The following is a 53453-nucleotide window of genomic DNA, read 5'->3' as shown; positions in this document are numbered from 1 at the left end:
TCGAACGCCGGCGGCGCCCAGCCGAGCGGCAAGTTCATCCGCCGCACCTCGGGCGCATCGGGCGCGAATATTCCGGGCAGGTAGGCGAGCACATGGCTGACCGCGCATCCGCTGGCTGCGACCAGCGCCGCAGTCGACGCCGCCAGAGATGCCCCCGCGGCATCGAGCATCGCCAGCTCGCCCGTGCTTAGGCTCGCGCGGACGCTGGGGATGGTGATCGGCGAGAACGCGTCCTCGGCGGCATCGTCGTAGAGATACGGCCGCCCATCATGATCGATCCACCACCAGGGTTCGCCGACCTGAAACCGCTTAACCAGTCCGGCCTCTCCGGCGATCGCGATGAAGGCCGCCGCCACCTGCTGCAGATACCCCATCGCACCCGAATGCGCGGGCGACAGCAAGGTCGAGGGCGGATCGTACCCGGTCTGCGCGGGCGATCCGTCGGCGGCACGCTGCTTCCAGTCGCCCCAGCAATGCTGGTCGAGCAATTCGTAGCTCAGCGACCAGATCAGTTCGTAGCCCAGCGCCTTCGCGCGCACCGCAAAGTCGCGGTGCCAGGCCGCCGCCGCGACGTTGATCGCGCCGCCGCTCAGGCTCGCATAATAGCCGCCGCTATTCGCCTCGAGCCGGAAATAATGGCTCATGCCCACGTAGTGATTGATCGCGCCGCGATAGCCGAGCTGGAGCGCGTTCCTCAACACCCGCGCCGGCGTCAGATTGTAGCAATCGTCGTAGCTCGTCGCGATGCCGAGCCCATGCTCGGGCACCACGACGTCGCCCACGCCCAGCACCGATCCCGGCCCGTCACAGGCCATGCCGGTCAGCTCGACCCAGGCTTCGATTGGCGCGGCGAGATCGCCCGGCGTGCCGGTGTATCCCGGCGCGGTCAGCGACACGAACATCCGCTCGATATCGCCCGCCCAAACCGGATCAGCCTCGTCGGGCAACACGAACCCGCCCGCCACCTCGGCAAAGTCGAGCGCGACCTGAGCGTCCTCGGGGTCTCCGGCCGCATAGTTCCACAGCCGCACATACCAGGTGCGCGCGGCGCCTCCCGCGTCGCGCCCCTCGATCGTCAGCGTCGGGCCGTTGACCGCATCGAGCGGCATCACGCCGGACGATCGCCAGCCAAACGACAGGCGGCACTGCCGGAAATCGCGGGCGGCATCGTATCGCAGCAGCGCGTGATCGATCGCGTCCTCGGCATGCCAGATCAGCCCGGCGAGATCGTCGGCGCGATAGAACACCGCATCGACGCGCAGCGCATCGGCCGCAGGCGTCGTCACCGCCGCCATCATCGGCCGCGGGAAATCCACGGTCCAACAGACCGGGTCGAAGCGCGAGATCACACTGTCGGCCTGGACGGTGCGCTCGGTGGCGAGCCAATAGGGCATTGTTTACAGGCTCCAGCGGGCTAAACCGGTGCGATGGACGACAGTCGCCTCGCATCGTTCGAAAGCGCAGACGGGCAACGGTCCGTGGAGTTCAACCGGGACGGCGCCGGCTTCGTCCGGTTTCAGGAGTTTGTTCGTCGCCATGACGACATTGCCAGTGCGTATTGGGGTTTCGGCCAATATTCGGGCCTGTACGCCTCGCTCGAAGAAGCCATCATAGGGGCATCGAGCGACCTTCCTTGGTTCGATCGCCCGGGTGGCCACAGCTAAGCCCCCTCCAACGCCGCCCGCACCGCGCGCGCGACTTGGCGGCTCGATTGTGCGAGCGCTTGCGGCGCGGTTCCCGCCGCGGCGTTGACGGTGATCGCGACGCGGACCTCGCGCGCGCCACTACCCGCCGTCTCGACCCGCCCGCTCGACGTCGGCACGAACCATTCCGGCCCGCGCTCGCCAACCATATAGGCTCGCCCCGGCGATACCGGCCCGCCGGTCGCGCGGCCCGGCGCGCCGAACAGCGATGTGATCGCCGCGAGCAATCCGCTCCCGCCGCCCCCGCCACTACCGCCACCGCCGCCGCTGCTCAGGATCGCATCGATCCCGCTCTTGACCGCCGCCGCAGCGATCTCCGCCATCACCGACAGCGCCACGCGCTTGAGGTCCTCGAACCCCAGCTTGCCGGTCCGCACCGCGCGCAGCAGCGCGCTCTCGATCGCGCGTCCGGCCTTGTCCGCGCCTGCCGCGAGCGGCCCGTCGAGCTCGCCCCGCATCGCCGCGACGTCGCGCGCGAACCCGGCCGTGTCGGCGCGCACGCCGATCACTAGCCGCTCGATTTCCTCATCCATCGGGAAACATCTCCATCAGGCGTGTGACCAGCAGCGGGTCGGGCGGGTCGGCGGTGTCGCCACCCGCGGCGGTGACCAGCGCTGCGAGCTCGGCGGGCGTGGCGGCCCAGAACGTGTCGGGGGGCCAGCCGAACGTGAGCCCGGCGAGGCCTGCGAGGCGGGTGGCGCTGCGGCCGAATTCCTCCCCGTTCAGGCGGAGGTGGCAGCCGAAGGCTGACGGAGGGGGCGGGCCACACGCGGTGCGCTCGCGGCCTACCCCCTCCACCACGCCGCTTAGCGTCGAGCTTCGGGTCGGATCGTCCCCCGGACGATCCTCGACGATGCGGGGCATCGTCGCCCCGAAACTCCCCCTCCCCGTCCCGGGGAGGAATTGTTCGTTACCGCCCACCCAATATCTGCCCGAGCAACACCCGCAACGCCGGCGTCGCGTTCGCCAGGCCGCCCGCGGCCACCCCCTCGCCGAACACCCCCCGAGTCAACCCCTCCGGCCGCTCGTGCAGGCAATGCCAGAACAGCGTCACCATCTCGCCAAGGGCGAGCCCGCCGCTCGCTGCGCGCTCGACCAGCGCGAACAGCGGCCCCAATTCCTGCTCCGCCGCGACCAAAGCCGCGAAGCTCGGCCGCAGCACCAGCTGGGCCCCGCCCACGCGCACGCTCGCCTCGCCCCGCGCGGGATTTGCCGACTTCGTCGCCCCGGCGAAGGCCGGCGCGCTCACGCCGACACCACTTCGCCCGAGCTCTCGAGCGCCAGCGTGTACGATCGCTCGCCGTTGAAATCGCCGGCATAATCGAGCCGCGTGACCAGGAACCGCCCGGTCATCGTCTCGCCGCTTTCGAAGCTCAGCCGGTAATCGTCGATCAGCCCCGCCAGCGCATTCCCCTTGATCCGAGTCTCCGCCGCGGAGCCGGTGAACACCCCCGCCCCCGACACGCTGACCGACCGCACCCCGGCGCCCGACAGCAGATCGCGCCACCCGCCCGAATCCTTCGACGTGATCGTCACCGGCTCGCCGTTGATGCTGAGCTGCGTCGTGCGCAGTCCCGCGACCGTCGCATACACGACCGGCTCCGCGCCGTTCCCGACCTTGAGCAGGAACGCGCTGCCTTTTTCTGCAGGCATAATTTTTCTCCAATTGGCCGCGGGCGGCCTTCGCTGCCGTCCGCAGCGTCTGTGTGGACACGCAGGCCCGACGAGCCTGTCATCTGCTGGGCAAAGGTCCTGGCTCAGCGTTGCGGCTGGCCATTGGTCACAAAAAAAGCCCGCCGGTTAGGGCGGGCTTCTTTTTGACCGGAAAGAGCAGCTATACGCCGGAACCGCCGTCACCGCTGAGGGTCGGCCGGATGATAAGGCGATGTGACTGCAGCATTAGAAACCTCCCTTTCGAATATAACAGAGATAGATGGGAATCGGTGAACGAACGATTAGCGGGCATGGCAGTTCCTAGTCAATTGACGCCTGCGTCAGGGGTTTGAGGCACGGTCTTTCTTTCGGCTTTCGCGGCAGACGGCAGACGCTCTTTCCACCAAATTAGAACACCTTGTTGGGGGAGGACGATTTCACGCAGTTCCCAGTGCGAGTAAAATTGGGCGCTCGGCATTGGGTTCAAAGAACCCGCATGGACTGCCTTGGCACGGACCACGAGGTCGCGATCGGTGTTGTCAATGACCGTCAGATCGAGCGACTGAGTAGTGTGAAAGCTGCGAAGCAGCTCGCTGTCTTCGGCCTCTTTCATCATAGTATATTCGATTTCGAAACCGCCCTGCTCATTCGGCTGTAGGAGCAATTCGCCAAACGACACGGCTCCTTCCAACGCTTTGTCGTCCTTGAGCGCAGCCTGCAACTGTAGATTCTTTGCGACAAGTTCCGGTGCAGTATACATCTGGTCCTTCTGGTTTTGCCGCTTGATGACCACCCGATCCAGCGTCGTGAGCTTCTTCAACTCGTTGAGTAGAGGATTGGGAAGGCTCAGTTCCAACGGCAGATGCGCCACGCTCCCTGCCGTGGTTGCGATATTCCGAAAGGTCGAGGACACAGTAGCCTTCACTGCCGTGAATTTCTGTCCGGAAAGGCGCCTTTTTCCCGTGTAGGTCCGAAGCACGTAGACCATCGTCAGCGATTCGCGGATAATGGGCTTGTAGAGGATGTCCCGCTTGAGCTTCTCGAGCAAATCCGGCGAATGGTTGTTGCTAAATAGTCCATCGAAGACGTTGATCGCGATTTGCTGGGCTTTGCCAGCGAGCGCAGCGTTCAATTTCTTGCGATTGCGGGCATCCAGAATGCTGGCAACGCCGACGGTGACTGTTATCGCGACGGACAGCGCCTTCAAGCCTTCCGCGAGCGCCTCCAAGATGTTGTAATGAAGAAAGGTATGCATGTGTTCATGAACGTCGTTTATCGCAACTGCACATATTTTCGGATCCTTGGAATCGAGAACGCACGCAGACATGAGCGTTGGGTAGCGATCCGGATCCTTGCCAGCTTGTGAAACGAAAACGCCGAGGACGAACAGGATGAAAGCTGCGCCTAATATCAAGAGTTCTTCCAGACCGACATTGGTCCCCCTGATAGTCCAACGGGGGGCTTCCAGAGATTCGGTAGATTGTACCGATGAATGACTTGGAGCGGATGCGATGCCAGTCGGCATCCAAGCATCATTGCCCGCAGACTGGCTCTCTTCATTCAGCATTACTGCCCCCCACCGATTGGAAGTAATAGCAATTGCTCGTTCCCACAACGCGTTTTCGTACCGTTTGGAGCGATCGTCTGAGAACAGGGCTCCATTGCCAGTACCGGCAACGTCTGACGCGCCCATCACGCCGCCAACAACCTGACCTGATACTCGACGCTCGCCGACCATTCGCCAGGCCGGTCACCGAACACCCGCGCGCGCACGAATACGCAGCTCGCGATCCGCCAGCCGTCGAGGTCGCGCGCGATGTTCTCGATCGCGCCGCCCGCCGCCGCCGCCAGCGCGTGCGTCCGCGCCGGCCGTTCCGCGCGGTCGCGGACGGCCAGCACCAGCCGCACCTCGCGCCCGGCATTGTCCTTGGTGCCCCAGTCGGCGGCCACCAAAGCCCCGAGCTCGATCCACGGCGCGGTCGCCTTGACCTCGGGGCCGTCGAACACGCCGTTGACCTGGTCGCCCAGCGCATCGCGCACCCCGGCCAGCACCGCGTCGGCCAGCACGCTTTCCGCGCTCATTTGAGCAGACTCCCGATCCACACCAATCGCGGATCGCGCAGGATGCCGCGCCCGCTCACCGTCACGCCCTGATCGTCTGAGACAACCGCCGCGTGCGGCACCTCTTCGCTCAACCGCGCGGCGAGCCGAGCCACCGTGCGCTCGCGCGCCGCCTCGCCGATCGCGGCGCCGCGGTCCTCGAGCGCGCTCATGCCCTGACCGCCCGCGCCAGCGCGACGCTGCGGAACGGCCGCCACAGCGCCGTCACTGCGGCCGGCGGCGGCACGCTCGAATCGCGCTCGTCGTACAGATGCGCGGCGAGCAGCACCGCGCCCTGCCGCACCGGCGCCGGGATGCCGCTCCACGTAGCCACCCAGCCGGCATGGTACGCCACCTCGATCACCCCGCTCGCGCCCAGCGTGCGCACCCAGCCCGCGGCGTCGGCATCGATGTCGATCGCATAGGCCTCGACCGGGAGCGGCGTCACCACCTCTCCCGCGACCGCGGACAGCCCGGAGATCGACAGCACCGGCAGCGCGCCGAGCATCTGCCACGCGCTCGACGCCGCGATCCGCTCGGTCATGTCGCGTGCGATCAGCGCGCGGCCGAGGAAGCGCTCGGCGAGCCCCAAAGCGGTCTCGGCGAACCCCGCGATCAGATCGTCGTCGTCGGCCAGCGCGACCCGCAAGCTGCGCTTGACCTCCGCCACCGCCGCCGCGCGATCGTCCGTCCCGAGCGACACCTCGCCCGGGCCGTTTGCGGTGAATGTCATGTAAAATTCCTTCAATTCCTCCCGGTTCACGGGGAGGGGGGTTCATGCGCAGCATGGTGGAGGGGGCGGGCAACGAGCGCTTGGTCCGCGGCCCGCCCCCTCCACCGGCTTCGCCGGTCCCTCCCCATTTCATGAGGAGGATTTTCTAGAGCAGCGCCACCCGCATGATCCGCGCGCGGTTGAGACCGGTCGGCACACTCACCACGCCGCCGCTCGCGACCAACGCGGCGTCCTGCACGGACCCATCGTCGAACCCGAAGCGCCACGTCCCCGACGCCCCCGCCAGCGTCACCACGTCGGCCGAGCGCGTCCCGGCGCTCGCCCCGCTGCGCACGCGCGAGCTCGGCACGGTGCCGGTCTCGAACTGCGCTTCGCTGACATTCACCGCGCTCGCGCCATCGCCGGCATAGCTGGCATTAGCGGTCGTCGGGACGTTCGACAGACAATAGAATTCGCGTCCGTTGGCGACCGACGCGGTCGGCGTGCCCGATACCCAGCACAGCCACCCGCCCGGTGCCGCCTCGATCCCAGCGGTTCCGTTCGAGACCGCCGCGACCGCACCGGCCGCGAGATCGAACACCGCGAACACCGGCGAGCCGAAGCCGACCGCGACTAGGTTGAGCCCGAGATAGCGTTTGGCGGAGCCCGCGACGTCGGACGCAATGCAGCTCACCACCACGGGCGCACCGATCGTCATCACGCGATCCGCCGTCGCTTCCTGCGTGCGGTGGAACGTGCCCCCGCTCGTTTCGGTCAGCCGCGTCGCGGTCGCCGTGACGCCTGTCCTCGTCCAGTTCGCGGTGGTCCAGTCCTGGCTGTCGATCACGACGTTGGTCGCCGCCGCTTCGACCAGCAGCCCGCGCGGCGCATGGCTGGCGGGATCGTAATCGAACCGCGCGACGTTCGCGGCGGCGCTGACGATCGCCCCGCCGACGTCACAGCGCGTGCCGGCCGAGCCGCGCGCGAGGCTCGCCCCGGCCGGCAGCACGCCGCCGCCAAAGTCGAACCCCGCCGCGCCGCGCCGGTTGAGCCGGAACCCGGTCCCGAACCCCAGCGCGGTCATCAATACAGCGCCAGCAGATCGGCCGCGGTCGTGCCGGTGGCGCGGACGTATTGCGCGCGGAACGGCAGGATCGCGCCGGCGGGGACGTTCTTCCACAACTGGTCGGCCGCGGCGTCGACGCCGCGCATCGTGATGCTGCCGCCGGTTCCGACATAGAGCGCCTTGGGAATATCGCTCAGCGCATTGCTGTCGTGCGGTGTCACCGCGAGCGCGCGTCGCGCGGGCGCGGACACCGCATCGGCGGCGGAGGAGAATTGGTCTGGCATGGCTCTTCCTTTTCCTCTCCCCTTGCGGGAGAGGGTTGCGCAGACTAGGGCCGCGCTTCTTCAGCGCGGCCCTAGTCGGAGCTGGGTGAGGGGAGTGACAGGTCGATCATGCCCCAGGCATGATCTGAAAGCCGCGGGGCGGCTTTCACCTGTCGCTCGCTCGCGCTTGCGAGCGCCGGCGGCAAAGCCGTCCGACGGGACTGCTACGCAGCCCCGCGGCCCGGCCTTGCCGAGTCCTGATTTTGCTTGCGCAAAATCAGGCTCAGCTAGCGGCGAACTTCAGCAGCTTGATCGCCTCCGAATTCGACACGCACCCCCCGACGCGCTTGACCGCGTAGAAATTGACGAACGGCTTGTTCGAATACGGATCGCGCAGGATCGCGGTCTCGCTGCGTTCGGCGATCAGATACCCCGCCTTGAAATTGCCGAACGCGAGGCTCAGCGAATTGATGGCGATGTCGGGCATGTCCTCGCTCTCGATCACCGGATAGCCCAACAGGGTGGCAGCCTGCCCCGCGACCATCCCCGGCGTCCACAGGAACGCGCCGTCCGAGGTCTTGAACTTGCGGATCCGTGCGAGCGTTGCGGCGTTCATCACCCACGCCGCGCCCTGACGGTACGGCGCGCGCAGCGTCTGGACGAGGTCGATCAACTTGTCCTGCGGGTTGGCGGCGAAGTCGCCCGCCGCGCCCGACGGCACGTATTGCAGCGACCCGAACGCCCGGCTCGCATCGCCCGCCGCCGAGACCGTGGCCTGGAGGAACCCTTTGGGCCGGTTGGTGCCGTTGCCGCCGACGAACGCCGATCCTTCGGCCTTGGCGAACTCGGTCGCGATTTCCTCGGCGAGCCACGCCTCGACGTCGAACTGCGCATCGTCGAGCATTGCCTGCGACGCGCTGGGGTTGGCGTAGAGCTCGCCCATCGGCGGCGCGATCTCGTTGAATACCGGCGTTGCGGTGCCGGTCCGCGCGTCGGTCTCCGCCGCCCAGCCCGACGGCGTGCCGCCGGTCGTGACGAGCTTGCGATACCCGGCCGAGCCGACCTTGACGACGTTGGCGATGCCGCGGATCGGACTGATCGCCGCCAGCGTGCGGTCGATCACCGCGTCGATCTCGGTCGGCAGCGCATAGCCGCCGGCGTCGCTGGCGGTCGCGTTGAACGACTTCATCTCGACGGTCGAGCCCGAGCGCAGATACCCCCCGAACCCGCCGCTCCCGCGCGCCTCGCCCCCGGCGAGCACCGGCCGCGTCACGACGGGCGGCATCTCGACGCCGTCAAAGCTCTCCTCGAGCGCATCCGCCTTCACTTCGATCATTCGTCTTCTCCTTGAGGTAAAGAAAGGGCGCGAACCGAGATGGTTCGCGCCCGAATCCCTCTCCCCTTGTGGGAGAGGGAGGGAGCCGCCGAAGGCGGCGGAAGGGTGAGGGGAATCTCGGTCATGCCCACTCCCCCTCATCCTTCCCAAGCTTTCATCCCGGGCCCCTTCCTTCTCCCACGGGGGAAGAAGGAGACACCGCATGCACCCGCGCCAGCGGCTGCATCGGGCGTGCCACCAGGCTGATCTCGACCAGGTCTAGGTCGGTCAGTTCGCGCACCCGTCCACTGGTCGCGGCGCGGACTCGGTAGCCGAACGACAGGCCGTCGACCGCTTTCGCCTCGACCAAGGCGGCGAGCTTCGGGTCGTCGATCGCGCCCACCACGCGCAGGCCCTTGGCATCCGCCGCGACGCTCTCGATCCGTCCGACCGGGCTCCCGCGATGTTGCCAAAGCAACGGCACCGCGCCCGGCACGCGAATCGCGCCGGCGCGCACCACGTCGCCGCCGCGATCGACTCGGTCGAAAACGGCCGCGTAGCCGGCGAAGCGGATCATTTCACATACCCCGCAAACCCCAGCCGCACCGCGAGCCCGACCAGCACCAGCGCCAGCGCCATCCGCGCGACCCAGCCGATCAGCGCCTTCCACACCGACCGTTTGGCATCGCGCCACGCGCCGAGCAGTTCGCGCAGTTCGGCCATGTCCTTTTCCGCCGCCGCATCGCTCAAGCCCAGCCGCGCCAGCGCCCGGCTCGCGCCAAGCTCGCCCGCTTCCTCGGCGATCGCGCGCAGCGTCGCGAGGTCGGCGCCTTCGCCGCGGCCTTGCGCGAACAGCTGCGCGAGAAGGTCGCTCATAGGCCCACCATCGCCCGCTTCTCCTCGGGCGTCAGGAAGTCCGCCGCGGTGACGCTCGCCCACAACGCAGCACGGTCGTCGGCCAGCGCCGGCACCTGGTTGCGGTCGACCGCGAGCGCCGCGCCCGGAAACCACCCGCTCAACCCCTGCGCGAACCCGCTCAAAATCGTCCCCGCGAGCGGCAGGATCGTGAGCCGCCACAACGCGCGATTGGCCTCGCGGTAATTGGCATAGGTCGAATCGCCCGGCAGCCCGAGCAGCATCGGCGGCACCCCGAACGCCAGCGCGATTTCGCGAGAAGCCGCCGCCTTCAATCCGGCGAAGTCCATCTCGGCCGGGGTCAGGCTCAGCGGCTGCCACTTCAACCCGCCTTCGAGCAGCATCGGCCGCCCGGCGTTGCGCTCGCCCGAAAAGCTCGCCTCCAATTCGCGCTTCAACCGCTCGAATTGCGCGGGCGCCAGCGCCGATCCGTCGCCGGGATCGTAGACCAACGCCCCCGAGGGCCGCGCGGCATTGTCGAGCAGCGCCTTGTTCCACACCGCGGCGGCATTGTGCACCGCGATCGCCCCGGCCGCCGCGCCCAGGCAGCCGAGCCCGAGATGGTCGTCGACCGGGTTGAAAGTCTTGAGGTGGATCACCTCGGGCCGCGGCCCGTCGGGCGACAGCCGCGTGACTCGGTCGGCCACCTTGTAGCGATACGCCGCCGGCCAGCCATTGGCGTCGGGCTCGACGCTGACGCGCTCGGGGCGAAGCGCGAACAGTTCGCCCACCCCGCCGCGGCCGTCGTCGAGCACCTGGATGAACGCGTTGCCGTGGAGCATCAGCTGCGCCGCCACGGTGTCGAGCAACGCCTGGCCGCTCGACCGCGCCTCGATCAGCGCCACCAGCTCGGGCGACGACCCGCCGATCGGCGCATCGGCCACCCCTTCCGCGACCAGCCGCACGCTCCGCTGCGCAATCGCGTTCTCGACATAGCCGCTCCGCACCTGCGCCTCGTAACTGCGCGGCCAGTCGCCGAGCGCCGCCCCGCCGCCGCCATAGCGCGACAAAGGGGGCCGCGCCTCGCCGGCGGCGGCGGATTTTCTGCCGAAGAATTTCATGGCTTTCCTCTCTAATTCCTCCCCGTTCACGGGGAGGGGGACCACGCGAAGCGTGGTGGAGGGGGCTCGCCGCGAGCGATCCGCCCGCTGCCCGCCCCCTCCGTCACGCTATGCGCGCCACCTCGCCGTGCCGGGGAGGATTTGCTTGCCCCGCCCCGCGATCCGTCGCACATCTCGCCGCATGGCGGTCGCGTCCGATCCCTACATTGTGCTGGGCATCGCGCCCGATGTCGACGACGCGGCGGTGCGTGCCGCGCGGCGCGCGCTGCTTCGCCGCTACCATCCCGATACCGCGGGCGATTTGCCCGACGCCGCCGAGCGCACGCACGCGATCAACGCTGCCTATGCCGAAATCATCGCCGAGCGCCGCGCCGAGCAGACTCGCTTCCTGACCGAGGACATTCCCCCGGTCGACATCGCCCCCGCGCATGCCTGGGTCGAATCGCCCTACCCGATGCCGCCGCGGCGAAGCGCCGCGCCGACGCTGGCGATGATCCTCGTCTTCGTCGGGCTGCCCGCGATGGCGATGACGCTGCCCGGCGTCCCCGGCCACGTCGCCGAAGCCTTCCCGGCAGAGGGCGCCAAGGCCACCGCCTTCGCGCGCTCGCGCCTCGCCCAGGTCCGCCGCTTGCTCACTCCCGCCGGGTTCGGCGCGCCCGCGCCCGTGCTAGCCGCCAGGCGCGCCGCACCCCCGCCGGTCTCCTATCCCGCCGTCGTCGCCGCCACCGTGGCGCGCGCGGTCGGCCAGTATCGCCGAGTGGCCGCGCGCGGCGGCGAGGACGTCGCCGCTTATGCCCGCGACTGCGCCGACCGCGCCCGGCGTTACCCCGGCTGGGCGGCGCAGGACTTCTGCGTCGCGTTCGACCTTGCCGCCGACCGGCTCGACGAGGCGGCAACGCGCGAAGCCTATGCCCGCCTCGGCGCACCCCCCGCCGCCGCGATGGCCCGCGTCGAGCAGGTCAAGGCGCTGATCGAATAAGTCCTCCCCGGCCCGGGGAGGATTAGAGCCTCCGCACCCGCGCCTTCCCCCTCGGCTGCAACAATTCCGTCAGCGCCCATACCAGGGCATCCGCGCGATCCGGCGATCGTCCCGGCCCGGCATAGCCGCCCGCCACCAGCATGCCGCACAATTGATCCTCGAGCGCGGGGAACGCGCCGACATGCCGCACCCGCCCGCTTTCATATTGCAGCGACACCGGCTCCGCGCGCGCCACCTTGCCGAGCGAGGCATGCACCAACGTCAGCGGCAGCGACACGTCGGCCCCGGTCAGCACCGCGCGCACCATCGCCCCACCCTGGTTCTTTTCCGCGACCACCCGGTCGGCGCCGTGGCGCGCGGCGCAATCCGCCACCGCCGCCGCCCATCGCGCGGGCGAGGCGCCCGCGATGCTGGCGTCGTCGATCACGTAGAACAGCCCGTCCTCGCCGAGTCCCGCCGCGACGATCCCGCAGGCATCGCCGGTGCCGTTGCCCTCATCGGCGCCTTCGCCCCCCGCCGGCGGATCGACCGCGACCACGACGCGAAGCAGCGCAGGCGCTTCCGCCACCCGGCACGCCTCGATCCTGTCGCGCGACCACAATCCGCCGTCGCGATCCTCGATCAGCTCGCCCTCGAGCTCCTGCCGCCCGAGCCGCGTGCCGCCATAATCGCCGTGCATCGCCGCTGCGAAGCTTTCCGCGAGGTACGGGTTGTCGCGGGTGCTCCCGCAAGTCTCGGTGAACCCCGCCATCGCCATCACCCGGTACATCAGTTCGGTCGGGCGCGGCGTCGTCGTCACCAGCACGCGCGGATTGTCGCCAAGCCGCAAGCCCAGCATCAGATTGTCCCAGGCGCGCGTCCCCCCGCGCCACTTGCCGAGTTCATCGCACCACGCCGCATGATGCTGGGCGCCGCGCAATTTCTCTCCCGCCGCGGCCGAAAAGACTTGCGCGACCGCGCCCGATGCGAACGCCACTTCGCCCATTCGCGCGCGCCACACTGGCCGCTCGTCATCCGGCGCCACGCTGAGCAAACCACTCTCCCCCTCGATCATCACCCGCCGCGCCTCGTCGACCGTCGCCGCGACCAAGGCGATCCGCGCGCCGGGGTTGTCGCGCGCGAAGGCGCTCACCCATTCCGCGCCGGCGCGCGTCTTGCCGAAGCCACGCCCGGCGCGGATCAGCCATACGCGCCAATCGCGTTCGGGCGCGGTCTGGCCATCCATCGCCCAGCCGCGCCATTCGCGATCGACCCGCTTGAGTTCCTCCGCGCCCATCGCGCGCAGGACTTGCAGGCGATAGACCGGCGGCAGTGCGGCCAGCCGGACGACGACTTCGCGCGGGTCGACGCCGCGCCGCCTAGATTTTGCCATCGCGCTTCAATCGTTTCTCGACCCGGTCGAGCTTGGTCGCGAGCGAGGCGAACACCTCATCGGACGATCGAGTGATCGCGCGCGGCTTGCGCCAGCCGGCCGATCCGTGCCGCCCGTCCGCGATCGCGCGGCATATCTGCAAAGTGCGCAAGCGCATATCGTCGCTGATCGGTGCGGGTTCTACCGCGTGGCGATCCTCTTCGCCGGGGTTGGCAGCGATCAGTTCGGCGTCCGCGGTGCCCATCGCGCGGGCGAGCAGCAGCGCACGCAGCGTCTCGATCCCCTGTTCGATCGCCTCCGCCCACGCCGCTGCGAACACGGGATCTCTCCGCCGCAAGGAGTAAGCGGCGGTCGAGCTCATTTTCGCCGCCGCGACCGCGCGCGTGACGTTGCAGCTCGACGCGAGTTCATCGAGGAACGCCGCGCGGTTGGCCTTGGTCCAACTCCCCTGTCGCGATGCGCGCTTCTGCAACGCGACACGCGCATTGCCGGCGATCGTCGTTGGCACATCGTTGGCATCGGCTCCCATCGCTCCCCTCCTTTTCGGGCAACAAAAAGGGCCGAAGCGTCACCGCCCGGCCCTTGGTCGAATTGCTTGCATGCGCGCCGCGGCGAAGCCGCGTCGTCGGCCGGCCCGACGGGCCGCCGCCCGGCACTCGCCGGCTCGGAATTAGCGGGGCTAATTCCGGCGGCTCGTGGCCGAATCACAATTCTTCAACGTTCCTTATATGTACCTAAAGAGCGTTACGATGTCAAGTACTATTTTCCTATTTGGTTCGCTGTGCGGCTTTTTATGCCTCGTCTGTGCTCCTGCGAAGGCAGGAGCGTTGGCCGATAACGTACCGATTGCCGCCAGCGCTCCTGCCTGCGCAGGAGCACGACCTCTATCTATCTCGGCCCCACCCGTCACTGATCGAAGTCGCTGCGCCCCGCCTCCGTCCCGTGGAGCCTCGTCCACAGCCCCTGCGTCCCGGCTTCCTGCGCGCGATTGACGAACTGCGACGCGACCAGCCAGCCCTTGATCGGGCGCAGCGGCAGCAAGGTGCCGATCGCCATCAACGGCACCGAGGTGACGAGGTGGACCCAGAACGGCGGTTCGAACGCGACCTGGATCCACACCACGATCGCGGTCAGCGGCAGCGCGATGATGCACAACGAGAAGAAGGCCGGCCCGTCATCGGGCGCGGCAAAGCGGTAATCGAGCCCGCAATGCCCGCATTTGTCGACGATCTTGAGCCACGACTTGAACATCCGCCCGACGCCGCACCGCGGACACAGCCCGCGCCAGCCGCAATGCATGATCCACCGGAATTTCTCCTGCCCCGTGATCGGGGCGGGCGGGGGCGCAGGATCGGGTTCCATGGCGGCGGATATAGGGAGAAGCGGCGCGAAGCCCAATGCATTCGGGTGATCCGCGTTGGAGTCTAGGCAATTGCATTCGGACAGTTCATGCACAGCTTCGCAAGGAACCGCCATGCCACCCGCCGAAGAACCATCCCTGCGCGATCAACTCGTCGAAGCCCGTACCAGGATCATCGCGCAGCTCGACGAACTCAACTATCGCGTAACGGCACCGTTTGCGCGCCGAGGCGGCCGGGTAGACTATCGCAATTTGGTCGCCGAGCTCGAAGGCGAACTGCGCGAGATCGACGCGCTGTTGGGCGGCCTCGAGGATGCCGGGACTTAGCGAGGCGCGAAGGTACCCCGAATGGGCAGAAGCCCGCCGATGCACGCGATATCCGCCCGCGCGGCCTAGCCGCGCGCGATCGGCGTCGCGATGATCATAGGGGGATCGTCCTGGATGCCCTGCGCCGCACCGTCGCCGGCGGGGGCGTGTTCGGCCGCGAGGCGGGCAAGGTCGGCTTCGCCTTCGTCGGCGATTTGCATCAGCACCTCGGCGGCTTGGCGGTCGGTCGTCGCCGCGGCAAGCCGGCGGCAACGCTCGATCCGCGACCGGATGTGAGCGACAAGTTCTTCGTCCATTCGCTTGGGAGCCCAACTCGAGTCGTTTTCTGCCTGACAGGGGGTAGGAGCGGGTAACGCCACAAACAAGGGCCGGGGGTGTATCGATCGGCGTTCCTGGCGGCAGCCCCCGCTGGACTCGCGCCTGGACGCGGCGCAAGCTCTGCGGGTTGGATATCGGGGGGACGGCATGAACCCAATGCTGTTCGGCTTGCTCGCCGGCCTGGTCTTCGGCGTCGCGGACGTCGCGCTGATGCTGCCGATGACCTTCCCGGACAAGAAGACCGCATTGCTCGGCGCGTTCCTCAGCCGGTTCGCGATCGGCTTCCTGATCCCGCTCGTCAAAATGCCGATCCCCGGCTGGGCGGTGGGCGGACTGGTCGGGCTGCTCGTCAGCCTGCCCGATGCGGTCATCACCAGGGCCTATGCGCCGATCCTGGGCACGGGCTTGATCGGCGGGCTGATCATCGGGTTGGAGGCGAGCCGCTGGGCGGTCTGAGCCGCGTCGCCGCTTACAAGCCGCCCTGCGCGCGCCCACGGAACACGCCTCCGCCCTCACGCGTTCCCGCGCGAACCAACAGGAGGATGTCCGATCATGAAGCTCACCTATCTCGCCGCCGCGTCGGCGCTCGCGCTCAGCCTCGCCGCGTGCGGGTCCAGGACCGACAACATGACGAGCACCGACACCAGCAACACCATGACGACGACCGCCGACGACAACATGACGAGCGCGGGCGGCGACACCAATGCGATGGACGCCGCGGTCAACCCGGCGATGACCGCGCAGCAATTCGTCGACACCGCGGCGAAGAGCGACGCGTTCGAGATCGCCACCGCCAAGCTCGCCGAGAGCAACGCCGCGTCGGCCGACGTCAAGGCATTCGCCAGGAAGATGATCACCGATCACACCAACTCGACCGCCAAGATCAAGGCCGCCGCCGCCAAGTCCACGCCCCCGGTCACCCCCGATCCGACGATGACAGACGCGCAAAAGAGCATGCTCGCCGACCTCGGCAAGCTCAAGGGCGCCGATTTCGACAAGCAGTACGTTTCGGGCCAGATCGACGCGCACGAACAGGCGCTGACGCTGATGAAGAACTATGCCGACGCCGGCGACTCCGCGCCGCTCAAGGCCGCCGCGGGCGAAATCGCGCCGGTGGTGCAGGGGCACCTGGATATGGTGAAGGGCATGGAAGGCAAATAACCTCCGGTATTTGCCGGTGCGCTCGCCAAGGCGAGCGCATCCATGCCCCCGGCCGGCGGGCCGGCCAGCCCGTCCGACGACGCGGGATTCACTCCCGCGTCGGGCCCGCGTTTCGCATTGCCGCGCCCCGCACGTCGTGGCCACACCCCGGCCCACCCCGCCCGCAAAATGAACCTTTTGCCCAGCTCTCGGGTTGGTCCCGCGCTCGTGCAGGCGCGATCGGTCGCGATCGATCAACCGCGCCCGCCAAACCGAACCAACCCAACCACAAGGATCCGCGATGAAAACCATAGCTCTCACCGGTGCCGCGGCGTTGGCCGTTCTGCTCGCCGGCTGCAACCAGACCGGGACCGCGGGCAGCGAAGTCGCGAACGCGAGCTACGGCGACAATGCGGCGAGCACCGCCAACATGACCGACGGCAATGAAGCCGCCGCAACCGAAGCCGTCGATGTCGCCGACGTGCCCGCGCCGGTCGCCGGAACGCCCCGGGCCGCTGCCGCCCCGCTCGTCGAAGCCGCGAGCGTCGCGCGACGGATCACCGAAGGCAACGACATCGAACGCGTGCCGTATGACGGCGGATGGGCGTGGCGAGAGAACGGGAAGACGATCCGCACCAGCTCGAGCGACGGCCGCCGCGTCTCCTACTTCCACCCCGGCGATACCCAGCCCTATCTCGTCCAGGACCAGAACCGCGCCTTCGCCTATTCGGGCGGACGCGTGCAACGCGGCTATACCAACGGCCGCGACGTCCAGGTCGACAAGGCGACCCGCGACGAGGCCGACCGCCTCGCCCGGCGCTCCGAGCAGGAACGCACGCAGGCGGAGCGAGTCGTCGCCACCCAGCCCGACCGAGTCCAGCGCGTGCGGCCCTCCGGCGGCCGTGACGCGCGGGGATCGCAGCCCCGCGCAAATGACGGAAACAACCCCAACCGGGGCCCGCAGGACTCGCCGCGCGACAACGGAAGAGGGCCGACTACCCAGCCTTCGCCCACGCCCACGCCGACCACCACCCCCACGCCGAGCCGCGATCGCTGGGGCAACCGGAACCCCAGAGCGACCCCGACCCCGCAACCCACGCGCGACCAGCGCGGGGGCCGAGATCGCGGCGATACGGCGAACGACCGGACGAGGTAGAAGCGGCCGATCGTCGACTGGCTGGCCTGCCGACAGTGGTGCGCCCGCTCCGTCGCTGATGGGTAATTCGCAGTTTGAAATCTAGCCGATCGGCTGTCGCATTGCCGGCCCGCCTCCTACATGCTTAGCGCAAAGCATGGAGGCGACGTGAAGAACACAGACCCCGGTCAATTGATCCTGCCCGCCGCCGCGATGGTGGCGGTGGGCTTCATCGCGCATGGCGTCGTGCGTTGGCTAGCTTTCGCAGTCGCCGTCGCCTTAGTGGTAAAATACACGATGCTGATCCGAGAGAAGCCCGATGCCTAAGGGTCCACGCGGCTCTTGAGAGATACCTGAGACACTAGCGGTCATCGACGAACCAATGACGCGGCGCGCGCGCGGAGGAAACGGCCGCACTCGGGGATATCGTGAATAAGAGTCGTATCGCCCTTAACGTGCGGTAGGCGGCTGTGGCTTCCGCCGCCCGCTTCCTATATGCTTAGCGCAAAGCATGGAGATGGCATGGCGGATGTTAGCAAAGAAACGAGCGAGATCGAAAGGGTTCGGGCGGAAATGCACGGCGCTAGCAGCCTAACCCATGAATTAATGTTCGCGTTCGATGGCATGAGCGGCCTCTTGCTCGCGGTGCTCAGCGAACTCCGCGAGATCAAGGCGAAGCTGCCCGATGCCTAAGGGTCCACGCGGCGAAAAGCGCCCCGCCGACGCAATCGGTTTGGCGGTGATGATCGGTAAGATCGCTACTGGCGAGATCGAGGACGAGCGCGAGGCCGCGTCCAGCGCCGCTGCGCAGCTTGGTGCGCTGGGCGGGAAGAAGCGGGCAGCGAATATGACCGCTGAACGCCGCATTGAAATTGCAAAAAAAGCCGCCGCAGCACGATGGAAGGCTTGACGGCGTCGATTTCCTGGCCCAAGTCCTTGGTCGCAAAAATCGACGCGAGGGTGCCATGCAGTTCGTAGAGACTATCATACGTCGCGACCCGTGGGAAGTTGAGCCGCGCCTTCTCGAATTAAACCTGACATCAGCCGGGCTGCGGCGAATTCGCAACGTCGCTTTAGCCGCGCGGAACAATGTCACTGACTTCCATGCTGCGAACGCACCCGGCACATTCGCATATCAAGATGGCGTGTGGTGCCTCCGAGACGAATTTGTCGGCGATATCTGGAAAAGAGAGCGTCCTGGTGGCGTCGAGGCGATCGTTAGCCATCAAAATGAAATTCGGGTCGCGTTTGCGAATGTGGATCGGTGTTGCGACATCAACCACGATCCAGCCCCAATTTCAGAAAAAGGTGCCGGCGCAGAAAGGCTTTGCGAGACTAACCTTTTTGAACGGTTGCCGACGTTCACTAAGCAGCAGAGCTCGCTCGGAATCCCGCTTTTTTACTGCATGGTCGATCCGGAAGGTCGCGTTGAGCTTTCGAGGCCGACCATAGAAGGCAAATCGTTTGGTCCCTGCGTCGAACGTAATTTTATCTCTAATGGTGGCGACGACGATGACGGCGGCAAGCTGTCCATCAACCCGCGTGATGACGGCGCGGTCGAAATTACGCCGACGATAACTCGCAGAGCAGCCTAAGCCATGTTCAATCCTAAACGGCTGGCGCTGGCGCGCATGCGACGCCGCATGACCGGCAAAGCCTTGGCGGACGCGGCGAAGATTACTCCCGATACCCTTTCGCGGGTGGAAAAGGGCCGTAGACCGCCCGATGACGGTACGGTCGATAAGTTGGCGAATGCCCTTCGGTACCCCGCCGAATTCTTTTTCGGCGAGGATCCTGCGGACATTGACGCCGATGGAGTAAGCTTTCGAAGTTTTTCCAAAATGAGCGCACAAGAGAAATACGCGGCGCAGTCTGCCGGTCAGCTCGGCGTCCAGCTCGCTGCGTGGGCCGAACATAGGTTCAATATTCCCGATCCCGATTTGCCCGATCTGAGCTACCAAAATGACCCCGAGAAGGCAGCCGTAGAGGCGCGCCAGTATTGGGGCATTGGCGAGCGCCCGATAGGAAACATGATCGGTTTCTTGGAAAGTAAGGGCGTTCGCATTCTCTCTCTGAGCGAAGACACGGCCAACGTGAATGCATTTTCATTTTGGCGCGACGGAAAGCCTTACATATTCCTGAATAACTTCAAGTCCGCGGAAAGCAGTATTTTCGATTCAGCTCATGAACTTGGACATCTGCTTATCCACTGCAAGGGCGATCTTCGCGGTGATCGGCTACTCGAAAGAGAGGCCGACGGTTTTGCTGGCGCTTTTCTCATGCCCGCAAACGATGTCCGGGCAAGCGTCGATCGACCAGTCACCAGCGAGATAGTTATTAGAGCGAAGGCGAAGTGGCGAGTCTCTGCCTTCGCACTCCTTCATCGGCTGTGGCGCATGAAGATAATCGCCACCGAGCATCAGTATCGCTCACTTTGTATCGATCTAAGCCGGAGGGGATATCGCTCGGCTGAGCCGAACGGCGTTGAGCGCGAAATTTCAACGGTTTGGAAGCAAGTGTTCTCAGCACTTTGGAGCGAAAAAGTTACGAAGGACGACGTTGCGCGCGAGCTGAACATACCGATCGACGAGTTGGAAGGCTTGGTTGCGAACATGACTTCGACCGGAGAAAGACCGCTGAAGCGAACGCTTTCGGCTGTCTGATTATGCTTGACGCTAAGCATAAAGTTCATATGCAATGCGTATGAACAAGCCTCCTCTCGCCAAGCGCACTCAAATCCTCGCCATGCTGTGCGGGGGATCGTCCATGCGGTCGATCAGCCGCATCACCGATGTGTCGATCAACACGGTGTCGAAGCTGCTGGTGCAAGCTGGCGAAGCTTGCCTCGCGATCCACGACGAGACGGTGCGCAACGTGAAGGCGAGCCGCGTTCAGTGCGATGAGATTTGGTCGTTCTGCTACGCCAAAGAGAAGCAAGCGAAGCTGCTCAAGGCTAGATTTCAAACTGCGACACTACCCGCTGATGCGATGGCTTGCACGGTCGCCTCCCTAGCGCTAGTTGCCACGCCCATGCTTTCCGCATCGACCTGTCGCCGCTGACCGTTTTGCCCGCTTTCGGCGGGTTCAGCGCGCCGTGGCGGAAAGGCTACGCACCGGATTGCAACCCCGGAACATGCAGGTTCGAGTCCTGTCGGCGCGTCCACCCCATGGAACCCTTGCGCCTGCCCTACACCTGCCCGCTACCGCCCTCGGCATCGGGCTTCGGATCGCCCGCTTTCGCCGGCGTGCAAAGCCCCGACCGGTTGAGCAGATCGGCGAGCTCGCGAACCGCGTTGGTCAGCGCCAGCACTTCGGTCTGGCGAAGCTCGTCGAGCTTTTGGTGCAGCGTCTCGATCTCGAGCTCGGCCTTGATGTTGATCTGATAGTCGGATTCGGCCGCCAGCCGGTCGATGTCCTGCTGCCGGTTCTGGCTCATCATGATGAACGGCGCCGCATACGCCGCCTGGAACGACAGCGCGAGGTTGAGCAGGATGAACGGATAGTGATCCCAGCCGCGAACGAAGCCGGTGACGTTGAGCACGATCCAGAAGAACAGGATCGTCGACTGGATGATGATGAACCGCCACGACCCCATCGTCGAAGCGACCGCATCGGCAATTCGCTGCCCCGTCGTCAGCGCGGGCGCGGCGGGCGCCGGCTCCGCGGTGTGGCGTTCGCGCGCCGCGCGGCGGACGGCACGAAGCTTTTCGAGCAACGCGGCCTCTACCGCGCGAACCTCCGGCACGATGGTGTCGGCCATGGCATTTTCTCCCCCCGGGTCAAACCTCGAACGAGACGTCCGCCAGCCGCCCGGTCGTGTCAACACGGCCGCGTCGTTCGGGGAACCGCGCCGGGGCCAGGGCGTTCAGAACATAGCACGAACAGCCTTATGGACTTCGCCGATGACCGACCTCCCCAACCCCAAGCTCGACGACCATCCGCCGACCAACACCGAAAAGGATCCCGACAATTGGGTGTCGGGCGACGATCCGATGACCGGGGCGCAGGCCTCGTACCTGACGACGCTCGCCGAGGAAGCCGGCGAGGCGCCGCCGCCCGCCGAGCTGAGCAAGGCCGAGGCGTCGAAGCGGATCGATGCGTTGAAGGCGAAGCTCGCGCTCGATTGAGCGAGTCCCGCGCGATTGATGCTTAACGCTGCGGGGCGCGTGCAACTTCCCGGGACGATGGCGTTTGAGTTCGCGCTTGCCGTGCCCGCGCCATTTCCGGCATAGGGCGACTCGCGGCGGGCGATTCGACTCCGCCCGAGTCCAAGAGGGGATTTGCTCTGATGAAGAAACTTCTGATCGTTGCCGCGGCCACCGGGCTGCTCTCGCTCGCCGCTTGCAACAAGTCGCCGGCCGCCGACAATGCCGAATCGACCGCCGACAATTCGGCCGCGATGATCGACAACCAGGCCGACATGGTCCGCGACAACGCCTCGAACGCCGCCGACGCTGTCACTGCCGCCGGTGACAACAAGGCCGATGCGCTCGAGAACAAGGCCGACGCCGTCCGCGCCGCCGGCGACAACAAGGCCGACGCGATCGACGCGAAGAAGTAGGCGAGCTGACGGCGCGGCTACGCCCGCGCCGATGCGCAAGCACCAGACCAACCGGCGGACGAGCGCAGCTCGATCCGGCTGACGGCTTTGCCGGCGGGAACATCCGGAGAAACGAAGCGGCGGGGGGCAACCTCCGCCGTTTTCTATTCATCAGCATCAGCGGTGGCGGCCCCCGGCGCGCCGCGTCGCTATTTCGCTTCCACCGCCGCCGCCCATGCTGCGATCTCGTCGTTGAAATGCCGGTCCACGACCACTTCGCCCGCCAGCGCGCGACCGACATCGACTTCGGCCGAGCCGCGCCATTCGAACGTCGCGTTGCCCGACACCCGCACCATGCCGTCGGCCTGCGCGAATCCACGCACCAACCCGCCGCGATTGAACACCGTCACCGGCGCGTCGAACGCCAGCCGCTCGGTCAGGCACGCCGCGAACAGCGACGCCGCCATCGCGCTGCCGCAGCTGTCGGTCAGCCCCACGCCGCGCTCGAAGGTGCGCACGTACAAGGCGTCGTTCCCGCGCAACTCGGCGAACGACACGTTGGCGCGGCTGGGCAGCCAATCGGGCGCCGTCTCGCAGACGCTGCCGACCCCGACCAGTTCGGCTTCGTCGATCGCATCGACGAACGCGATCAAATGCGGGTTGGGGATCGCCACCGCGGTGAAGCGGCGTTCGCTCGGCAATTGCTCGATCGCCACCTCGACATTGTGGTGGCGCCCGATCGCCATCGGCCATTGGTCGACATCGAGCGTTGCCGGACCCGCCACCTCGCCGATCGTCACCACCCCTGGCGCCAGATCGGGGTCGCGGCGCACGTCGGCGCACGACGTCTTGAGCCGCACTTGCGCCTGGTCGATTCCCAGTGCCTCGAACCCCGCGCGCGCGACGCAGCGCAGGCCGTTGAGGCAAGTCTCCGCCTCACTGCCGTCGCTGTTCCACATCCGCATCCCGAATGCGTGAGCCGCATCGCCGTCGACCAAGGCCAGCAGCCCGTCGCTACCCACCGGCCCGCGCCGATCCGCCAGTGCGCGCGCAATTCCTTCCCAATCGCCGTCGCCCCACTCGACCCCGCGCGCATCGACCAGCGCGAAATCGTTGCCCGATCCGTGGCATTTGGTGAAGTCGATCCGCATCGTACGCTTGTATCCCGCGATCGCCGCCGCGTCAGCCCGTCATGGCAAACGGTAGTGATCGGCGAGCCGGTCCAGCGCGATGCCGAGCACCAGCCGCCCCGCGCGGCCCGGCCAGCCGAGCGCGCGTTCTGCCACCGTGATCGCCTCACCCGCGCAGACCACGCGCCACAGCACATCGTTGAGCCCGCGCCCGACCGCGTTGACCGCGGCATCAAACCGGCGCTTGGCGGCGATCTGTGCGAGGCCTAGCTCGAGCGCGCCGCCACCGCCGCCATCGACTCGCACCGAGTCCCACTGCATCGTCACGCGCGCGCCGAGCTGGGCGGTTTCGTAGTCGCACCGCAACCGCCCGCCCGCCTCGACCTGCCGGGCGTCGACCAGCCCGCGCGCGGCGAGCCAGCCGAGCGGCGATTCGGCGCGGTTGACCGTCACCCTGCGGCGCGCGCGGCGCGCTTGCCCCCGCGCGACCGGCGCGGCCGATGCGCTGACCGCGACCCCCGCCGCGTCGATTTCGATTTCCACCATGTCGCGCATCGTTCCTCCGTCGTCCGAGTCGATGCCCTCTTGCCATATCGCATATTGTGTAGGAAAGTGGCGAACCGATTTGGCTAACAGGGGCTGCCCATGATCACCGCCATCCGCGAAGTGCGCCGCGCCAGGGGCATGACGCTCGACGATGTCGCGAAGGCTTGCGCGCCGCCGACCACCGCGCAGACGATCGGCCGGCTCGAAACGGGCACGCGCACGGTGTCGGTCGGCTGGCTCAACCGAATCGCCGCAGCCCTCGGGGTCGAGGCGGCCGACCTGGTCAAGCTGCCCGATCATCCCGAACTGCCGGTTGCCGCGATCCTCGAGGCCGATGGCGCGCACGCGCCGACGCGTACGATCGTGGTGCCGCCGCCGCGCGCCGCCGCGGGCATGGTCGGCATCTCGGTCGCGGCGGGGATCGGCGATTACCGGAGCGGCGACACGATCTGGTGCGAGCCGCTGGCGCCCGAACAATTCGGCGGCGCCCTCAACCGCGACGTGCTGGTGCCGCGTCCCGGCGGCCGCTTCCTGTTCGGTCGCCTGATCGGACGCGAGGGCGACCGGCTGCAATTGCTCCCGCTCGGCGCCGGTCAGCGCCAGCAAGTCGTCAGCGATCCCCCCTGGCTCGCGCGAGCGGCGACCTTGATCCGGGGGTTGTAACAGGCGACTGCGCGAGGCGGTCCCCCGCCCTTCCTACCCCGCCGCGATCGCCGCGGCGATTTCAGCGCTCTTGGCCTGCTTGAGCGCGCTGCAATGGCGGATGCTTTCCAGCGTCCGTTCGTAGTTGAGCACGCCCATCCCCGAGCCGCGAACCGCGGCGCCGACCTTGGCGTCGATCCGCGCCGCCTGGTCGGCGCTGCACGCGCCGCCGAACGCCTGCGGCAAGCGGCTGGTGATGAAGATGCCGTTGCCGTCGGCGGCCAGCTTTGCGTAATTGGCAAAGATCCACTCGGTGCCGAGGTCGCGCGTGTCGGGGTTGCCGACCACGCCGAAGATCAGTCCAATGCGATCGAAGCTGCGCATGCGTTTGTCGTTGAGGGACAGGAGATAGTCGGCAGCATCGGCATGACCGCTATAGGCGGCGGCGCCGAGCGCGCTCTGGCGGAACGTGGGGTCTTCGCTCGACAACGCCTTGTCCACCAGCATCTTGACCGCGGGCAGCCCGCCATCCTCCGCCACCACGCCGAGCGCGATACCAACGAAACCGGGATCGAGCGCGGCTTCGTCGCCAGCCAGATATTTGTCGCCGGCGGCCTTTAGCTTTGCGCGCACCACGGAATCGCGTGCGTCCGCCGCGACGAGACCGACGAGCTGCTGGCGCAGCTTCTGCCGACCCGGATCTTCCTTGGCATAGACCCCCGCCGCAGGATCGAAGCCTAGCGACGCAAGGCGCGGGGTGTAGATCGACGCCATCAGCGCGCGATAGGCCGGGAGCGACTCCGGCCCGATCAATCCGCGGCCGCGCAGGCCCGCGATGCGTTCGCCGCCGTCGACGCTGGCGGTGGCGTCGGGATTCTGCGCCATCGCGCGCGCTTCCGCGATCAGCCACGATGCCGGCGCCTTGCCGGCGCGAAATGCCGCCCACAGGCTGTCGGTGGTCGCGATCGCCTCGCCCGGCGACAGCGTCGCCGACGACGCGATCAGCGCCTGCCAATCGGCGGGCGCGAGGTTGAATCGATAATAACCGGTGCCGCCGACATTGGGCATGATGACGCCGTTGGCCGGCGCATCGAGCGTCGTCGTCTGCTGGTCGAGCAGGGTGCATTGCTTGGCCGCACCGACGCGCACGCAGAACGGGATCGTCCAGCTGAGCGGCGCCGGGTTCGACCCCAGAAAGGCGTAACGCGATTGAGTCGCGACGAGCTTGCGGCCGCGGCGTTCGACATCGACCAGCGGCACGCCCTGCTGGTCGACGAACGACTTGAACGCGGCAAGAACGCGCGGATCCTTCGCCGCGTCAGCGATCGACTGAAAGAACTGCTCCGACGTGGCATTACCGTAAGCGTGGCGCTGGAGGTGAAGCCGCACGCCGGCCTTGAACTTGTCGTCGCCCAGATAGGCGGCGATCATCGCCACCACCTGACCACCCTTGCCATAGGTGATGCCGTCGAATGCGGAGTCGATCTGGCTGTTGTCGGTGATCGGCTGGTGGATCGGACGGCCGACCTCGAGCGCGTCGGTGTTCATCGCGCTGAAGCCTTCGTCGAGCGCGCCGACGCTGATGTTCAATTCGGGCCGCCACTCATTGCCGATGCGATAGCCCATCCAGTTGGCGAAGCTCTCGTTGAGCCAGATGTCGTCCCACCATGCCGGCGTGACGAGGTCGCCGAACCATTGGTGCGACAGCTCGTGGCTGACGACCATGCCGAAGGCTTGCTTGTCGCCGGTGGTCGCGCCGGGCGGGAGGAAGATGATCCCGTCGCCATAGGTGTCGGCGCCGGCATTCTCCATCGCCCCGGGCATGATCGGAGTGCCGATCTGGTCGAGCTTGGGGAACGGGAACGGCTGGCCGAAATATTTCTCCAGTAAGCTGACGATGCGCGGCGTTTCCGCCATGACGTACGCCATCTTATCCTTTTGCGCCTGGGTGGCGACAGCGCCGTACGGCATCGGCTGGCTACGCTCGGCGTCGGGCGGGATCATCCCGGTCTCGCGGACGAACGGCCCGGTATCGATCGCGACGAGGTAGGTCGGGAGCGGGCGAGTCGGCGCGAGTTGATGCTTCTCCATGCCGCCCGCGACCTTGGTCAGGGACGCTTGTGGCGCATTCCCGACGACCACCAGCCCGGGATGCGTCGTCACCGATACGGTGAACGGCGTTTTGAAACCGGGCTCGTCGAAGCCCGGATAGGCGGCGCGCGCGTCGATGCTCTCGAACTGAGTCCAGCTATACCATTGATCGCCGACCTTGACGTGAAACAGCCCCGACGCGCTGTCGGCAAAATCGCCCGAATAATCGAACACCAGCGTCGCGGCGCCCGCCGGCAGCGGCGTGGCGAAGTCGAGCCGCGCGGTGCCGGTCTGGTCGACCTGAGTCCACTTCGCGGTGATCGTCTTGCCGCCGGCCATCGCGACGACTCTCGACACGCGCAGATCGCGGCCATGCAGATAGAGCGACGAGGTCGCCGCTTTGACCGCGATGTCGATCTCGTCATGCCCCGAAAAGGTCGTCGCCTCGGGCAGGATGGTGAAATCCAGCCGATAATCCTTGGGAACCGCGGCATCGGGGAGCTTGCCTTTGGGCGCCGCCGAGTCGGGCACCACCTTCGGACCTGCATCGGGCGTCGTTTGCGGCTGCGGCGACGCGATCGCCGCTGAGGACAGCAGCAAGGTGGCGATAGCGGAGACGAAGGAAGCGCGCATCGAATTCCCCTGGATGATGGTGTGCTAGCAGAGTAATACGCTTCTTGCGACGAAACAAGAGGCGATCAGACAGCGGCGTTGTCGCGCCCGTCTAGCCGCAAATCGCCTCGAACCCCGCTGTCATGAACCTCGCCATGCGCTCCTTCACCGCGACGAAATCGTCCGAGCGAGCTAGGCCGCCAGACAGCTTGTCGATGCGGCCGGTCCGCGCGAGCGTCAGCATCAGCGCGCCGGTGACGAAGTGATAGCCCCAGAAGATGTCGGCCTCGTCGCAATCCGGCATCGCTTTCTTGAGCAGCCCGATCAGCCGCAGCACGACCGGGTCGAAATGCTCGTCCATCAGCGCGGCGCCCCATGCCGGGGTGTTGGCGACTTGCGCGCCGAACCTGGCGTAGTTCTTCCAGCCTTCGCCGCCGTTGATGTAGAGGTCGAGGTCGGTGTCGAGGAATACGTGTAGCGCGCCCTCGATCGTCGGCTTCCCGCCGCACGCATGCTCGTAATCGTCGAGTGCCTTCATGCGGAGCTCGCTCGTCACCACCGCACGCCGCGCGAAGACGGCGTCGAACAACGCCTTCTTGTCGGCGAAATAGTAATTGAGCAGCGTGTGATGCACGCCGACGCGCTTGGCGACGTCCTTCAAAGTGACGCCGTACAGGCCGTGCTTCGAAAACAGCTCCTCGGCGACGTCCAGGATCTGCTCCATCGTCGCGGCGCGCTGTTCGGCCTTGCGCGATTGACGCTTGGGTGCGGCTTTCTCGGTCACAACCATCGTCCTTCTAGGCTCCGCCGCCGAGCGTCAACCCGTCCAGCAATATTCACCCGCGCGATAGTGTATGTTGACACGCTCCGTGACTTGGCAGCATGATGCGCAAAACAAAAGCCGGGAGAGGATTGTGGATTTTCTGACGGCGATCCGTCGAGTCGAGTTGGGCAACGACTTGGTCCTGGGACGTTGCCGCTAATGGCCGGCACCGTTGCTACGGCAACCCGGCACCCGCTGGCGGCCTCGCCCCGCGCCTGGGCGATGCTGATCGCGCTGACCTTCGTCTATGTGATCAATTTTCTCGATCGCCAGTTGCTGGGCATCCTCGCCAAGCCGATCCAGGACAGCCTGCACATCACCGATGGCCAGCTTGGACGGCTGAGCGGGCTCTATTTCGCGCTGTTCTACTGCTTCATCGCGATTCCGATCGGGTTGCTCGCCGACCGCACCAATCGGATTACGATCGTCTCGCTGGCATGCACGATCTGGAGTGCAGCGACGACATGCTGCGGGCTCGCCGCGACCTATCCGCAACTCGTCGTCGCGCGCATGGCCGTCGGGTTCGGCGAAGCGGGCGGTGTGCCACCATCCTACGCGTTGGTCACCGACAGCTTTCCGCCGGGGCGCCGCGGGATCTCGTTCGGCATCTATAATTGCGGGCCGCCGATCGGCGCCGCGCTGGGCATCGCGTTCGGCGCGACGATCGCGGCCAAGTTCGATTGGCGCGACGCCTTTATCGCGATCGGCGCGATCGGCGTGGTGACGGCAATCCTGGTGCGGGTATTCCTTCGCGACCCGCCGCGTGGCGCGACCGACCCGGTCGGAGCGGCGCCGACGGACAAAGCCGGTTTCTGGTCGACCGTCGGGATGTTCGTAACCAATCCGACGCTGATGCTCACCGCGCTCGGCAGCGGCGCGACTCAGTTCGTGACCTATGGCCTCGGCAATTTCGCGGTGCTGTTCCTGATGCGCGAAAAGGGCATGACGCTGTCGCAGGTCGCGGTTTGGTACGCGCTCGTGGTACTGATCGGGATGGGCGGCGGGATGCTGGTGTCGGGCCGAGTGATCGACCGTTTCACCCGCCGCACGCGCACCGCGTACGCCGCGGTGCCGGCCGTGTCGCTCATCGTGGCGTTGCCGTTCTACGTCGCGTTCGTATGGACGCCCGACTGGCGGCTCGCGCTGGTTTTGCTGACGATCGTCAATGCCTTCAACTATTTTTACCTGAGCTCGTCGGTGGCGTTGGTGCAGGAGGAAGTGCGGCCCGACCAGCGCGTGCTGTCGGGCGCGTTGCTGCTGCTGATCATGAACTTCATCGGGCTGGGGCTCGGGCCGACCTGGGTGGGAGCGGCGAGCGACTGGTTCAAGGCGAACGGCTCGGCGCATTCGCTGCAAGTCGCGCTCTACACCCTGACCCCCGCCTATCTCATCGCGATCGCGCTGTTCGCGTGGCTAGCCCGCCGGCTGCGCGCCGAAGAAAGGAAAATCGCATGATCCCGTTCCATCGCTTGCTCGCCCTCGGCGGCTTGATGTTAGCCGCGCCGGCGATGGCGCAGACCGGACCGGTGGTCAACGCGCCGTCGGGCGCCGTGCGTGGCGCCAGCGACCGCGGGACCGTCGTGTTCAAGGGCATCCCTTATGCCAGGCCGCCGATCGGCGCGCTGCGCTGGCGGCCGCCGGTCGCGATGCCGCGCTGGTCCCGCGTGCGCGACGCCAGCGCATTCGGCCCGGCTTGCGTTCAGCCGCAGAGCAAGACACCGACCTCGGTCTATTCGCCCGCGCAGCCGCTGCCGGTCAGCGAGGATTGCCTCACGCTCAACATCTGGACACCGAAGAACGCGAAGAACGCGCCGGTCTTCTTCTGGATTCACGGCGGCGCGCTGGTGACGGGATCGAGCCGCGAGCCGATGTACGACGGCAAGCGGCTCGCCGAGCGCGGCGTGATCGTCGTGTCAATCAATTATCGGCTCGGCGTGCTCGGCTGGCTCGCCCATCCGCAGCTCAGCGCCGAATCGCCACAGCATGTGTCGGGCAATTACGGGCTGCTCGATCAGATCGCGGCGCTGCAATGGGTCCGCTACAATATCGCGGCGTTCGGCGGCGACGCCAGGAACGTGACTATCGCGGGCGAATCCGCCGGCGGGCTGAGCGTGATGTACCTGATGGATTCGCCGCTCGCGCGCGGGCTGTTCCAGAAGGCGATCGCCGAGAGCGCGTACATGATCTCGATGCCGGACCTCAAGAAGAGCGTCTACGGAGCGCCCTCGGGCGAAGCGATGGGGCAGCTGCTCGGCGGTGGCCTGCAGGCGCCCGATATCGCCACGCTGCGCGGGATGGACGCCCAGACGATCACCGACAGCGCCGCCAAGATGGGGTTCGGCCCGTGGGGAACGGTCGACGGCCTCGTGCTTCCGATGCAGATGGTCGATGCGTTCGATCAGAAGAAGCAGGCGCCGGTGCCGCTGCTTGCCGGCTTCAACCAAGGCGAGATCCGGTCGCTGATGATGCTCGCGCCCAAGCCGCCGGCGACCGCGGAAGCTTATGAGACGGCGATCCGCGACCGCTACGGCGACCTCGCCGATGCCTTCCTGCGGCTCTATCCCGCTGCCGATTACAAGGAGAGCATCATCGCGACGACGCGCGACGGGCTCTACGGCTGGACCGCCGAGCGGCTCGCGCGCAAGCAGACGGCGATCGGACAGCCGGCCTATCTCTACCTGTTCGATCACGGTTATCCGGCGATGGACACGGCGGGCTTGCACGCTTTCCATGCCAGCGAATTGCCGTTCGTGTTCGGCACGATCGACGTCCTGCCGCCGCGCTGGCCCACGATTCCGGCGACCGCCGACGAGCGAGCTATCTCCGACGCGATAGCCGATTACTGGGCGAGCTTCGCGCGCACCGGCAAGCCCGTGGCGGCCAACGCGCCGGCGTGGCCAGCCTATGGTAATGCCGCCAACTACATGCATTTCGCCGCGACACCGCAGCCCGAAACGAAGCTGATGCCGGGTATGTATGCGCTCAACGAAACGGTGATGTGCCGGAAAAAAGCGACCGGAGTCGGGTGGAACTGGAACGTCGGGCTCGCCGCGCCGAAGCTGCCGGACAAGACGGCGGGGTGCGACTGATCGGCTAGGCCGCGGCGAGCGCGCCGGCCGCGAAATCGGCGCGCAGCCGCGCCTTGTCGATCTTGCCCGAGGCGGCGAGCGGCATCGCATCGATCTCGACCACTTGGTCGGGGATCCACCAGTCGGCGACCTTGCCGCGGAGCAGTTCGAGCAGCGCTTGCGAATCACCGTCCTCGGTCTCGACGATCAGCACCGGGCGCTCGCCCCATTTGGCGTCGGCTCGGGCGATTACCGCGACGTGGCGCACCGCCGGGTGCGTGCCGATGATCGCTTCGATCTCGGTCGGGTTGATCCACTCGCCGCCCGACTTGATCAAATCCTTGGCGCGCCCGCCGATCGTGAGATTGCCCGCTTCGTCGATCGTCGCGAGGTCGCCGGTATCGAAATAGCCTTCCGCATCGAGAGCATCGCTGTCGGCGCGGAAATAGGCGTCGAGCACGCTATGGCCCTTGACCTTGAGATGGCCGAGCACCCCGCATTGCGACGCGAGTGTGTTGCCGTCGGCATCGGTCAGCTTGAGGTCGAGCCCCATCGGCGGACGCCCTGCCCCGCGCCCCTCACCCACGGAGCCCGGCGGCGCGATCGTGCCAATCGGCGATAGCTCGGTCATCCCCCAGCTGGTCTGCACCTCGGCGCCAAGCCCCTGTTCGAGGCGACGGAGCAGCGCGTCCGGACAACTTGACCCGCCGATCAGCACGCGTTGGAGATCGGGCAGGTCGGTGCCCGTCGCGCCGAGATGATCGACCAGCCCGAGCCACACCGCCTGCACTCCGACCGCGATCGTGACTCGCTCGTCGCACATCAGCCGCGCCAGGCTCGCGCCATCGACCGCGCGACCTGGAAGCACCAGCTTGGCCCCCGCCGCCGGTGCCGCGAACGGCAGGCCCCAGCCATTGGCGTGGAACATCGGCACCGCGAGCAGCAACACGTCGCGCTCGGTCAGCGCGACGGCGTCGGCCTGAAGCGCACGGAGCGTATGGAGATAGTTCGAACGGTGGGTGTAGACGACTCCCTTGGGGCTGCCGGTGGTGCCCGACGTGTAGCAGAGGCCCGCAGGGGCGTTCTCGTCGAATTCGCCCCAAACGCGGGCCTCGCCACGCGTTTCGAGTAGGGCTTCGTAGTCCCAGACCTGCGCCTGGCCGAAAGCGGCATCGTCGGCCGCCGCACCGAGCACGACGACATGCTCGATCGTCGGGCAAAGCCGCGCGAGTTCACGCGCAAACGGCATCAAATTAGCGGCGATCGCGAGCACGCGATCCTCGGCCTCGTTGATCATTGCCCCGAGGTGCGCGACCGTCAGCCGCGGATTGAGCGTGTGACAAACCAGCCCGACGCCCATCGCTGCATAATAAAGTTCGAGGTGGTGCTGCGTGTTCCAGGCAAGCGTGGCGACCCGATCGCCCTTCGCCAAGCCCAGCGCGACCAGCGCCCCGGACATGCGATTGCTGCGGTCGCGCAACGCCGCATAGTCGATCCGCGTCGCCACCTTCCCGGCTTCCGCGCCGACGATCTGCCGGTCGTGGAACCACTTGGCGGCATGGTCGAGGAATTTGTCTACCGTCAGGCCGTAGGGCTGCATGACACCGTGGGAGCACGAGAAAGAAACAGCCGCCGAGCGCACGCCCGGCGGCCGGTCGTGGAGAGATCAGAAGGTCTTGAGCACCTTGATGCCGTACTGGCGCGGTGCCCCCGCGAAGTAGAGCCCACTATTGAGCGCGGCGACATAGTGCTGGTCGGTCAAATTGGTGCCGTAGGCGGTAACCGTCAGCGTGCCGTGCGTATAGGCGATCTGCGCGTTGAGGATCTTGCGCGCATCGAGCCGGTCGCCGAGGGCCGGATTCTCGAACAGCGTCGCCCCCTGGCTGCCGACATAGCCGAAATTGGCGCGCGGCGTGATCGAGTCGCCGCCCGGCAGCGTGAAGGTATATTCGCCGCTGACGTTGAACGTGACGTTCGGCGCGTAGGTCTGGCGACGGCCGTTGAGGTTGATGCAGTTGGTCGCGGCCGCCGCACCGCCGGTCAGCGGATCGCACGCGCCGGTGGCTGCGACGCGCGGATCGCTGGCGAAGAACTTGCCCAGCTCGCTGTGCAGCACGTTGACGCCGGCCCCGAACTTGAACCCGCCGAAGCTGAAATCGGCCTCACCCTCGAACCCGTAGATCTTGGTCGAGTTCGGCACGTTGAGCTCGATCCCGAAGGTCGGGAAGGTCGGGTAGCCGATGACGACCTGGAAGTCCTTATAGTCGTTGTAGAAGCCGGTGAGGGTCGTGCGGATGTGTCCGCCCGCCCAATTGCTCTTCAAGCCGGCCTCGTACGAGGTAATCCTCTCGGGCTTGAACGGCGCCGGGTCGCCCAGGCCGACCGGGACGTTGAGGCCGCCCGGACGGAAGCCGGTGGCGACGAAGCCGTAGAGGAACTGGTCGGGGCTCACCTTCCAGCCGAGTGACGCCTTGTACGAGAAGTTGTCCGACGACACGGTCTGCGTCTGATTGATCAACGCGCCGTATTGCTGAACGCTGACATAATTGGTCGACCGGCTGGAAGTGTAGCGGCCGCCAAGCTCGAGCTTCAGGCTCGGGGTGATCTGGAACCCGACCTGCCCGAAGCCGGCAAGGTTACGCTCTGGGTTGCGGCCATAGAGCTGGTACAGGCACGCGTTAACGGTGGTGACCGGATAGCACAGGTTGATCGTGAAATTGCTGAACGGTTTGGGGAACACATAGGTGTTCCACATTCCGAACCCGCCGATCAGCCAGGTGAAACGCTGGTTGTCAGGCGAGATGATGTTAAATTCCTGGCTGAACTGCCGCTCGTTGACCTTATCGTAGAATGACTGGTTCGTCGTCGTCGACGCGGTGCCATCCAAATCGGCGCGATACATCGTAGTGCCGGTCTGGTATCCGGTGACCGAGCGGAATTTCACGCCCCCGGCGGTGTCATATTCGAGCTTCAGGACCGACCGGATGAACTTGTCGCGCGCATCCTGCGGCGCGTTCAGCTCGATATCGTACAGGTCGCGCTTGAGCGTCGGGAAAAGATCGCTGTGCTGGTAATATGGCGAGGCGGGATAGGCGCCCGAATCGAGATAATCGAGATCGGTCTTCCACAGCGCAGAGAAATGCTCGCTCGGCTTCCACAGCACGCTCACCCGGCCGGCGAGATAGCCCATCTTGCCTTGATCATAGGGATAGGCGGTGCCGCCGGGGCCCTTGATATGGAAGAAGCTGTCGCGGCGATCGGCGTACATCGCGAGACGTACCGCCAGCGTGTCGCTGACCGGAATGTTGATCGCACCCTGGAACCCGAAATCGTTGTAATTGCCGTAATTGGCGTTGATGTAGCCCCGGACGCCGCCGTTGATGACGGGATCGTTGGTGTTGACGAACACCGCGCCGCCGGTCGCGTTCTGGCCGACGATCGTGCCCTGCGGCCCGCGCAGCACCTGAATGTTTGCGACGTCGTAATAGGGCTCCATCTGGAAATAGCCCGGGAAGGTCGGCACGCCGTCGCGATAGGTGATGACGCCGGTCGTCGTCTGGGTGTTGTGCTCCGCCTTGCCGATGCCGCGCACGTTGAAGTCGTTGCCCTGGCCGAAATTGTTGACCACCACAGACGGCATCGCGAACTGCAGCGCATCGACATTGGCGACGCCCTTGTTGGACAAATCGGTGCCGCTCAGCACCGACGCCGACACTGCGGTCGTCATCAGACTTTCCGAGCGCCGCTGCGCGGTGATGACGATGTCGCCGTCGGTGTTGTCGGTCGTCGTCTGATCGTTCGTCTGATCGTTCGTCTGCGATGACGATTGCGGTGCGGCGGCAGGCGGCGTCGCGGTCTGCGCCGCGGCCGGCATGCTGAATGCGAGCGCCACAAATGATGCGCCCAACCAAGCGGAAGCCTTCATGAACCCCTCTCCAACTTCGTGTCATGCAGCGCTCTGTGGCGCCCATGTCGCAAATCTGCCTCAAAACCTCGGCGGGAGCAACACTAATTCTCTTCCGAGTGAATGTTCCTGTTTCCGACGTATCCGGGCGTCGGATTCGGCCGATGCGCGCCCGTACCGGCGGCGCCTCTCGAAGCGCTTCGCCGCACCGCAAACTTGGTTGGCGTCGATCGGCGCGATTGCGGTTTTGATGGGCGGGAGGCGCGCTTGGCGCTTGGTGGGCGGTGACGGTCTCGAACCGCCGACCCTCTCGGTGTAAACGAGATGCTCTACCAACTGAGCTAACCGCCCGACGATTTTCCTGTGGCGCGTGGGGACCGCCAGCGCAAGACGGTTCAGATCACACCGAGCCCGCTCTGACGCAACGCGGCAAAGTAGCGCTCCAGCTTGGCGCGCATTCCGTCGCTGAGCGCAAGGAAGGCGCGGCGGCGGTCGAACGGGTCGGGATGACGCTCGAACAAGCCAGCCTCGGTCATGCGCGCAATCCAGCGCAACGCAGTCGTCGGCGCCACCGCGGCAGCGATGCACAGGCTTGAAACCGAGACTTGCGCACTCTCCAGGTCGGCCGCGTAGAGGTCGAGCAGCATGTCCCACGCGGGATCCTCGAACAGATCCTCGGCGAGGTACTGGTTGCGCATCCGACGCGCGCGAATGAGCTTGCGCACCTCGGCAGCGGTAATGGTCGATGCAGCCGGGGCTGTCGCGGGCGGTGCGCCATATCCCAGCGGGCGATCGGCCACGCCGCTGGTGCGCTTCTCTTCGCTGGTAAGTCGAGCCAGCACACGCGAGATCCTGGCGACCTCTTCATTGAGCTGGCGGAGCTGCGCGGACTCGCTGTCCTGGGCGGGGTCGTGAACGCGGCTCGACGCGAACGGTGCGAGCGCCACCGCGAAGGCGGCGGTGCGATCGGCGATCGTCGGCGCGCACAATAACTCGACGCGCGGCCCGAGCATCGCTGCCGCTACGATATCGATCTGTTCCGGCTGCAGCGCGACCACCGCGCGCGCGGACGTTCGCTCGATCGCGCCGGATATGCGCGGCAGCGCGTCGGCCAGCATACCGTCCGAAACGTGCTGGGCTTCCACCGCGATCAGCTCGATGGCGCCGGGATGATCGAAGCGGCCCGCGCACGCGGCGCGCCAATCGGCCTCGCCGCGAAACGTCCCGCCTGCGAGAATGATCGCTTCGGCAGCGTCAGCGGCACCCGAACCCGGATCGGCGACGATCAAAGCCAATGGCGCAACACCCCTGTCATACTCGGTTGCGCGCAGCATCGCCGTACCTTGCCAGATCGCCCAGCCCCCTTGGACATCCGCAAACTACGTATTTCGCGAGCGGCGCTCACCACGGTCGCTCCGAAACGGAGCGGCTAAATTGATCCATTTCGGCGCGAGTCGGGTCCGAACTCAACCCAATGCCTTCACGATCTCCTCGACCATCTTCTTGGCGTCGGACAACAGCATCATCGTGTTGTCCTGGTAGAAGACGTCGTTGTCGACGCCGGCATAGCCGACACCGCCCATGCTGCGCTTGATGAACAACACGGTCTTGGCCTTGTTCACGTCGAACACCGGCATGCCGTAGATCGGCGAGGATTTGTCAGTCTTGGCCGCCGGATTGACGACGTCGTTGGCGCCGATGACGAACGCGACGTCGGTCTGCGCGAATTCGGAATTGATGTCCTCGAGCTCGAACACTTCGTCATACGGGACGTTGGCCTCGGCGAGCAGCACGTTCATGTGCCCCGGCATGCGGCCCGCGACCGGATGGATCGCGTATTTGACGCGCACCCCCTCTTCCTTGAGCTTGTCGGCCATTTCGCGAAGCACGTGCTGCGCTTGCGCGACCGCCATGCCGTAGCCGGGAATGATGATGACTTGCTCGGCCTGGCTCATCAGGAAGGCGGCGTCCTCGGCCGATCCGCGCTTCCACGGACGCTGCTCCTTCGCCTCGCCGGCCGCGCCACCGCTGTCGCCGCCGAACCCGCCCGCGATGACGCTGATGAAGCTACGGTTCATCGCGCGGCACATGATGTAGCTGAGGATCGCGCCCGACGATCCAACCAGCGCGCCCGTAATGATCATCGCGGTGTTGTGCAGCGTGAACCCCATCGCCGCCGCCGCCCAGCCCGAATAGGAGTTCAGCATCGACACCACGACCGGCATGTCCGCCCCGCCGATCGGGATGATCAGCAGGAAACCGATCGCGAAGCTCAAGCCCGTGATCGTCCAGAATACCCAGGGAGTCTGGTCCTGCGTAAAATAGGCAATCAGTCCGAGGATGCCGGCGAGCACCGCGAGGTTGATGACATGGCGCGCCGGCAGCAGGATCGGCTTGCCACCCATATTGCCGTTGAGCTTGAGGAACGCGATTACCGAGCCCGAGAAGGTGATCGCGCCGATCGCGACGCCGAGGCCCATTTCGATTCGGCTTTGGGTGAAGATACGGCCCGCTTCGGCGATACCGAACGCCTCCGGATTGAGGAATGCAGCACCTGCGACCAGCACCGCGGCCATACCGACAAGCGAGTGGAAGGCCGCGACGAGTTGCGGCATCGCCGTCATCGCGATCCGGCGGGCAGTAACGATGCCGATGACCGCGCCAATTACGATCGCGATCAGAATTGGCACTGCGACGCCGGGATCCGGGAAACCAAAACTTAATGTCTGGCCGGCCGGGCAGTTCGTGGCTGTTAAACAGTCGGGCGTGATGAACGACGGCAGATGCGTGATCAACGTCGTCACCACCGCGATCGTCATGCCGATCATGCCGAAGCGGTTGCCGCGCTGGCTCGAGGTCGGGCTCGACAGGCCGCGCAGCGCAAGGATGAAGCACACGCCCGCGACCAGATAGGCTAACGCCGCCCACGGATTCTGGGCCAACCCCTCCATGTCAGCGCACCTTCTTTTTATACATCGCCAGCATCCGCGCCGTCACCGCGAACCCGCCGAAAATGTTGACGCTGGCCAGCACCACCGCGAGCAGCCCGAGCCATTTCGACGTGGCGCCGGTCCCGCCGATCCCGATCGCCGCCGCCGCGATCAGCGCGCCGACGATGATGACGGACGAAATCGCGTTGGTCACCGCCATCAGCGGCGTGTGCAATGCGGGGGTCACCGACCACACGACGTAATAGCCGACGAAACAGGCCATTACGAAGATCGATAGGATGCCGATAAAGTCCATTCGCGCCCCTCGTTTTCGTCCCGCGAAATTTCTCGAATCTCGCGCTTATGCAGCATCATTGAAAGGAAGTTTGGCTCTTTCCCGCCGCGATCCGATCATACCGATTTGTACGCGTGTAGGACAGCGCGATCATGCGCCGAGCAACCGAGCGTTGACGACCTGCCCGCCCTTGGTCAGCCGCACGGCATCGCCGATCTCTTCGTCGAGCACCGGGCGGCCGGCGTCCTTGTCCCAGAAGGTCGAGAGGAAGTTGTAGAGGTTGCGCGCGAACAGCGCCGAGGCGTCGGCGGGGAGGCGGCTGGCGACGTTGCGGTGGCCGACGATTTTCACGCCGTGGCGTTCGACGACCTCGCCCGCGACCGCGCCCTCGACATTGCCGCCCGCCTCTACCGCGAGATCGACGATCACGCTCCCCGGCTTCATGCTCGCGATCTGCGCGTCGGATATCAGCCGCGGCGCCGGACGGCCGGGGATCAACGCGGTGGTGATGACGATATCCTGCTTGGCGATATGCGACGACACCAGTTCGGCCTGCGCCTTCTGATACTCCTCGCTCATCTCGGTGGCGTAGCCGCCCGATCCTTCGCCTTCGATCCCGGCGACGTTCTCGACGAAGATCGGTTTGGCGCCGAGGCTGAGAATTTGCTCGCGAGTCGCGCTGCGCACGTCGGTCGCCGATACTTGCGCGCCCAAGCGCCGCGCGGTGGCGATCGCCTGCAGCCCGGCGACGCCGACCCCCATCACGAACGCCTTGGCCGCCGAGATCGTCCCCGCCGCGGTCATCATCATCGGGAAAGCGCGGCCATATTCGGCCGCTGCGTCGAGCACCGCCTTGTAGCCCGCGAGATTGGCCTGGCTCGACAATATGTCCATCGACTGCGCGCGCGTGATGCGCGGCATGAACTCCATCGCCAGCGCCTCGAACCCGGCGGCCGCATAGGCATCGACGCGGTCGCGCGCGCCGAACGGGTTGAGCCCGGCGACGATCCACGCGCCCGCATTGGTGCCGGCGAGGCCCGCCGGATCGGGGCCCTGAACGCCAAGCACGATATCCGCGCCCTTCAGCGCGTCCGCGCGTGCGCCCACCTTCGCGCCTGCCGCTCCGTAATCCGCATCGGCGATGCTGGCGGTCTCGCCCGCGCCCGCCTCGACCGCGACCTCGGCGCCGAGCGCGACGAACTTCTTGACGGTTTCCGGCGTCGCCGCGACGCGGCGCTCGCCCTCGGCGGTTTCCTTGAGGGCGGCGATCTTCACGCGGAGCGGCTTATTTGCCGCCGCTCGAGATCAGCCAGATCACGATCGCGGCGACCACCAGGCAACTGACCGCGCCATATTTGAGCAGCCCAAGCACCGAATGATAGGTCTGCTGGTGCGGTTTCAGGTCGGTATCGCTAGCCATCGCAAACTCTCTTTCGCCACTGTTGCGGGCGAGTCTTAACCACCGCCGCCGCTCGCCTCAACCCCCCGCGTCGGCGACTTAAGGGCGCCTTTACCCGCCGCCGCTATGGTCGCTTGCTTATGGGGACAGGCAAGAGGACGGGATGACGCGCAACGGACAGCGCCTCCTGATGTTGATCGACGACGAACCCGCGCAGCGCCGCCTGGTTTCGGCGATCGCCGCGCGGCGCGATTGGCGTTCGGTGTTCGCCGCCGACGCCGAGACCGCGATCGCGATGCTCGGCACGCAGGACGGGATGCAGCTCGATGCGATCCTGCTCGACAGTTTTGGCCCCGAGGCCGACACCGACCGCCTGATCGTCGAGCTGCGCTTGCGCCGGCCGCAGCTGCCGATCCTGGTCCTCACCGCGAACGGATCGGTCGCCGACGCGGTGTCGGCGATGCGCGCGGGGGCCACCGATTTCCTGGTCAAGCCATTCGCGCCGGACCGGCTGCTCGCCGCGCTCGATTCGGTCGCGGCCGGGACCGATGCCGGCGAATTGCGCCCGCTGACCGAGAAAATTCCGGCGTTGCTCGGTTTCGACGAGATCGTCGGCGCCTCGCCCGATTTCCGCGCCGCGCTCGCCATCGCCGCTAAGGCCGCGCGCGCGCGCGTCCCCGTGCTGATCGAGGGCGAGAGCGGGGTCGGCAAGGAAGTCGTCGCCGAGGCGATTCACGCCGCCTCGCCGCGCGGCAAGAAGCCGATGATCGCGATCAATTGCGGCGCGATCCCCGCCAATCTGGTCGAAAGCGAGCTGTTCGGGCACGAGAAAGGCGCGTTCACCGGCGCGTTCGAGCGCAAGATCGGGCGTTTCCAGGATGCCGACGGCGGCACCATCTTCCTCGACGAGATCGGTGAGATGCCGCTCGACGCGCAGGTCAAATTGCTCCGCGTGCTGCAGTCGGGTGAGATCCAGCCGATCGGCGCGCGGCACACGCGCGAAGTCGATGTCCGCGTGATCGCGGCGACCAACAAGCGCCTGATCGAGGAGGTCGAGGCGGGGCGGTTCCGCGAGGACCTCTATTATCGCCTCAACGTCGTCCAGGTGACGATCCCGCCGTTGCGCGAACGCACCGGCGACATTCCGGCGCTCGCTCGCCACTTGCTCGCGCGGATCGCCGACCAGCCGGGGTTGCGCCCGCTCGGGATCACCGACGATGCGCTGGCGTTGCTCGGTCGCTACGACTGGCCGGGCAACGTCCGCCAGCTCCAGAACGCTTTGTTCCGCGCCGCGGTGCTGTGCGACGGCGACGCGCTGACGCTCGGCGACTTTCCGCAGATCGCCGCGCTCGGCTCGGCGCGCGTCGCCAGCCCGGTCGGCCAGATGGCGACCAGCGGCGGCGTCACTTTGTTCAAGCCCGACGGCAACATGCGTGCGCTCGAGGATATCGAAGCCGACGTCATCCGCCTCGCGATCGGACATTATCGCGGTCGCATGACCGAAGTCGCGAGGCGGCTCGGCATCGGCCGCTCGACGCTGTACCGCAAGCTCGGCGAGCTCGGGATCGACAGCGCCGCTTGATTTGACAATGCAGGACACCGCGAAGATCGTCTTCCCACGACGGGAGGTGGATCGAGGATGGACCCCCAAAGCGTTATCGAGGCGGGACGTGCGGCGATGCTCGCCGCCGGCGTGTCGCTGACGCCCGACTTCGTTTCACCGCAAGAGCAGGCCGAGTTGATCGCCTGGGCCGAGGCGATGGAGCCGCACCTCAAACCCAATCGGATGTATCGCGCGTATCGCGACGTGCGCACGCTACCGGACATTCCGCCGATCTGGACGGCCGTCCGGCAGCGGGTCGAAACGCTGATGGCGTTGGGCGACGATCCGGCGGTCGAGCCCATATTCGGGCTGTTCCTGAGCATCATCCGCAGCGGCGGCCGCGTGCACAATCATCACGATTCATCGCCGCCCGGGACGCGCCATCTGCGCTGCAACCTGTTTGTCGACGTGCCCCGTGAGGGCGGGCGCCCGATCATCCTGAGGAAGGCGATCGACGTCGCGCCGCGCACGCTGCTCGCCTTCTACGCCAACGAAATGCGTCACGCGTCGGAAGTGTTCGATCGCGACCGCCGTATCGTGCTGTCGTTCGGCTACACCGTTCCAGCAGCGCATCGCCTGCCGAACGCGATCGGCGCCTAACCCCCGACCAGCGCCTGGTCGCGCAGGCCGCGCCAGACCTTCAGCGCCTGCACCGTTTCCGGCACGTCGTGGACACGGAGCAACTGCACCCCCGCCTCGGCGCCCTTCAGCGCCAGCGCCAGCGAACCGCCGAGGCGCCGATCGGCCGGCGCCTCGTTCGACAGCGCGCCGATCATTCGCTTGCGGCTGGCGCCGAGCAACACCGGGCAGCCGAGCCCGTGGAACATCGCGAGGCCATTGAGCAGCGCGAGGTTGTCCTGGAGCGATTTGCCGAAGCCGATTCCCGGATCGACGATGATGTTCGCGCGATCGACGCCGCCGGCGACGACCGCCGCGACGCGCGTTTCGAGCCAATCGAACACGTCGGTCAGCACGTTGCCGTACTTGCCGTCGCCATGCGGGCCCTTGGCCGGGTCGGGCGAATGCATCAGCACCACCGGGCAGCCGGCTTTGGCCACCACCTCCAGCGCGCGGTCGTCCCACAGCAAAGCCGCGACGTCGTTGACGAGCCCCGCGCCGGCGCCGAGCGCCGCCTCCATCACCGCCGCCTTGCGCGTGTCGATCGAGACGAGCGTCCCGGCCTTGGCGAGCCCGCGCACCACCGGCTCGACTCGCGTGACCTCGTCGCCTTCCCACACCAAAGCCGCGCCGGGCCGAGTCGATTCGCCGCCGACATCGATCAACGCCGCCCCGGCCGCCGCCATCGCGACTCCGGCCGAAACCGGATCGTCGGGCGAGCCGTCGCCCGAAAAGCTGTCGGGGGTGACGTTGAGGATGCCCGCAACCAGCGGCTGGTCGAAGCGCAGCGTTCGCTCGCCGAGCACCAGCGGCGGGCGGGCCGCGGTGATCGCGGCGTGGAGCTTGGCGGCGCGTTCGTCGCTGGCGCCGAGCGTCCTGTCGAACGCGGCGATCGGCACGACGCGTTTCGCGCCGCCGTCGATCACCTCGTAGCCGGCGAACCATTGCATCCCGCCCGCCAGCCGCGCGACCTCGCCGTCGCGGCCGATCGGGGTGTCGACGAATTGGACGGGGCGGATGTGCATGTGACGATTCCCGTCGCTCCGGCGGAGGCCGGGGCCGCTGCTTCGCTCTGGCGGCAACGCGTTACCGTTGCAACCCGGCGGCCTCGGCCTTCGCCGGTGCGATGTTCAGGGCTGCGTCGCCAGCAGATAATTCTGCCGCAGCGCATCGATCGGCTTGAGCCCGTCCGCCGCTTCGTAATGCCAGAAAGTCCAGCCGTTGCACGCCGGCGCCTTCTGCAACGTCGCGCCGAGCTTGTGGATCGACCCGGCATTGCCGCACGCCGACTTGAGCGAGCCGTCCGCGCCGACCGTCGCCGACCAGCGCCGCTTGGCATCGGTCAGCACGCTGCCCGGCACCAGCATGCCGTTCTCGACCAGCGATCCGAACGCCACGCGCGGCGCGGCCTTGGGGCTTTGCATCGTCGTCAGCGCCGACTCGTCGAGCGGTAGCGCGGCGGCGATCCGTTCCTCGGCCGCTTCGATATAGAGCGGCTCGCGCTCGATCCCGATCCAGCGCCGCCCCAGCCGCTTCGCGACCGCGCCGGTGGTGCCGGTGCCGAAAAACGGGTCGAGCACGACATCGCCTGGTTCGGTGCAGGCGAGCAGGATGCGATAGATCAGCGCCTCCGGCTTCTGCGTCGGGTGGACCTTGACGCCGTTGCGCTTGAGCCGCTCCGGCCCGCCGCAGATCGGGAATTCCCAATCGCTGCGCATCTGGAGCTCGTCGTTCAAGGTCTTCATGCTGCGATAGTTGAAGGTGTAGCGCGCCTTCTCGCCGGTCGACGCCCAGATCAATGTCTCGTGGGCGTTGGTAAAGCGCGTGCCCTTGAAATTGGGCATCGGGTTGGCTTTCCGCCAGACGATGTCGTTGAGGATCCAATACCCCAGGTCCTGGATCGCGGCGCCGACCTTGAAGATGTTGTGATAGCTGCCGATCACCCAGATCGCGCCATTGTCCTTGAGGATTCGCTTAGCCTCGTTCAGCCACAGCCGCGTGAAGCGGTCATAGGCGGCGAGGCTGTCGAACTTGTCCCAATCGTCGGTCACCGCGTCGACATGGCTGCCGTCGGGGCGCGACAGGTCGCCGCCAAGCTGGAGGTTGTAGGGCGGATCGGCAAAGATCAGGTCGACCGACTTGGCCGGGAGCGCGCGCATCGCCTCTATGCAATCGCCCATCACGATCTGGTCGATCGGCAATGTGCCGTCGACGATCGCCGGCATCGGCGCGCACTTTACCTTCTCGATGACCCCCATCGATTCCCCCGCTTCCCCGTTTCGACGCGCCCATGAAGCCGGGCGACACGGACTCCGGTCAAGGAAAACTTAGTTAACGAATTGGCTTACCAAATCGTTAACAATGCGGAACATTTCGCGACGCTTACCCGATGTTGAGTCCGCGTTTGGGTTCAGCCCCAACTAATGGGGTGTGGCCGAAAAGACTCTCACTGCGCCAGAACCGAAAATTCGAGCGGGCGTTGCGCGGCTTGCGCGACCGGGGCGAAGCTCTTGCGGTGGAGCGGGCACGGGCCGTGGTCGCGCAAGCCCTGCAGATGCTCGGGCGCGCCATAGCCCTTGTTGCGCTGCCAGCCGTAATGCGGCCAGGTCTCGGCGTGCGCGATCATGATCTGGTCGCGGGTGTGCTTGGCGACGATCGACGCAGCGGCGATCGACAGCGACTTGCCGTCGCCGCCGACGATCGCGGTCGCGGCATAGCTCCAGCGCGGCAGCCGGTTGCCGTCGACCAGCACGTGCGCCGGGACCAACCCCGCGGCTTCGGCCAGCGCATCGACCGCCAGCGTCATCGCCTTCATCCGCGCCCAATAGATGTTGAGCGTGTCGATCTCGTCATTCTCGACGATCCCGACCCCGACCAGCGCGCACTTGCGCAAACGGTCGTGGAGGCGGTGGCGCTCGGCGGCGGTGAGCTTCTTCGAATCGTCGATCCCGCGCGGAATGCCCTTGCCCGGCAGGATCACCGCGGCCGCGACCACCGGCCCGGCAAGCGGGGCGCAGCCGGCTTCGTCGACGCCGGCGACCGGCGCGAGGCAAAGCTTTTCGTGCTTGAGGCTAGGCATCGGAGTCTTTTGTGGTCGCATTTTCGGACGAAAAACCGGTTCCCACTTTTTCTGAAAATGCTCCGAGCCGCCACGGCGGATACCGCCGGTTCTCGTCGGCCTGGTACAGGCACACGGCGTTCCCCGAAGGATCGGTCAGCCGCGCCTCGCGCCACAGCCAGGATTGTTCGGTCGGAAGCTGGTCGAAGGTCACGCCCGCCCTTTGCAGCCGATCGACTGCTGCGTCGAGATCCTCGCACTCGAAGAACACGGTCGGCCGTGCGCCCTTTTCGACCGACAGCGTCGCGCCGCCCGGCGATTCGAAGCGGGCGTAGTGCGCATCTTCGGTGGCGACGATCTGGTTTAGCCCAAGCGCGGTGTAGAATGCGCAAGACGCGGTATAATCTTCGGTGGGGATCGTCACCTGATTGAGCCGCGGATCGGGCCCGAGATCGAGCCGAACCTTGTGATGCCCCATCGGCCCATGCCCGCCGCCAAACCCGGGCGCGTCGTGGAGAGCGAGTCGCACGAACTGGCGGGCTCGGGCCACGGCAGCCTTGAGCGGCAATCCGCGCGCCAGGTTGGTCGCGATCGCCGAGGCGAGCGTGCAGCCGGTGCCGTGCGTGCTGCTGGTATCGATTCGATCGGCGCCCCAGCATGCCTCGGCGCCGTCGGGCTGGATCAGGCGATCGACGATCTTGCCGCCGTCGCCATGTCCGCCCTTCACCAACAAAGCGCAGCCGTGCGCCAGTACCGCCGCCCCGCCTCCCAGTGCCACCAGTTCGGGCAAGTTCGGCGTCGCCACCGTCGCCAGCCGCATCAGCCGCCCGAACGCCGCGATCGTGGCAGCGTCGGCCAGCGCGTCGCCGCTGGTCGCGAGCATCACGGGATCGAACACGATCGGCACCTTCATTCCGGCCAGCACGTCGGCCACCGCATTGGCGGTCTCGCCCGATCCGATCATCCCGATCTTGATCGCGTCGATGCCGATGTCGGTGACCACCGAATTGATCTGCGCGACCACCATGCCAGCCGGCACCGGCAGCACCGCCTGCACGCCCAGCGTGTTCTGCGCGGTGATCGCGGTGATTGCGGTCATGGCGTGGCCGCCGAGCATCGTCACCGTCTTGGTGTCGGCCTGGATACCCGCCCCGCCGCCCGAATCGGATCCGGCGATGATGAGAATGCGCGGGGTCATGTCAGTCGCGAATGTTCACCAATGTTCGCAGTGACAAGGGGACGTTTGAGGGTTCAAGATTTACGGCCTCACGAAGTTGCGCCGTTGGCGCAGAACTGGAAATAAACGCGGGCGGCGATCGGCGTGCGTCATGACGCATCATGCCACGCCGCGTTGCCTGTAGGAAAGTATTATCCCCGCCGCCGCGCCTGCGGGTAGCTGCCGAGTACGCGCAACCACTTGGAATGAAAGCCCAATTCCTCCAGCGCGCGATCGAGATTTTCGTCGCCCGGCCGGCCTTCGACATCGGCGTAGAAATCGGTCGCTGCGAAGCTGCCGCCCTTTTGATAGCTTTCGAGCTTGGTCATGTTGACGCCTTCTGTCGCGAACCCGCCCATCGCCTTGTACAAAGCGGCGGGGACGTTCTTCACCTCGAAGATGATCGTCGTCATGAACGGGCCCGCATCGGTTTTGGCGCCAGTCAGCGGCCGACCGCCCCTCGCCAACGTCACGAACCGCGTGGTGTTGTGCTCGGCATCGGCGATGTCGCTCGCCAGCGTATCGAGGCCGTAAATCTCCGCAGCGGCCGGCGGCGCGAGCGCGGCGACCTTGGTATCGTTCAGTTCGGCAACCAACGCGGCGGCGCCGGCGGTGTCGGGATAGCTGGTCGGGATGATGCCGCGCGCCTTGAGCCAATGGCGGCACTGGCCGAGCGCCTGCGGATGGCTCATCGCCTCCTTCACGCCCTCGATCGGCCCCGATCCCATCAGCGCATATCGGATCGGCAGGAAATGCTCGCCGGTGATCACCAGCCCCGATTCGGGGAGCAGGAAATGCATGTCGGCGACTCGGCCGTGGAGCGAGTTCTCGATCGGGATCACGGCGCAATCGGCGCGCCCTTCCTTGACCGCGTCGATCGCGTCTTCGAACGAAAAGCACGGCAGCGGCAGCCCGTCGGGGAATACCTCGAGCACGGCGACATGGCTGTTCGCGCCCGGCGCGCCCTGAAACGCCACCGCGCGCTCGGGGGCAGCAGCGGCGGCTTCGGCCATCGCAGCGACGATCGGACGGGCGGGGGCGGCGAAATTCTCCATGGAGAAGGCCGCTTAGTGGTGCGTTATATGTCGGGCAAGCTGACGCTTGCGCGGTACCGGCCCGCTCCCCCACCCGACCGCCCAATCAGGATATTCTATGGGCGGTCGGGTGGGGGAGCGGGCCGGCACCGCAGGTCAGCCAATAGGCTGACAAAGAGCCTTCAAGCCGCGCTTGCCCGAGCGCAAACCGCTTACTAAAGGGTCAGCACTTCATCAGGGGCGCAACGCAGAACCATGGACGACAACAAAAACACGATCGCGGGCTGGGTGCTGGCAGGATGCTTCGCCGCGCTGGGGCTGACGATCGTGGGCGGAATGATCTTCGAAAGCGGCGAGCCCAAGAAGGAAGGCTATCCGGTCGAAGCGGTCGCCGAGGGCGGCGACGCCAGCGCCACGCCCGACGTGCCGATCGCCACCTTGCTGCAGACCGCCGACGCCACCAAGGGCGCCGAAGTGTTCAAGAAGTGCGGGTCGTGCCACACGATCAACCAGGGCGGCCCCAACGGAACCGGCCCCAACCTCTACGCCACCGTCGGGGAAGCGATCGCCACCGGCAAGGGCGGGTTCGCGTTCTCCGATGCGCTCAAGGCCAAGGGCGGCAAGTGGGACTTCGATGCGCTCAATGCCTGGCTGACGTCGCCGCGCAAGTTTGCGCCTGGCACCAAGATGACTTTTGCCGGTCTCTCGAACGCCAAGGATCGCGCGGACGTGATTCTTTATCTGAACACCCAAGGCTCGAACCTGCCGCTCCCGCCGCCGCCCGCCGCGGCCCCTGCGGGCAAGCCAGGCGCCGCTCCCGCCGCACCGGTTTCGCCGACCGACGGCAAGGGCGCCGCCGCGCCGGGCGCCGAGACCGCGGGAAACCCCGCAGCGGCCAGCGGCGCGCCCTCGAAGGATCCCAACGCCGCCGAGCGCGCGCCGACCAAGTAAGTCCACGTTGTGCTCCTGCGAAGGCAGGAGCCTAGCGTTGCATCACACCTCGCTTATCGCGTGGCTTCTGGATTCCTGCCTTACAGGAACACGATGAGCGATCAGTAACCACCCTCTTTGCCCCGCGCGGTGGGGGCATGCGCGGCGACTTGTTCGGCGGAATGCCATTCGGCCTCGGCCTTGCGGTCCTCGGTCGAGCGCTCGCTGTAGAAGCGCTGGACGTGCTCCCAGCCTTCCTCGGCAGTCTCGCAATAAGTGAAGATCGACAAGTCCTTCGCGCCGATCACGCCTTCCTCGACCAGTGCCTCGAAATTGACCACGCGGTCCCAGAACTGGCGGCCGTAGAGCAACACCGGGATCGGCTGGATCTTGCCGGTCTGGATCAGCGTCAGCAGCTCGAACAGTTCGTCGAACGTGCCGAATCCGCCCGGGAACGCCGCCAGCGCACGGGCGTGGAGCAGGAAGTGCATCTTCCTGAGCGCGAAATAGTGGAATTGCAGGCTGAGCCCCGGCGTGACGTAGGGGTTGGGCGCCTGTTCGTGCGGCAGCACGATGTTGAGCCCGATCGATTCGGCGCCGACGTCCGCCGCGCCGCGATTGGCCGCCTCCATGATCGACGGGCCGCCGCCAGAGCAGACCACGAATTGCCGCTTGCCCGATTCGTCGACCGGGAAGCCCGAGGCCAGCCGGCCGAGTTCGCGCGCGACGTCGTAATATTTCGATTTCTCGACCAGCCGCTCGGCGATCCTGCGCGATGTGTCGTCGGTCGCGGCGGCGAGCAGCTCCTGCGCCTTCTCCGGCTCGGGAATGCGCGCCGATCCGTACATCACAAAGGTCGAGCCGATCCCGGCTTCGTCGAGGATCAGTTCGGGCTTCAACAGCTCAAGCTGGAAGCGGACCGGGCGCAGATCCTCGCGCAGCAGGAAGTCCATGTCCTGGAATGCGAGGCGGTAGGCCGGGTTTTGGGTCTGCGGAGTGGAGATGCCGGCCTTGACTCGATCGGCTTCTTGCTTGGCGCGCGCAAAGACGCGCGATGGAACGCGGGTTTCAGTCATCCCATGCTCCTAGAGCAAGCGATTGGGCGTCGGCAAGAGCGGTCCCGGCCCATTCGCGCGAGCGGATCAAACACCTACCGACAGAAGCTCTTGTGGTCGTCCTCGAGATGGAGGTGGTCGTGATGCGCGGCGTTGTAATCGGGGCTGAGCACGGTCCCGAAGCGCTTGCACGCCGAGCTGTGGATCAGCTGGAAAAAATGCTGCGTTCCAGCGTCGTCCGATCGCCAGTCGTCCTGCACCGAAATCCGCCGCCCGTCGGCGAGGATGAACGCCGAAACGTCGACCGCGTTGGCCAGGGCATGCCCCGACAGTCGCGGCGTCGCGGTGCCGACCGTGTTGCGGCAGGCATAGGTGCCCATCGTCTCGACCCGCACCAGCTTGCTGCCGAGCACCTGGTAGGCGGCGGGCGCGACGGCGTTGCGCGTCCAGCCGATGAATTCCTCAGCGAGCCCGCAGCGCATCGCCTTCAGCCCCGATACCGGCACCCCGATATCGATCAACTGGACCGCCCCGATCACCTGGCACCCGCCGCCGAAGTCGCGGTCGGGGAGCGGCGAATAGCGCACCTCCTCGCGCGACAGATCGGCGAAGCACGCCTGCGTGTCGCGGCTGGTCGGCAGGTTGAGCGTGACCGGCGGCGCCCCCATCGGCCGCATCGGCGGCACGCGATCCGCCTTGCCCCCGCCGAACACGCAACCGGCGAGCAAGAGAGCAGCGAAGGGGATCAGGCGCTTCACGTGCGCGAGTGTCGCGCAACATGGTTAACGAACGGCTATTGCCGCGCATTCGACGACTAGTCGAAGATGGTCGGGTCGACCGCGTGCAACTGCAATTCGGCAACGTGGCCAATGATGGTCGCCAAGCACCAAGCAGCTACAATCCCCAGCACTCCGCTTAGGATCAGGACAACACCCTGCGCCACGCTGAGTCCGATTTCGGGGTCCGGGTTGCGCGACATTAGGGATTGTACCATGCCCAAGAACGCGCGGCCTATCCACGCCGCCCACCACCAGCCGATCAGGTCGCGTACGAAGGCCCAGCGCCCGGGGCGACGGGCACCGCTGCTCTCGACGATCTCGACCATGGCTTCGTACGGCTTCCATAACGAAGCGATGGGGACGAAATACCACCCAACTGCCCAGCCGGGACTGATCGTCAAATCGGGATGGCTCAGATGGGCGACGGCCATCGCGCGATAGATCCAGACACCCACGACAATTGCGGTAAGCAACATCGTGCCAATGACGACCAACTCGGCCAACGCCACGATCGGGCCGCTCGCGAACCATACGTCCACCCCGCCGCCCGCCACGAAATCCAGCGCAGCAATCATCTCGATCGCGACGATCATAATCCAGCAGTAGAGCGCGACTCTTGCCGCCATCCCGGCCTGCGCCGCCCTGTGTCGTTGATCCATTCATCCCCCTGTGTCGTCACGATATTACAAAGACCCGATCGACCGTCCAGCTTCACTGGTTGACGCAGCGCAGCAAATCTCTACGCCCGTCGACGGGCCACGCGGTCCCAACGCCGCGCGTGCTCTCTGCAAGGAGAGACTGACATGACTGAACTGCTCGTGCCCGACGCCACAATTGCGTCCGTTGCCAAGCCCGCCACCAGGCCGGCGCGCCCCTATTTCTCCAGCGGACCTTGCGCCAAGCCTCCGGGCTGGGACGCGTCCAGGCTCGCCACCGACAGCCTCGGCCGCTCGCATCGTTCGAAGATCGGCAAGGCGCGGCTCGCCTATTGCATCGACCTGATGCGCGAGATGCTCGCGCTGCCGGAGACGCACCGTATCGGCATCGTCCCCGGCTCCGACACCGGCGCATTCGAGATGGCGATGTGGACGATGCTGGGGGCGCGGCCGGTCTCGACGCTGGCATGGGAGAGCTTCGGCGAAGGCTGGGTGACCGACGCGGTCAAGCAGCTCAAGATCGATCCGACGGTGATCCGCGCGGATTATGGCGAATTGCCCGATTTGGGCGAGGTCGACTGGTCGAACGACGTGCTGTTCACCTGGAACGGCACCACGTCGGGGGTGCGCGTGCCCGATGGCGACTGGATCCCCGACGACCGCGAGGGGCTGAGCTTCGCCGACGCGACCAGCGCGGTGTTCGCGTATGACTTGCCATGGGACAAGATCGACGTCGCGACCTTCTCGTGGCAGAAGGTGCTCGGCGGCGAAGGCGGGCATGGCGTGCTGATCCTCGCGCCGCGCGCGGTCGAGCGGCTCGAAAGCTACACGCCGGCCTGGCCGTTGCCCAAGGTGTTCCGGCTGGTGTCGAAGGGTGCGCTCAGCGAAGGCGTGTTCAAGGGCGAGACGATCAACACCCCGTCGATGCTCGCGGTCGAGGACGCGATCTTCGCGCTGGAGTGGGCGAAGGGGGCGGGCGGACTCAAAGGCTTGATCGCTCGGAGCGATGCCAATGCGGCGGCGCTCGATACGCTTGTCGCGGAGCGCGACTGGCTCGGCCATCTCGCGGCCGATCCGGCATCGCGGTCGAAGACCAGCGTTTGCCTGACGGTCGAGGAGGCCGACGAGGCGCTGATCAAGAAAATGGCCGCGTTGCTCGAGGCCGAAGGCGCTGCATTCGACATCGCGAGCTATCGCGACGCGCCGCCGGGCTTGCGCATCTGGTGCGGCGCGACCGTCGATGCCGCCGACATCGAGGCGCTCGGGCCGTGGCTCGATTGGGCCTACGCGACGGCCAAGGCGGCGTGAGCGTCGCCCCGACGTAGGCCGGGGCCGCTAGCCGCATTCCTTCACAGCGGCCCCGGCCTTCGCCGGGGCGACGGAGACATCACATGCCCAAAGTCCTCATCAGCGACAAAATGGATCCCAAGGCCGCGCAGATCTTTCGCGAGCGCGGGGTCGAGGTCGACGAAATCACCGGCAAGACTCCCGACGAACTCGCCGCTATCATCGGCGAGTATGACGGTCTCGCGATCCGCAGCTCGACCAAGGTGACCAAGGCGATCCTCGACGCCGCTCCCCGCCTGAAAGTCGTCGGCCGCGCCGGGATCGGGGTCGATAACGTCGATATCCCCGCCGCCTCGGCCAAGGGCGTGGTGGTGATGAACACGCCGTTCGGCAACTCGATCACGACCGCCGAGCACGCCATTGCCCTCATGTTCGCGCTCGCCCGCCAGCTCCCCGAGGCCGATGCGTCGACCCAGGCCGGCAAGTGGGAGAAGAACCGCTTCATGGGCGTCGAGCTGACCTCCAAGACGCTCGGGCTGATCGGCGCGGGCAATATCGGGTCGATCGTCGCCGACCGCGCGCGCGGGCTCAAGATGAAGGTGATCGCGTACGATCCGTTCCTCACGCCGGAGCGCGCGATCGAGATGGGGGTCGAAAAGGTGACGATCGATGAGCTGCTCGCGCGCGCCGATTTCATCACGCTGCACACGCCACTGACCGACCAGACGCGCAACATCCTGTCGGCGGAGAACCTCGCCAGGACCAAGCCCGGCGTGCGGATCATCAACTGCGCGCGCGGCGGGCTGATCGACGAAGCGGCGCTCAAGGCGGGGCTCGAATCGGGGCACATCGCCGGCGCGGCGCTCGACGTGTTCGTGACCGAGCCGGCGACCGACTCGCCGCTGTTCGGTGCGCCCAATTTCGTCTCGACTCCGCATCTGGGCGCGTCGACCAGCGAAGCGCAGGTCAACGTCGCGATTCAGGTCGCCGAGCAGATGGCCGACTATCTCGTGTCGGGGGGCGTCACCAACGCACTCAACGTGCCGTCGCTGTCGGCGGAGGAAGCGCCCAAATTGAAGCCGTACATGGCGCTGGCGGAGAAGCTCGGCAGTCTGGTCGGCCAGCTCGCGCACGGTGCGCTGTCGGGTATCTCGATCGAGGTCGAGGGCGCCGCGGCCGAGCTCAACCAGAAGCCGATTACGTCGGCGGTGCTCGCCGGGCTGATGCGAGTCCATTCGGACACCGTCAACATGGTCAACGCGCCGTTCCTCGCCAAGGAACGCGGCCTCGACGTGCGCGAGGTGCGCCACGACCGCGAGGGCGATTACCACACGCTGGTCCGCGTGACGGTCAAGACCGAGGCCGGCGACCGATCGGTCGCGGGCACCTTGTTCGGCAACGCGGCGCCGCGGCTGGTCGAATTGTTCGGGATCAAAGTCGAGGCCGACCTCGCCGGGTACATGCTCTACGTCGTCAACGAGGACGCGCCTGGGTTCATCGGCCGGCTCGGCTCGCTGCTCGGCGAAGAAGACGTCAACATCGGCACGTTCCATCTCGGGCGGCGGAACACGGGGGGCGAGGCGGTGCTGCTGCTGTCGGTCGACGAAGCGGTGACGCCCGAGCTGATCGAGAAGGTGCGTGGGCTGGCGGGCGTGAAGACGGTGCGGGGGCTGAGCTTCTAGTCTATCTTCTCCCTCTCCCCTCCGGGGAGAGGGTCGGGGAGAGGGGCAGTGCCGAAAAAGGCCAAAAGTCAATTGGATCGCACCAAAGCAATGCGCGGCGAGCCGACCGGTCCCGAAGCACGCTTATGGCACTGTC

Annotated in this window: 61 protein-coding genes, 2 tRNA genes and 1 pseudogene (2 of these 64 cut by a window edge); 24 read left to right on the top strand and 40 right to left on the bottom strand. The window is 66.5% G+C overall.

Translation table 11 applies throughout. The features are described 5' to 3' along the window. Positions 1 to 1394, bottom strand: partial view of a DUF2460 domain-containing protein gene (locus VH326_RS14415; protein ID WP_329632531.1) — the 5' portion only. The gene continues 847 nt to the left of window position 1, outside the view; only the first 1394 of its 2241 coding nucleotides appear in the window; its start codon is at positions 1392 to 1394; its stop codon lies beyond the left edge, outside the window. 33 nt (positions 1395 to 1427) lie between these two features. On the opposite strand from VH326_RS14415, the gene VH326_RS14410 reads away from it, so the two are divergent. After that, a complete protein-coding gene (locus VH326_RS14410) occupies positions 1428 to 1664 on the top strand; it encodes a hypothetical protein (RefSeq protein WP_329632530.1) in 237 nt (78 codons plus the stop codon). Here VH326_RS14410 and VH326_RS14405 read toward each other — a convergent pair. The 14 genes from VH326_RS14405 to VH326_RS14340 all read right to left on the bottom strand — a co-directional run bounded on the left by VH326_RS14405 (position 1661) and on the right by VH326_RS14340 (position 10788). Further along, the gene (locus VH326_RS14405; RefSeq protein ID WP_329632529.1) at positions 1661 to 2236 is read right to left on the bottom strand and encodes a tail tape measure protein; all 576 of its coding nucleotides are present in this window, start codon (positions 2234 to 2236) and stop codon (positions 1661 to 1663) included. The genes VH326_RS14410 and VH326_RS14405 overlap by 4 nt on opposite strands. After that, entirely contained in the window at positions 2229 to 2567 is a 339-nt protein-coding gene (locus VH326_RS14400) for a phage tail assembly chaperone (protein WP_329632528.1), read from the bottom strand. Before VH326_RS14400 ends, VH326_RS14405 begins: the two co-directional genes overlap by 8 nt. A 46-nt stretch (positions 2568 to 2613) precedes the next feature. Next, complete coding sequence (locus tag VH326_RS14395; protein WP_329632527.1) at positions 2614 to 2952, bottom strand: gene transfer agent family protein; 339 nt, start codon at positions 2950 to 2952, stop codon at positions 2614 to 2616. Next, positions 2949 to 3356, bottom strand: coding sequence for a phage major tail protein, TP901-1 family (locus tag VH326_RS14390; RefSeq protein WP_329632526.1), 408 nt, complete (start codon positions 3354 to 3356; stop codon positions 2949 to 2951). Before VH326_RS14390 ends, VH326_RS14395 begins: the two co-directional genes overlap by 4 nt. Positions 3357 to 3681: 325 nt before the next feature. Continuing rightward, on the bottom strand, positions 3682 to 4923 hold the full coding sequence (locus VH326_RS14385) for a hypothetical protein (protein WP_329632525.1): 1242 nt from the start codon (positions 4921 to 4923) through the stop codon (positions 3682 to 3684). Between the two features lie 125 nt (positions 4924 to 5048). Further along, on the bottom strand, positions 5049 to 5438 hold the full coding sequence (gene gp17 / locus VH326_RS14380) for a tail completion protein gp17 (protein WP_329632524.1): 390 nt from the start codon (positions 5436 to 5438) through the stop codon (positions 5049 to 5051). Then, positions 5435 to 5629, bottom strand: coding sequence for a hypothetical protein (locus tag VH326_RS14375; protein WP_329632523.1), 195 nt, complete (start codon positions 5627 to 5629; stop codon positions 5435 to 5437). Before VH326_RS14375 ends, gp17 begins: the two co-directional genes overlap by 4 nt. Next, on the bottom strand, positions 5626 to 6189 hold the full coding sequence (locus VH326_RS14370; RefSeq protein ID WP_329632522.1) for a head-tail connector protein: 564 nt from the start codon (positions 6187 to 6189) through the stop codon (positions 5626 to 5628). Before VH326_RS14370 ends, VH326_RS14375 begins: the two co-directional genes overlap by 4 nt. Positions 6190 to 6334: 145 nt before the next feature. Next, a complete protein-coding gene (locus VH326_RS14365) occupies positions 6335 to 7252 on the bottom strand; it encodes a phage head spike fiber domain-containing protein (RefSeq protein WP_329632521.1) in 918 nt (305 codons plus the stop codon). Further along, positions 7252 to 7518, bottom strand: coding sequence for a spike base protein, RCAP_Rcc01079 family (locus tag VH326_RS14360; RefSeq protein ID WP_329632520.1), 267 nt, complete (start codon positions 7516 to 7518; stop codon positions 7252 to 7254). Before VH326_RS14360 ends, VH326_RS14365 begins: the two co-directional genes overlap by 1 nt. Before the next feature lie 262 nt (positions 7519 to 7780). Next, on the bottom strand, positions 7781 to 8833 hold the full coding sequence (locus VH326_RS14355) for a phage major capsid protein (RefSeq protein ID WP_329632519.1): 1053 nt from the start codon (positions 8831 to 8833) through the stop codon (positions 7781 to 7783). Positions 8834 to 8987: 154 nt separating this feature from the next. Beyond that, complete coding sequence (locus VH326_RS14350) at positions 8988 to 9389, bottom strand: HK97 family phage prohead protease (protein WP_329632518.1); 402 nt, start codon at positions 9387 to 9389, stop codon at positions 8988 to 8990. Next, the gene (locus tag VH326_RS14345; protein WP_329632517.1) at positions 9386 to 9688 is read right to left on the bottom strand and encodes a DUF6127 family protein; all 303 of its coding nucleotides are present in this window, start codon (positions 9686 to 9688) and stop codon (positions 9386 to 9388) included. Before VH326_RS14345 ends, VH326_RS14350 begins: the two co-directional genes overlap by 4 nt. After that, entirely contained in the window at positions 9685 to 10788 is a 1104-nt protein-coding gene (locus VH326_RS14340) for a phage portal protein (RefSeq protein WP_329632516.1), read from the bottom strand. The genes VH326_RS14345 and VH326_RS14340 overlap by 4 nt, the downstream gene beginning before the upstream one ends. Before the next feature lie 181 nt (positions 10789 to 10969). Between VH326_RS14340 and VH326_RS14335 the strand changes: the two genes are divergently transcribed. Further along, positions 10970 to 11767: a DnaJ domain-containing protein gene (locus VH326_RS14335; RefSeq protein WP_329632515.1), complete on the top strand. Its 798-nt coding sequence runs from the start codon at positions 10970 to 10972 to the stop codon at positions 11765 to 11767. A gap of 22 nt (positions 11768 to 11789) precedes the next feature. On the opposite strand, the gene VH326_RS14330 is transcribed toward VH326_RS14335, so the two are convergent. The 3 genes from VH326_RS14330 to VH326_RS14320 form a co-directional block, all read right to left on the bottom strand. Beyond that, the gene (locus VH326_RS14330) at positions 11790 to 13139 is read right to left on the bottom strand and encodes a DNA-packaging protein (protein ID WP_329632514.1); all 1350 of its coding nucleotides are present in this window, start codon (positions 13137 to 13139) and stop codon (positions 11790 to 11792) included. Then, positions 13126 to 13668 carry a hypothetical protein gene (locus VH326_RS14325; protein WP_329632513.1) on the bottom strand — a complete coding sequence of 181 codons (543 nt, stop codon included), beginning with the start codon at positions 13666 to 13668 and terminating at the stop codon, positions 13126 to 13128. Before VH326_RS14325 ends, VH326_RS14330 begins: the two co-directional genes overlap by 14 nt. Positions 13669 to 14045: 377 nt before the next feature. After that, the gene (locus VH326_RS14320) at positions 14046 to 14501 is read right to left on the bottom strand and encodes a DUF983 domain-containing protein (RefSeq protein ID WP_329632512.1); all 456 of its coding nucleotides are present in this window, start codon (positions 14499 to 14501) and stop codon (positions 14046 to 14048) included. Between the two features lie 112 nt (positions 14502 to 14613). Here VH326_RS14320 and VH326_RS14315 point away from each other — a divergent pair, with 112 nt between their 5' ends. Next, complete coding sequence (locus VH326_RS14315; protein ID WP_329632511.1) at positions 14614 to 14826, top strand: hypothetical protein; 213 nt, start codon at positions 14614 to 14616, stop codon at positions 14824 to 14826. A gap of 65 nt (positions 14827 to 14891) precedes the next feature. Here the strand turns inward: VH326_RS14315 and VH326_RS14310 are convergent, their stop codons facing one another. Beyond that, positions 14892 to 15122, bottom strand: a complete 231-nt coding sequence (locus tag VH326_RS14310; protein ID WP_329632510.1) for a hypothetical protein — start codon at positions 15120 to 15122, stop codon at positions 14892 to 14894. Positions 15123 to 15291: 169 nt separating this feature from the next. On the opposite strand from VH326_RS14310, the gene VH326_RS14305 reads away from it, so the two are divergent. From VH326_RS14305 to VH326_RS14260, 10 genes and pseudogenes are all read left to right on the top strand, one after another. Further along, complete coding sequence (locus VH326_RS14305; protein WP_329632509.1) at positions 15292 to 15600, top strand: hypothetical protein; 309 nt, start codon at positions 15292 to 15294, stop codon at positions 15598 to 15600. Positions 15601 to 15696: 96 nt separating this feature from the next. After that, positions 15697 to 16305, top strand: a complete 609-nt coding sequence (locus VH326_RS14300; protein WP_329632508.1) for a DUF4142 domain-containing protein — start codon at positions 15697 to 15699, stop codon at positions 16303 to 16305. Between the two features lie 280 nt (positions 16306 to 16585). Beyond that, complete coding sequence (locus tag VH326_RS14295) at positions 16586 to 17440, top strand: hypothetical protein (RefSeq protein WP_329632507.1); 855 nt, start codon at positions 16586 to 16588, stop codon at positions 17438 to 17440. Between the two features lie 147 nt (positions 17441 to 17587). Continuing rightward, positions 17588 to 17746, top strand: coding sequence for a hypothetical protein (locus VH326_RS14290; protein ID WP_329632506.1), 159 nt, complete (start codon positions 17588 to 17590; stop codon positions 17744 to 17746). A gap of 195 nt (positions 17747 to 17941) precedes the next feature. Beyond that, positions 17942 to 18112 (top strand): hypothetical protein, encoded by a 171-nt coding sequence (locus tag VH326_RS14285; RefSeq protein ID WP_329632505.1) that lies wholly within the window; start codon positions 17942 to 17944, stop codon positions 18110 to 18112. A gap of 49 nt (positions 18113 to 18161) precedes the next feature. Beyond that, positions 18162 to 18329: a hypothetical protein gene (locus tag VH326_RS14280; protein ID WP_329632504.1), complete on the top strand. Its 168-nt coding sequence runs from the start codon at positions 18162 to 18164 to the stop codon at positions 18327 to 18329. Positions 18330 to 18384: 55 nt separating this feature from the next. After that, positions 18385 to 19014, top strand: a complete 630-nt coding sequence (locus VH326_RS14275) for a hypothetical protein (RefSeq protein WP_329632503.1) — start codon at positions 18385 to 18387, stop codon at positions 19012 to 19014. Between the two features lie 3 nt (positions 19015 to 19017). Then, positions 19018 to 20082 (top strand): ImmA/IrrE family metallo-endopeptidase, encoded by a 1065-nt coding sequence (locus VH326_RS14270; protein WP_329632502.1) that lies wholly within the window; start codon positions 19018 to 19020, stop codon positions 20080 to 20082. A gap of 40 nt (positions 20083 to 20122) precedes the next feature. Next, positions 20123 to 20371 (top strand): annotated as a pseudogene (locus tag VH326_RS14265) (IS1 family transposase); the annotation flags it as partial. Positions 20372 to 20507: 136 nt separating this feature from the next. Next, positions 20508 to 20582: transfer RNA gene (locus VH326_RS14260), tRNA-Cys, on the top strand. A 24-nt stretch (positions 20583 to 20606) separates the two neighbouring features. Here the strand turns inward: VH326_RS14260 and VH326_RS14255 are convergent. Continuing rightward, a complete protein-coding gene (locus tag VH326_RS14255) occupies positions 20607 to 21179 on the bottom strand; it encodes a DUF1003 domain-containing protein (RefSeq protein WP_329632500.1) in 573 nt (190 codons plus the stop codon). Positions 21180 to 21321: 142 nt separating this feature from the next. On the opposite strand from VH326_RS14255, the gene VH326_RS14250 reads away from it, so the two are divergent. Both VH326_RS14250 and VH326_RS14245 read left to right on the top strand, forming a co-directional pair. Beyond that, positions 21322 to 21546 carry a DUF3072 domain-containing protein gene (locus VH326_RS14250; protein WP_329632499.1) on the top strand — a complete coding sequence of 75 codons (225 nt, stop codon included), beginning with the start codon at positions 21322 to 21324 and terminating at the stop codon, positions 21544 to 21546. Between the two features lie 161 nt (positions 21547 to 21707). Continuing rightward, entirely contained in the window at positions 21708 to 21980 is a 273-nt protein-coding gene (locus VH326_RS14245; RefSeq protein ID WP_329632498.1) for a hypothetical protein, read from the top strand. Positions 21981 to 22168: 188 nt separating this feature from the next. Here the strand turns inward: VH326_RS14245 and dapF are convergent, their stop codons facing one another. Then, a complete protein-coding gene (gene dapF, locus VH326_RS14240) occupies positions 22169 to 23110 on the bottom strand; it encodes a diaminopimelate epimerase (protein WP_329632497.1) in 942 nt (313 codons plus the stop codon). 39 nt (positions 23111 to 23149) lie between these two features. Further along, a complete protein-coding gene (locus VH326_RS14235; protein ID WP_329632496.1) occupies positions 23150 to 23644 on the bottom strand; it encodes a DUF6456 domain-containing protein in 495 nt (164 codons plus the stop codon). Positions 23645 to 23734: 90 nt separating this feature from the next. Here VH326_RS14235 and VH326_RS14230 point away from each other — a divergent pair, with 90 nt between their 5' ends. Continuing rightward, on the top strand, positions 23735 to 24298 hold the full coding sequence (locus VH326_RS14230) for a helix-turn-helix transcriptional regulator (RefSeq protein ID WP_329632495.1): 564 nt from the start codon (positions 23735 to 23737) through the stop codon (positions 24296 to 24298). Between the two features lie 33 nt (positions 24299 to 24331). On the opposite strand, the gene VH326_RS14225 is transcribed toward VH326_RS14230, so the two are convergent. After that, positions 24332 to 27001 carry a M1 family metallopeptidase gene (locus VH326_RS14225; protein ID WP_329632494.1) on the bottom strand — a complete coding sequence of 890 codons (2670 nt, stop codon included), beginning with the start codon at positions 26999 to 27001 and terminating at the stop codon, positions 24332 to 24334. 91 nt (positions 27002 to 27092) lie between these two features. Beyond that, positions 27093 to 27704, bottom strand: coding sequence for a TetR/AcrR family transcriptional regulator (locus VH326_RS14220; protein ID WP_329632546.1), 612 nt, complete (start codon positions 27702 to 27704; stop codon positions 27093 to 27095). 258 nt (positions 27705 to 27962) lie between these two features. Between VH326_RS14220 and VH326_RS14215 the strand changes: the two genes are divergently transcribed. Both VH326_RS14215 and VH326_RS14210 read left to right on the top strand, forming a co-directional pair. Next, a complete protein-coding gene (locus tag VH326_RS14215) occupies positions 27963 to 29258 on the top strand; it encodes an MFS transporter (protein WP_329632493.1) in 1296 nt (431 codons plus the stop codon). After that, complete coding sequence (locus VH326_RS14210; RefSeq protein WP_329632492.1) at positions 29255 to 30892, top strand: carboxylesterase/lipase family protein; 1638 nt, start codon at positions 29255 to 29257, stop codon at positions 30890 to 30892. Before VH326_RS14215 ends, VH326_RS14210 begins: the two co-directional genes overlap by 4 nt. A 4-nt stretch (positions 30893 to 30896) precedes the next feature. Here the strand turns inward: VH326_RS14210 and VH326_RS14205 are convergent, their stop codons facing one another. The 8 genes from VH326_RS14205 to VH326_RS14170 form a co-directional block, all read right to left on the bottom strand. Next, a complete protein-coding gene (locus tag VH326_RS14205) occupies positions 30897 to 32471 on the bottom strand; it encodes an AMP-binding protein (RefSeq protein WP_329632491.1) in 1575 nt (524 codons plus the stop codon). 66 nt (positions 32472 to 32537) lie between these two features. Then, positions 32538 to 34763, bottom strand: coding sequence for a TonB-dependent receptor (locus VH326_RS14200; protein WP_329632490.1), 2226 nt, complete (start codon positions 34761 to 34763; stop codon positions 32538 to 32540). Between the two features lie 287 nt (positions 34764 to 35050). Further along, positions 35051 to 35126: transfer RNA gene (locus VH326_RS14195), tRNA-Val, on the bottom strand. 44 nt (positions 35127 to 35170) lie between these two features. Beyond that, entirely contained in the window at positions 35171 to 36109 is a 939-nt protein-coding gene (locus VH326_RS14190; protein ID WP_329632489.1) for a MarR family winged helix-turn-helix transcriptional regulator, read from the bottom strand. Between the two features lie 132 nt (positions 36110 to 36241). Then, complete coding sequence (locus VH326_RS14185; RefSeq protein WP_329632488.1) at positions 36242 to 37726, bottom strand: NAD(P)(+) transhydrogenase (Re/Si-specific) subunit beta; 1485 nt, start codon at positions 37724 to 37726, stop codon at positions 36242 to 36244. Position 37727: 1 nt separating this feature from the next. Beyond that, on the bottom strand, positions 37728 to 38021 hold the full coding sequence (locus VH326_RS14180; RefSeq protein ID WP_329632487.1) for a proton-translocating transhydrogenase family protein: 294 nt from the start codon (positions 38019 to 38021) through the stop codon (positions 37728 to 37730). A 129-nt stretch (positions 38022 to 38150) separates the two neighbouring features. After that, positions 38151 to 39275 carry an NAD(P) transhydrogenase subunit alpha gene (locus VH326_RS14175; protein WP_329632486.1) on the bottom strand — a complete coding sequence of 375 codons (1125 nt, stop codon included), beginning with the start codon at positions 39273 to 39275 and terminating at the stop codon, positions 38151 to 38153. A 10-nt stretch (positions 39276 to 39285) separates the two neighbouring features. After that, positions 39286 to 39420 carry an aa3-type cytochrome c oxidase subunit IV gene (locus tag VH326_RS14170; RefSeq protein ID WP_329632485.1) on the bottom strand — a complete coding sequence of 45 codons (135 nt, stop codon included), beginning with the start codon at positions 39418 to 39420 and terminating at the stop codon, positions 39286 to 39288. A gap of 142 nt (positions 39421 to 39562) precedes the next feature. On the opposite strand from VH326_RS14170, the gene VH326_RS14165 reads away from it, so the two are divergent. Together VH326_RS14165 and VH326_RS14160 are read left to right on the top strand one after the other, a co-directional pair. Next, a complete protein-coding gene (locus tag VH326_RS14165; protein WP_329632484.1) occupies positions 39563 to 40981 on the top strand; it encodes a sigma-54 dependent transcriptional regulator in 1419 nt (472 codons plus the stop codon). Between the two features lie 57 nt (positions 40982 to 41038). Next, a complete protein-coding gene (locus VH326_RS14160) occupies positions 41039 to 41602 on the top strand; it encodes a hypothetical protein (RefSeq protein WP_329632483.1) in 564 nt (187 codons plus the stop codon). On the opposite strand, the gene folP is transcribed toward VH326_RS14160, so the two are convergent. From folP to VH326_RS14135, 5 genes are all read right to left on the bottom strand, one after another. Then, positions 41599 to 42645, bottom strand: a complete 1047-nt coding sequence (gene folP / locus VH326_RS14155) for a dihydropteroate synthase (protein WP_329632482.1) — start codon at positions 42643 to 42645, stop codon at positions 41599 to 41601. The two genes, VH326_RS14160 and folP, sit on opposite strands and share 4 nt — an antisense overlap. A 105-nt stretch (positions 42646 to 42750) precedes the next feature. Then, positions 42751 to 43878, bottom strand: a complete 1128-nt coding sequence (locus VH326_RS14150) for a site-specific DNA-methyltransferase (protein WP_329632481.1) — start codon at positions 43876 to 43878, stop codon at positions 42751 to 42753. A 188-nt stretch (positions 43879 to 44066) separates the two neighbouring features. Then, positions 44067 to 44699: a ribonuclease HII gene (locus VH326_RS14145; RefSeq protein ID WP_329632480.1), complete on the bottom strand. Its 633-nt coding sequence runs from the start codon at positions 44697 to 44699 to the stop codon at positions 44067 to 44069. After that, positions 44692 to 45876 carry a bifunctional hydroxymethylpyrimidine kinase/phosphomethylpyrimidine kinase gene (gene thiD / locus VH326_RS14140; RefSeq protein WP_329632479.1) on the bottom strand — a complete coding sequence of 395 codons (1185 nt, stop codon included), beginning with the start codon at positions 45874 to 45876 and terminating at the stop codon, positions 44692 to 44694. The genes VH326_RS14145 and thiD overlap by 8 nt, the downstream gene beginning before the upstream one ends. Positions 45877 to 46046: 170 nt before the next feature. Beyond that, positions 46047 to 46949 carry a prephenate dehydratase gene (locus VH326_RS14135; RefSeq protein ID WP_329632478.1) on the bottom strand — a complete coding sequence of 301 codons (903 nt, stop codon included), beginning with the start codon at positions 46947 to 46949 and terminating at the stop codon, positions 46047 to 46049. Between the two features lie 234 nt (positions 46950 to 47183). On the opposite strand from VH326_RS14135, the gene VH326_RS14130 reads away from it, so the two are divergent. After that, a complete protein-coding gene (locus VH326_RS14130; RefSeq protein WP_329632477.1) occupies positions 47184 to 47879 on the top strand; it encodes a cytochrome c family protein in 696 nt (231 codons plus the stop codon). 101 nt (positions 47880 to 47980) lie between these two features. Here VH326_RS14130 and VH326_RS14125 read toward each other — a convergent pair whose 3' ends face one another. The 3 genes from VH326_RS14125 to VH326_RS14115 form a co-directional block, all read right to left on the bottom strand. After that, positions 47981 to 48934 carry a TIGR00730 family Rossman fold protein gene (locus VH326_RS14125; RefSeq protein ID WP_329632476.1) on the bottom strand — a complete coding sequence of 318 codons (954 nt, stop codon included), beginning with the start codon at positions 48932 to 48934 and terminating at the stop codon, positions 47981 to 47983. A gap of 74 nt (positions 48935 to 49008) precedes the next feature. Next, a complete protein-coding gene (locus VH326_RS14120) occupies positions 49009 to 49590 on the bottom strand; it encodes an extensin family protein (protein WP_329632545.1) in 582 nt (193 codons plus the stop codon). 137 nt (positions 49591 to 49727) lie between these two features. Beyond that, positions 49728 to 50351, bottom strand: coding sequence for a DUF4328 domain-containing protein (locus tag VH326_RS14115; RefSeq protein ID WP_329632475.1), 624 nt, complete (start codon positions 50349 to 50351; stop codon positions 49728 to 49730). Positions 50352 to 50495: 144 nt separating this feature from the next. Here VH326_RS14115 and VH326_RS14110 point away from each other — a divergent pair, with 144 nt between their 5' ends. The 3 genes from VH326_RS14110 to VH326_RS14100 form a co-directional block, all read left to right on the top strand. Continuing rightward, positions 50496 to 51656 (top strand): phosphoserine transaminase, encoded by a 1161-nt coding sequence (locus VH326_RS14110; RefSeq protein ID WP_329632474.1) that lies wholly within the window; start codon positions 50496 to 50498, stop codon positions 51654 to 51656. 83 nt (positions 51657 to 51739) lie between these two features. After that, entirely contained in the window at positions 51740 to 53317 is a 1578-nt protein-coding gene (gene serA / locus VH326_RS14105) for a phosphoglycerate dehydrogenase (protein ID WP_329632473.1), read from the top strand. A gap of 48 nt (positions 53318 to 53365) precedes the next feature. Then, a protein-coding gene (locus VH326_RS14100) for an endonuclease domain-containing protein (RefSeq protein WP_329632472.1) crosses the window boundary here: on the top strand, positions 53366 to 53453 show its 5' portion. 302 nt of this gene lie beyond the right edge of the window; the window shows 88 of its 390 coding nt (coding positions 1–88); it begins with the start codon at positions 53366 to 53368; its stop codon lies beyond the right edge, outside the window.

The sequence above is a fragment of the Sphingomonas sp. genome (assembly GCF_036269755.1).
GTDB lineage: Bacteria > Pseudomonadota > Alphaproteobacteria > Sphingomonadales > Sphingomonadaceae > Sphingomonas.
This window is presented reverse-complemented; position numbering and strand designations above follow the sequence as displayed.

What these genes read in the sequence shown, in the direction of transcription:
- VH326_RS14115 (WP_329632475.1), bottom strand. Translation starts at nt 50,351, where the DNA reads ATGGATCAACGACACAGGGCGGCGCAGGCCGGGATGGCGGCAAGAGTC.
- VH326_RS14360 (WP_329632520.1), bottom strand. Translation starts at nt 7,518, where the DNA reads ATGCCAGACCAATTCTCCTCCGCCGCCGATGCGGTGTCCGCGCCCGCG.
- VH326_RS14110 (WP_329632474.1), top strand. Translation starts at nt 50,496, where the DNA reads ATGACTGAACTGCTCGTGCCCGACGCCACAATTGCGTCCGTTGCCAAG.
- VH326_RS14250 (WP_329632499.1), top strand. Translation starts at nt 21,322, where the DNA reads ATGACCGACCTCCCCAACCCCAAGCTCGACGACCATCCGCCGACCAAC.
- VH326_RS14150 (WP_329632481.1), bottom strand. Translation starts at nt 43,878, where the DNA reads ATGGGGGTCATCGAGAAGGTAAAGTGCGCGCCGATGCCGGCGATCGTC.
- VH326_RS14340 (WP_329632516.1), bottom strand. Translation starts at nt 10,788, where the DNA reads ATGAAATTCTTCGGCAGAAAATCCGCCGCCGCCGGCGAGGCGCGGCCC.
- serA (WP_329632473.1), top strand. Translation starts at nt 51,740, where the DNA reads ATGCCCAAAGTCCTCATCAGCGACAAAATGGATCCCAAGGCCGCGCAG.
- VH326_RS14400 (WP_329632528.1), bottom strand. Translation starts at nt 2,567, where the DNA reads ATGCCCCGCATCGTCGAGGATCGTCCGGGGGACGATCCGACCCGAAGC.
- VH326_RS14205 (WP_329632491.1), bottom strand. Translation starts at nt 32,471, where the DNA reads ATGCAGCCCTACGGCCTGACGGTAGACAAATTCCTCGACCATGCCGCC.
- VH326_RS14330 (WP_329632514.1), bottom strand. Translation starts at nt 13,139, where the DNA reads ATGGCAAAATCTAGGCGGCGCGGCGTCGACCCGCGCGAAGTCGTCGTC.
- VH326_RS14135 (WP_329632478.1), bottom strand. Translation starts at nt 46,949, where the DNA reads ATGGAGAATTTCGCCGCCCCCGCCCGTCCGATCGTCGCTGCGATGGCC.
- VH326_RS14190 (WP_329632489.1), bottom strand. Translation starts at nt 36,109, where the DNA reads ATGCTGCGCGCAACCGAGTATGACAGGGGTGTTGCGCCATTGGCTTTG.
- VH326_RS14185 (WP_329632488.1), bottom strand. Translation starts at nt 37,726, where the DNA reads ATGGAGGGGTTGGCCCAGAATCCGTGGGCGGCGTTAGCCTATCTGGTC.
- VH326_RS14235 (WP_329632496.1), bottom strand. Translation starts at nt 23,644, where the DNA reads ATGCGCGACATGGTGGAAATCGAAATCGACGCGGCGGGGGTCGCGGTC.
- VH326_RS14230 (WP_329632495.1), top strand. Translation starts at nt 23,735, where the DNA reads ATGATCACCGCCATCCGCGAAGTGCGCCGCGCCAGGGGCATGACGCTC.
- VH326_RS14405 (WP_329632529.1), bottom strand. Translation starts at nt 2,236, where the DNA reads ATGGATGAGGAAATCGAGCGGCTAGTGATCGGCGTGCGCGCCGACACG.
- VH326_RS14375 (WP_329632523.1), bottom strand. Translation starts at nt 5,629, where the DNA reads ATGAGCGCGCTCGAGGACCGCGGCGCCGCGATCGGCGAGGCGGCGCGC.
- VH326_RS14210 (WP_329632492.1), top strand. Translation starts at nt 29,255, where the DNA reads ATGATCCCGTTCCATCGCTTGCTCGCCCTCGGCGGCTTGATGTTAGCC.
- VH326_RS14220 (WP_329632546.1), bottom strand. Translation starts at nt 27,704, where the DNA reads ATGGAGCAGATCCTGGACGTCGCCGAGGAGCTGTTTTCGAAGCACGGC.
- VH326_RS14410 (WP_329632530.1), top strand. Translation starts at nt 1,428, where the DNA reads ATGGACGACAGTCGCCTCGCATCGTTCGAAAGCGCAGACGGGCAACGG.
- VH326_RS14225 (WP_329632494.1), bottom strand. Translation starts at nt 27,001, where the DNA reads ATGCGCGCTTCCTTCGTCTCCGCTATCGCCACCTTGCTGCTGTCCTCA.
- VH326_RS14320 (WP_329632512.1), bottom strand. Translation starts at nt 14,501, where the DNA reads ATGGAACCCGATCCTGCGCCCCCGCCCGCCCCGATCACGGGGCAGGAG.
- VH326_RS14255 (WP_329632500.1), bottom strand. Translation starts at nt 21,179, where the DNA reads ATGGCCGACACCATCGTGCCGGAGGTTCGCGCGGTAGAGGCCGCGTTG.
- thiD (WP_329632479.1), bottom strand. Translation starts at nt 45,876, where the DNA reads ATGACCCCGCGCATTCTCATCATCGCCGGATCCGATTCGGGCGGCGGG.
- VH326_RS14350 (WP_329632518.1), bottom strand. Translation starts at nt 9,389, where the DNA reads ATGATCCGCTTCGCCGGCTACGCGGCCGTTTTCGACCGAGTCGATCGC.
- VH326_RS14370 (WP_329632522.1), bottom strand. Translation starts at nt 6,189, where the DNA reads ATGACATTCACCGCAAACGGCCCGGGCGAGGTGTCGCTCGGGACGGAC.
- VH326_RS14365 (WP_329632521.1), bottom strand. Translation starts at nt 7,252, where the DNA reads ATGACCGCGCTGGGGTTCGGGACCGGGTTCCGGCTCAACCGGCGCGGC.
- VH326_RS14285 (WP_329632505.1), top strand. Translation starts at nt 17,942, where the DNA reads ATGGCGGATGTTAGCAAAGAAACGAGCGAGATCGAAAGGGTTCGGGCG.
- VH326_RS14145 (WP_329632480.1), bottom strand. Translation starts at nt 44,699, where the DNA reads ATGCCTAGCCTCAAGCACGAAAAGCTTTGCCTCGCGCCGGTCGCCGGC.
- VH326_RS14280 (WP_329632504.1), top strand. Translation starts at nt 18,162, where the DNA reads ATGATCGGTAAGATCGCTACTGGCGAGATCGAGGACGAGCGCGAGGCC.
- VH326_RS14345 (WP_329632517.1), bottom strand. Translation starts at nt 9,688, where the DNA reads ATGAGCGACCTTCTCGCGCAGCTGTTCGCGCAAGGCCGCGGCGAAGGC.
- VH326_RS14245 (WP_329632498.1), top strand. Translation starts at nt 21,708, where the DNA reads ATGAAGAAACTTCTGATCGTTGCCGCGGCCACCGGGCTGCTCTCGCTC.
- VH326_RS14295 (WP_329632507.1), top strand. Translation starts at nt 16,586, where the DNA reads ATGAAAACCATAGCTCTCACCGGTGCCGCGGCGTTGGCCGTTCTGCTC.
- VH326_RS14355 (WP_329632519.1), bottom strand. Translation starts at nt 8,833, where the DNA reads ATGATCGAAGTGAAGGCGGATGCGCTCGAGGAGAGCTTTGACGGCGTC.
- dapF (WP_329632497.1), bottom strand. Translation starts at nt 23,110, where the DNA reads ATGCGGATCGACTTCACCAAATGCCACGGATCGGGCAACGATTTCGCG.
- VH326_RS14335 (WP_329632515.1), top strand. Translation starts at nt 10,970, where the DNA reads ATGGCGGTCGCGTCCGATCCCTACATTGTGCTGGGCATCGCGCCCGAT.
- VH326_RS14390 (WP_329632526.1), bottom strand. Translation starts at nt 3,356, where the DNA reads ATGCCTGCAGAAAAAGGCAGCGCGTTCCTGCTCAAGGTCGGGAACGGC.
- VH326_RS14125 (WP_329632476.1), bottom strand. Translation starts at nt 48,934, where the DNA reads ATGACTGAAACCCGCGTTCCATCGCGCGTCTTTGCGCGCGCCAAGCAA.
- VH326_RS14120 (WP_329632545.1), bottom strand. Translation starts at nt 49,590, where the DNA reads ATGCGGCCGATGGGGGCGCCGCCGGTCACGCTCAACCTGCCGACCAGC.
- VH326_RS14385 (WP_329632525.1), bottom strand. Translation starts at nt 4,923, where the DNA reads ATGCTGAATGAAGAGAGCCAGTCTGCGGGCAATGATGCTTGGATGCCG.
- VH326_RS14325 (WP_329632513.1), bottom strand. Translation starts at nt 13,668, where the DNA reads ATGGGAGCCGATGCCAACGATGTGCCAACGACGATCGCCGGCAATGCG.
- VH326_RS14300 (WP_329632508.1), top strand. Translation starts at nt 15,697, where the DNA reads ATGAAGCTCACCTATCTCGCCGCCGCGTCGGCGCTCGCGCTCAGCCTC.
- VH326_RS14315 (WP_329632511.1), top strand. Translation starts at nt 14,614, where the DNA reads ATGCCACCCGCCGAAGAACCATCCCTGCGCGATCAACTCGTCGAAGCC.
- VH326_RS14165 (WP_329632484.1), top strand. Translation starts at nt 39,563, where the DNA reads ATGACGCGCAACGGACAGCGCCTCCTGATGTTGATCGACGACGAACCC.
- VH326_RS14160 (WP_329632483.1), top strand. Translation starts at nt 41,039, where the DNA reads ATGGACCCCCAAAGCGTTATCGAGGCGGGACGTGCGGCGATGCTCGCC.
- gp17 (WP_329632524.1), bottom strand. Translation starts at nt 5,438, where the DNA reads ATGAGCGCGGAAAGCGTGCTGGCCGACGCGGTGCTGGCCGGGGTGCGC.
- VH326_RS14275 (WP_329632503.1), top strand. Translation starts at nt 18,385, where the DNA reads ATGCAGTTCGTAGAGACTATCATACGTCGCGACCCGTGGGAAGTTGAG.
- VH326_RS14270 (WP_329632502.1), top strand. Translation starts at nt 19,018, where the DNA reads ATGTTCAATCCTAAACGGCTGGCGCTGGCGCGCATGCGACGCCGCATG.
- VH326_RS14305 (WP_329632509.1), top strand. Translation starts at nt 15,292, where the DNA reads ATGAACCCAATGCTGTTCGGCTTGCTCGCCGGCCTGGTCTTCGGCGTC.
- VH326_RS14180 (WP_329632487.1), bottom strand. Translation starts at nt 38,021, where the DNA reads ATGGACTTTATCGGCATCCTATCGATCTTCGTAATGGCCTGTTTCGTC.
- folP (WP_329632482.1), bottom strand. Translation starts at nt 42,645, where the DNA reads ATGCACATCCGCCCCGTCCAATTCGTCGACACCCCGATCGGCCGCGAC.
- VH326_RS14130 (WP_329632477.1), top strand. Translation starts at nt 47,184, where the DNA reads ATGGACGACAACAAAAACACGATCGCGGGCTGGGTGCTGGCAGGATGC.
- VH326_RS14215 (WP_329632493.1), top strand. Translation starts at nt 27,963, where the DNA reads ATGGCCGGCACCGTTGCTACGGCAACCCGGCACCCGCTGGCGGCCTCG.
- VH326_RS14170 (WP_329632485.1), bottom strand. Translation starts at nt 39,420, where the DNA reads ATGGCTAGCGATACCGACCTGAAACCGCACCAGCAGACCTATCATTCG.
- VH326_RS14310 (WP_329632510.1), bottom strand. Translation starts at nt 15,122, where the DNA reads ATGGACGAAGAACTTGTCGCTCACATCCGGTCGCGGATCGAGCGTTGC.